The organism is Methylocystis sp. (assembly GCF_050251305.1).
Taxonomy (GTDB): domain Bacteria; phylum Pseudomonadota; class Alphaproteobacteria; order Rhizobiales; family Beijerinckiaceae; genus Methylocystis.
Genome location: NZ_JBFWNB010000002.1, coordinates 55009 through 111302, shown reverse-complemented (window position 1 = coordinate 111302; position 56294 = coordinate 55009). Strand labels below are relative to the sequence as shown.

The 56294-nt window shown below is 64.1% G+C and carries 52 protein-coding genes, 1 tRNA gene and 1 pseudogene (2 of these 54 only partly in view); 31 read left to right on the top strand and 23 right to left on the bottom strand.

The window, feature by feature from the left end:
• The 4 genes from AB7F41_RS01420 to AB7F41_RS01405 form a co-directional block, all read right to left on the bottom strand.
• Nucleotides 1-1854, bottom strand: the 5' portion of a protein-coding gene (locus AB7F41_RS01420) for a TonB-dependent receptor (RefSeq protein ID WP_428406415.1). Its footprint begins 549 nt before the window's first position; the window shows 1854 of its 2403 coding nt (coding positions 1-1854); its start codon is at nucleotides 1852-1854; the stop codon falls past the left edge of the window.
• A gap of 60 nt (nucleotides 1855-1914) precedes the next feature.
• The gene (locus AB7F41_RS01415; RefSeq protein WP_428384891.1) at nucleotides 1915-2310 is read right to left on the bottom strand and encodes a DUF2946 family protein; all 396 of its coding nucleotides are present in this window, start codon (nucleotides 2308-2310) and stop codon (nucleotides 1915-1917) included.
• 203 nt (nucleotides 2311-2513) lie between these two features.
• Nucleotides 2514-4910: a TonB-dependent receptor gene (locus tag AB7F41_RS01410; protein WP_428384893.1), complete on the bottom strand. Its 2397-nt coding sequence runs from the start codon at nucleotides 4908-4910 to the stop codon at nucleotides 2514-2516.
• A 59-nt stretch (nucleotides 4911-4969) separates the two neighbouring features.
• Entirely contained in the window at nucleotides 4970-5287 is a 318-nt protein-coding gene (locus tag AB7F41_RS01405) for a DUF2946 family protein (protein ID WP_428384894.1), read from the bottom strand.
• 341 nt (nucleotides 5288-5628) lie between these two features.
• Here AB7F41_RS01405 and AB7F41_RS01400 point away from each other — a divergent pair, with 341 nt between their 5' ends.
• Together AB7F41_RS01400 and AB7F41_RS01395 are read left to right on the top strand one after the other, a co-directional pair.
• A complete protein-coding gene (locus AB7F41_RS01400) occupies nucleotides 5629-6735 on the top strand; it encodes a helix-turn-helix transcriptional regulator (RefSeq protein WP_428384896.1) in 1107 nt (368 codons plus the stop codon).
• 145 nt (nucleotides 6736-6880) lie between these two features.
• Nucleotides 6881-7345, top strand: a complete 465-nt coding sequence (locus tag AB7F41_RS01395; protein WP_428384898.1) for an Hsp20 family protein — start codon at nucleotides 6881-6883, stop codon at nucleotides 7343-7345.
• Between the two features lie 55 nt (nucleotides 7346-7400).
• Here AB7F41_RS01395 and AB7F41_RS01390 read toward each other — a convergent pair whose 3' ends face one another.
• On the bottom strand, nucleotides 7401-8492 hold the full coding sequence (locus AB7F41_RS01390; protein ID WP_428384900.1) for a hypothetical protein: 1092 nt from the start codon (nucleotides 8490-8492) through the stop codon (nucleotides 7401-7403).
• Between the two features lie 446 nt (nucleotides 8493-8938).
• On the opposite strand from AB7F41_RS01390, the gene gltB reads away from it, so the two are divergent.
• The 5 genes from gltB to AB7F41_RS01365 all read left to right on the top strand — a co-directional run bounded on the left by gltB (nucleotide 8939) and on the right by AB7F41_RS01365 (nucleotide 17662).
• Nucleotides 8939-13633: a glutamate synthase large subunit gene (gene gltB, locus AB7F41_RS01385; RefSeq protein WP_428406414.1), complete on the top strand. Its 4695-nt coding sequence runs from the start codon at nucleotides 8939-8941 to the stop codon at nucleotides 13631-13633.
• 138 nt (nucleotides 13634-13771) lie between these two features.
• The gene (locus tag AB7F41_RS01380) at nucleotides 13772-14980 is read left to right on the top strand and encodes a diguanylate cyclase (RefSeq protein WP_428406413.1); all 1209 of its coding nucleotides are present in this window, start codon (nucleotides 13772-13774) and stop codon (nucleotides 14978-14980) included.
• A 200-nt stretch (nucleotides 14981-15180) separates the two neighbouring features.
• On the top strand, nucleotides 15181-16599 hold the full coding sequence (locus tag AB7F41_RS01375; RefSeq protein WP_428383670.1) for a glutamate synthase subunit beta: 1419 nt from the start codon (nucleotides 15181-15183) through the stop codon (nucleotides 16597-16599).
• Nucleotides 16600-16605: 6 nt separating this feature from the next.
• Complete coding sequence (locus AB7F41_RS01370; RefSeq protein ID WP_428383568.1) at nucleotides 16606-16815, top strand: hypothetical protein; 210 nt, start codon at nucleotides 16606-16608, stop codon at nucleotides 16813-16815.
• An 80-nt stretch (nucleotides 16816-16895) separates the two neighbouring features.
• Nucleotides 16896-17662 (top strand): IS5 family transposase gene (locus AB7F41_RS01365; protein WP_428406412.1). Its coding sequence is split into 2 segments (ribosomal slippage): nucleotides 16896-17208 and nucleotides 17208-17662, totalling 768 coding nucleotides; the frame shifts between segments, so codons are not numbered across the junction.
• Between the two features lie 85 nt (nucleotides 17663-17747).
• Here the strand turns inward: AB7F41_RS01365 and AB7F41_RS01360 are convergent.
• Together AB7F41_RS01360 and AB7F41_RS01355 are read right to left on the bottom strand one after the other, a co-directional pair.
• Complete coding sequence (locus AB7F41_RS01360) at nucleotides 17748-18506, bottom strand: L,D-transpeptidase (protein ID WP_428383570.1); 759 nt, start codon at nucleotides 18504-18506, stop codon at nucleotides 17748-17750.
• Nucleotides 18507-18588: 82 nt separating this feature from the next.
• Nucleotides 18589-19905, bottom strand: coding sequence for an SGNH/GDSL hydrolase family protein (locus AB7F41_RS01355; RefSeq protein ID WP_428383572.1), 1317 nt, complete (start codon nucleotides 19903-19905; stop codon nucleotides 18589-18591).
• Nucleotides 19906-20047: 142 nt separating this feature from the next.
• On the opposite strand from AB7F41_RS01355, the gene AB7F41_RS01350 reads away from it, so the two are divergent.
• From AB7F41_RS01350 to AB7F41_RS01335, 4 genes are all read left to right on the top strand, one after another.
• On the top strand, nucleotides 20048-20524 hold the full coding sequence (locus tag AB7F41_RS01350; protein WP_428383574.1) for a hypothetical protein: 477 nt from the start codon (nucleotides 20048-20050) through the stop codon (nucleotides 20522-20524).
• A gap of 25 nt (nucleotides 20525-20549) precedes the next feature.
• Complete coding sequence (locus AB7F41_RS01345; protein WP_428383576.1) at nucleotides 20550-21263, top strand: ribonuclease T2 family protein; 714 nt, start codon at nucleotides 20550-20552, stop codon at nucleotides 21261-21263.
• Between the two features lie 5 nt (nucleotides 21264-21268).
• Nucleotides 21269-22114: a 23S rRNA (adenine(2030)-N(6))-methyltransferase RlmJ gene (locus AB7F41_RS01340; RefSeq protein ID WP_428383578.1), complete on the top strand. Its 846-nt coding sequence runs from the start codon at nucleotides 21269-21271 to the stop codon at nucleotides 22112-22114.
• A gap of 102 nt (nucleotides 22115-22216) precedes the next feature.
• The gene (locus tag AB7F41_RS01335) at nucleotides 22217-22813 is read left to right on the top strand and encodes a glutathione S-transferase (protein WP_428383580.1); all 597 of its coding nucleotides are present in this window, start codon (nucleotides 22217-22219) and stop codon (nucleotides 22811-22813) included.
• A gap of 58 nt (nucleotides 22814-22871) precedes the next feature.
• On the opposite strand, the pseudogene AB7F41_RS01330 reads toward AB7F41_RS01335, so the two are convergent.
• Nucleotides 22872-23099 (bottom strand): annotated as a pseudogene (locus AB7F41_RS01330) (LysM peptidoglycan-binding domain-containing protein); the annotation flags it as partial.
• A 345-nt stretch (nucleotides 23100-23444) separates the two neighbouring features.
• On the opposite strand from AB7F41_RS01330, the gene coaD reads away from it, so the two are divergent.
• The 8 genes from coaD to AB7F41_RS01290 all read left to right on the top strand — a co-directional run bounded on the left by coaD (nucleotide 23445) and on the right by AB7F41_RS01290 (nucleotide 29437).
• On the top strand, nucleotides 23445-23969 hold the full coding sequence (coaD, locus tag AB7F41_RS01325) for a pantetheine-phosphate adenylyltransferase (RefSeq protein ID WP_428383672.1): 525 nt from the start codon (nucleotides 23445-23447) through the stop codon (nucleotides 23967-23969).
• 9 nt (nucleotides 23970-23978) lie between these two features.
• Nucleotides 23979-24530, top strand: coding sequence for a peptidylprolyl isomerase (locus tag AB7F41_RS01320; protein ID WP_428383582.1), 552 nt, complete (start codon nucleotides 23979-23981; stop codon nucleotides 24528-24530).
• Between the two features lie 44 nt (nucleotides 24531-24574).
• A complete protein-coding gene (locus AB7F41_RS01315) occupies nucleotides 24575-25030 on the top strand; it encodes a peptidylprolyl isomerase (protein ID WP_428383584.1) in 456 nt (151 codons plus the stop codon).
• A 194-nt stretch (nucleotides 25031-25224) separates the two neighbouring features.
• Nucleotides 25225-26286 (top strand): tRNA preQ1(34) S-adenosylmethionine ribosyltransferase-isomerase QueA, encoded by a 1062-nt coding sequence (queA, locus tag AB7F41_RS01310; RefSeq protein WP_428383586.1) that lies wholly within the window; start codon nucleotides 25225-25227, stop codon nucleotides 26284-26286.
• A complete protein-coding gene (locus AB7F41_RS01305; protein WP_428383588.1) occupies nucleotides 26283-26615 on the top strand; it encodes a hypothetical protein in 333 nt (110 codons plus the stop codon). The genes queA and AB7F41_RS01305 overlap by 4 nt, the downstream gene beginning before the upstream one ends.
• A complete protein-coding gene (tgt, locus tag AB7F41_RS01300) occupies nucleotides 26612-27736 on the top strand; it encodes a tRNA guanosine(34) transglycosylase Tgt (protein WP_428383590.1) in 1125 nt (374 codons plus the stop codon). Before AB7F41_RS01305 ends, tgt begins: the two co-directional genes overlap by 4 nt.
• Nucleotides 27737-27952: 216 nt before the next feature.
• Nucleotides 27953-28237 carry a HigA family addiction module antitoxin gene (locus tag AB7F41_RS01295; protein ID WP_428383592.1) on the top strand — a complete coding sequence of 95 codons (285 nt, stop codon included), beginning with the start codon at nucleotides 27953-27955 and terminating at the stop codon, nucleotides 28235-28237.
• 3 nt (nucleotides 28238-28240) lie between these two features.
• Nucleotides 28241-29437 carry a DNA methyltransferase gene (locus AB7F41_RS01290; RefSeq protein ID WP_428383594.1) on the top strand — a complete coding sequence of 399 codons (1197 nt, stop codon included), beginning with the start codon at nucleotides 28241-28243 and terminating at the stop codon, nucleotides 29435-29437.
• A gap of 27 nt (nucleotides 29438-29464) precedes the next feature.
• Here AB7F41_RS01290 and recG read toward each other — a convergent pair whose 3' ends face one another.
• The gene (gene recG / locus AB7F41_RS01285; RefSeq protein ID WP_428383596.1) at nucleotides 29465-31567 is read right to left on the bottom strand and encodes an ATP-dependent DNA helicase RecG; all 2103 of its coding nucleotides are present in this window, start codon (nucleotides 31565-31567) and stop codon (nucleotides 29465-29467) included.
• 11 nt (nucleotides 31568-31578) lie between these two features.
• Entirely contained in the window at nucleotides 31579-31908 is a 330-nt protein-coding gene (locus tag AB7F41_RS01280; protein WP_428383598.1) for a hypothetical protein, read from the bottom strand.
• Nucleotides 31909-31990: 82 nt separating this feature from the next.
• On the opposite strand from AB7F41_RS01280, the gene AB7F41_RS01275 reads away from it, so the two are divergent.
• Entirely contained in the window at nucleotides 31991-32284 is a 294-nt protein-coding gene (locus AB7F41_RS01275) for a peptide-binding protein (RefSeq protein WP_428383600.1), read from the top strand.
• 9 nt (nucleotides 32285-32293) lie between these two features.
• Here the strand turns inward: AB7F41_RS01275 and AB7F41_RS01270 are convergent, their stop codons facing one another.
• Complete coding sequence (locus tag AB7F41_RS01270) at nucleotides 32294-32977, bottom strand: orotate phosphoribosyltransferase (protein ID WP_428383602.1); 684 nt, start codon at nucleotides 32975-32977, stop codon at nucleotides 32294-32296.
• Between the two features lie 43 nt (nucleotides 32978-33020).
• The gene (locus tag AB7F41_RS01265; protein WP_428383604.1) at nucleotides 33021-33722 is read right to left on the bottom strand and encodes a glutathione S-transferase N-terminal domain-containing protein; all 702 of its coding nucleotides are present in this window, start codon (nucleotides 33720-33722) and stop codon (nucleotides 33021-33023) included.
• Nucleotides 33723-33819: 97 nt separating this feature from the next.
• On the opposite strand from AB7F41_RS01265, the gene AB7F41_RS01260 reads away from it, so the two are divergent.
• The gene (locus tag AB7F41_RS01260) at nucleotides 33820-34302 is read left to right on the top strand and encodes a DUF2165 family protein (RefSeq protein WP_428383606.1); all 483 of its coding nucleotides are present in this window, start codon (nucleotides 33820-33822) and stop codon (nucleotides 34300-34302) included.
• Nucleotides 34303-34305: 3 nt separating this feature from the next.
• Here the strand turns inward: AB7F41_RS01260 and AB7F41_RS01255 are convergent, their stop codons facing one another.
• Together AB7F41_RS01255 and AB7F41_RS01250 are read right to left on the bottom strand one after the other, a co-directional pair.
• Complete coding sequence (locus AB7F41_RS01255; protein WP_428383608.1) at nucleotides 34306-34473, bottom strand: hypothetical protein; 168 nt, start codon at nucleotides 34471-34473, stop codon at nucleotides 34306-34308.
• Between the two features lie 76 nt (nucleotides 34474-34549).
• Nucleotides 34550-35521 carry a hypothetical protein gene (locus tag AB7F41_RS01250; protein WP_428383610.1) on the bottom strand — a complete coding sequence of 324 codons (972 nt, stop codon included), beginning with the start codon at nucleotides 35519-35521 and terminating at the stop codon, nucleotides 34550-34552.
• 400 nt (nucleotides 35522-35921) lie between these two features.
• Between AB7F41_RS01250 and AB7F41_RS01245 the strand changes: the two genes are divergently transcribed.
• Nucleotides 35922-36665 carry a hypothetical protein gene (locus AB7F41_RS01245; RefSeq protein WP_428383612.1) on the top strand — a complete coding sequence of 248 codons (744 nt, stop codon included), beginning with the start codon at nucleotides 35922-35924 and terminating at the stop codon, nucleotides 36663-36665.
• Between the two features lie 77 nt (nucleotides 36666-36742).
• On the opposite strand, the gene AB7F41_RS01240 is transcribed toward AB7F41_RS01245, so the two are convergent.
• From AB7F41_RS01240 to AB7F41_RS01230, 3 genes are all read right to left on the bottom strand, one after another.
• Nucleotides 36743-37051: a hypothetical protein gene (locus tag AB7F41_RS01240; RefSeq protein WP_428383614.1), complete on the bottom strand. Its 309-nt coding sequence runs from the start codon at nucleotides 37049-37051 to the stop codon at nucleotides 36743-36745.
• 194 nt (nucleotides 37052-37245) lie between these two features.
• Complete coding sequence (locus tag AB7F41_RS01235; protein ID WP_428383616.1) at nucleotides 37246-38103, bottom strand: FkbM family methyltransferase; 858 nt, start codon at nucleotides 38101-38103, stop codon at nucleotides 37246-37248.
• Between the two features lie 312 nt (nucleotides 38104-38415).
• Nucleotides 38416-38634, bottom strand: a complete 219-nt coding sequence (locus tag AB7F41_RS01230) for a hypothetical protein (protein WP_428383618.1) — start codon at nucleotides 38632-38634, stop codon at nucleotides 38416-38418.
• A 686-nt stretch (nucleotides 38635-39320) separates the two neighbouring features.
• On the opposite strand from AB7F41_RS01230, the gene AB7F41_RS01225 reads away from it, so the two are divergent.
• The 3 genes from AB7F41_RS01225 (at nucleotide 39321) to AB7F41_RS01215 (ending at nucleotide 46438) form a co-directional block, all read left to right on the top strand.
• Nucleotides 39321-44918: a beta strand repeat-containing protein gene (locus AB7F41_RS01225; protein ID WP_428383620.1), complete on the top strand. Its 5598-nt coding sequence runs from the start codon at nucleotides 39321-39323 to the stop codon at nucleotides 44916-44918.
• A gap of 105 nt (nucleotides 44919-45023) precedes the next feature.
• Nucleotides 45024-45635, top strand: a complete 612-nt coding sequence (locus tag AB7F41_RS01220) for a hypothetical protein (protein WP_428383622.1) — start codon at nucleotides 45024-45026, stop codon at nucleotides 45633-45635.
• 20 nt (nucleotides 45636-45655) lie between these two features.
• Entirely contained in the window at nucleotides 45656-46438 is a 783-nt protein-coding gene (locus tag AB7F41_RS01215) for a hypothetical protein (RefSeq protein ID WP_428383624.1), read from the top strand.
• A 30-nt stretch (nucleotides 46439-46468) separates the two neighbouring features.
• Here the strand turns inward: AB7F41_RS01215 and AB7F41_RS01210 are convergent, their stop codons facing one another.
• Both AB7F41_RS01210 and AB7F41_RS01205 read right to left on the bottom strand, forming a co-directional pair.
• Nucleotides 46469-46972, bottom strand: coding sequence for a TIGR00725 family protein (locus AB7F41_RS01210; protein WP_428383626.1), 504 nt, complete (start codon nucleotides 46970-46972; stop codon nucleotides 46469-46471).
• Nucleotides 46973-47163: 191 nt separating this feature from the next.
• Nucleotides 47164-47248 (bottom strand) — tRNA-Leu (locus AB7F41_RS01205).
• A 127-nt stretch (nucleotides 47249-47375) separates the two neighbouring features.
• On the opposite strand from AB7F41_RS01205, the gene AB7F41_RS01200 reads away from it, so the two are divergent.
• Complete coding sequence (locus tag AB7F41_RS01200) at nucleotides 47376-47954, top strand: YqaA family protein (RefSeq protein WP_428383628.1); 579 nt, start codon at nucleotides 47376-47378, stop codon at nucleotides 47952-47954.
• 17 nt (nucleotides 47955-47971) lie between these two features.
• Nucleotides 47972-48487: a disulfide bond formation protein B gene (locus AB7F41_RS01195; RefSeq protein ID WP_428383630.1), complete on the top strand. Its 516-nt coding sequence runs from the start codon at nucleotides 47972-47974 to the stop codon at nucleotides 48485-48487.
• 10 nt (nucleotides 48488-48497) lie between these two features.
• Here the strand turns inward: AB7F41_RS01195 and rlmN are convergent, their stop codons facing one another.
• The 3 genes from rlmN to AB7F41_RS01180 form a co-directional block, all read right to left on the bottom strand.
• Nucleotides 48498-49679, bottom strand: a complete 1182-nt coding sequence (rlmN, locus tag AB7F41_RS01190; protein WP_428383632.1) for a 23S rRNA (adenine(2503)-C(2))-methyltransferase RlmN — start codon at nucleotides 49677-49679, stop codon at nucleotides 48498-48500.
• An 81-nt stretch (nucleotides 49680-49760) separates the two neighbouring features.
• Nucleotides 49761-50252: a hypothetical protein gene (locus AB7F41_RS01185; RefSeq protein WP_428383634.1), complete on the bottom strand. Its 492-nt coding sequence runs from the start codon at nucleotides 50250-50252 to the stop codon at nucleotides 49761-49763.
• Nucleotides 50249-50872 carry a TetR/AcrR family transcriptional regulator gene (locus AB7F41_RS01180; RefSeq protein WP_428383636.1) on the bottom strand — a complete coding sequence of 208 codons (624 nt, stop codon included), beginning with the start codon at nucleotides 50870-50872 and terminating at the stop codon, nucleotides 50249-50251. The genes AB7F41_RS01185 and AB7F41_RS01180 overlap by 4 nt, the downstream gene beginning before the upstream one ends.
• Before the next feature lie 159 nt (nucleotides 50873-51031).
• On the opposite strand from AB7F41_RS01180, the gene AB7F41_RS01175 reads away from it, so the two are divergent.
• Together AB7F41_RS01175 and AB7F41_RS01170 are read left to right on the top strand one after the other, a co-directional pair.
• Complete coding sequence (locus AB7F41_RS01175; RefSeq protein WP_428383674.1) at nucleotides 51032-52588, top strand: MFS transporter; 1557 nt, start codon at nucleotides 51032-51034, stop codon at nucleotides 52586-52588.
• A gap of 81 nt (nucleotides 52589-52669) precedes the next feature.
• Entirely contained in the window at nucleotides 52670-53782 is a 1113-nt protein-coding gene (locus tag AB7F41_RS01170; protein WP_428383638.1) for an endonuclease/exonuclease/phosphatase family protein, read from the top strand.
• Here the strand turns inward: AB7F41_RS01170 and AB7F41_RS01165 are convergent.
• Nucleotides 53779-54585: a DUF72 domain-containing protein gene (locus AB7F41_RS01165; protein WP_428383640.1), complete on the bottom strand. Its 807-nt coding sequence runs from the start codon at nucleotides 54583-54585 to the stop codon at nucleotides 53779-53781. The two genes, AB7F41_RS01170 and AB7F41_RS01165, sit on opposite strands and share 4 nt — an antisense overlap.
• 159 nt (nucleotides 54586-54744) lie before the next feature.
• Between AB7F41_RS01165 and AB7F41_RS01160 the strand changes: the two genes are divergently transcribed.
• Both AB7F41_RS01160 and AB7F41_RS01155 read left to right on the top strand, forming a co-directional pair.
• Nucleotides 54745-56079, top strand: coding sequence for a PQQ-dependent sugar dehydrogenase (locus AB7F41_RS01160; protein WP_428383642.1), 1335 nt, complete (start codon nucleotides 54745-54747; stop codon nucleotides 56077-56079).
• An 85-nt stretch (nucleotides 56080-56164) separates the two neighbouring features.
• Nucleotides 56165-56294, top strand: the 5' portion of a protein-coding gene (locus AB7F41_RS01155; protein WP_428383644.1) for a tetratricopeptide repeat protein. The gene runs 653 nt beyond the window's last position; the window shows 130 of its 783 coding nt (coding positions 1-130); it begins with the start codon at nucleotides 56165-56167; its stop codon lies beyond the right edge, outside the window.

The window sequence follows — 56294 nt, the reverse complement described above, 5'->3', positions numbered from 1 at the left end:
GAACTGCAGGATCGGAAAGACGAGCCCCGACGGTCCGGTGAGATTGCTGACGCGATCGGCGTCGATGAAGTTTTCGATATAGCTGTAGTACGGATTGACCCGCGCCTCCCAATTGCCCTCGGGATCGATCCAGGAACCGACAATCCCAAACGTATGCGCGACCTCCGGCTTGAGGTCGAGATTGCCGGTGTAGCCGTTGAGGTCGCCGAACCAGTTGACCATGGCGGTCGCCATCGATCCGACGCCCCATGCGTATCGCTCATAGAGATTCGGCGAGCGGGTCTTGCGCGAATAGCCGATTTCATAGGTGCTGAACGCGTCGGGCTGGTAGCGCGCCCTGGCGACCATGTCGAAGTTCACGTCGGTGCGGGCGTGATTGCGCGCATTGAAGATGCGGGAGGCGGTCGCATCCGGGTTCTGCATGTACATCATCATGCCCATGCCGCCCATGCCGCCCATGCCGCCCATCATGCCCATCGGAATGGGATTGCGCTGATCATAGGGAGAGGAGTTGCCCGTCGTCATCCACACAACGTCGTTGCGAAAGCCGAGCAGCGTCGACCATTGCGGCGTCCAGGCCGCCTCCCACTCGGCGTAATGGCCGACGCGATTGCGCTGGCCATTGTTGATGTTCCAGTAGGTGTACGGGCCCATCATCATCATGGTCGAGCTGTAGACCGGCTCCCACCAGTCGTTGAGCCGAAAGCCGTGATACTCGCTGCCGAGCCGCAGCAGGTCGTGGCCGGAGAGCTGCGTGAAGGGAATTTCCGTCTTTACCGAATAGCCGAAATCATGCGCGATGGTGTTCATCGGCATGTTGGCGGGCTGCTTGTCGTTGAGGAAGCCCATCGTATGGGTCACGTGATGCCAGAAGGCGCGCGCATCCACGAGGCCCCAGTCATAAGCGCCCAGATATTTGCCTTCGGCGGTGTAGCCGCGGTTGCCGGTCATATCCATCCGCTGATTGGGATAGCCTTGATAGGGGATATGCTCGACGGCGCCTCTGATCGAGAAGAGATGCCCGTTATATTGGTAGGCGCCGGTGAGCGAGTGCTGTTCCGAGATAAAATTGGTCGACAGCACTTTCGCGCCGTTTCCGCCCTGATGATAATCCGTCGCGCGCGACCAGGCGCCATTGTAGAGCACGCTCCAATGGTCGGTCGCGACATTGGTCGTGCCGGCGACGCTGATGCCGTTGTAATTGGAGCGGAAGAAGGCCGACACGACGCCGGTCGCCAGCAACTCGTTCTGATTGCCGAAGCGCAGGCCTTGACCGGTGAACGGCAGGAACGGCGGGTAGGGCGAGCCGAGCAGGAAGGGTTCGACCGGGGCCACGACCGGCGACGGGAGCGGCGCGCCTGGCGGCGGCGCAAACGCCGGCTGTTTCGGAGTCACGATGATCGAACCGCCGATCGAATCGCCGCCTTTGCTGACCGGCATCACGCCCGAATAGACTTCGATTTTCTGCACATTGTTCGGATCGATGTAGGAGAGCGGCGGATTCATATGGTTGGCGCAGGCCGAAGTCGGCTGCACGCCGCCCACGAGGATCTTCAACCGATCGTCGGCCATGCCGTGAATTGCTGGCAGGCGCGAAACGCCGCCGGCTTCGTACATGCTGACGCCGGGGGTGTTTTCCAGCAGCTTCGTCGTGTCGGCGATCGCCGGCTTTTCATTGTCGATTTGCTGTTGATCGACAATCTTGACGTCGCTTGGCTTGTCCGGCGCGGCCGGCGCTGCGCGTTGCGCGCCGATGACGATTTGCGGAAGAGCGACTTGGGCTTCGGCGGTTGTAAGCGACGCGAGAACCAGCGCGCACGCGCTGGCGCCGCGCAGTAGAGCGGTACGTTGCATTGAATGAGATCTCCTGACCGCGGCAAGCCGGCGGTTGAAACAGCGCGAGTTCTTGTTTCGTCAGGAGAAGCGGGGCGGCGCCCGCGAGCGTGTTTCGCCGGAACGGCGTCGTTCCCGCGGTTCGAACGGCCAGACGTCGAAATAGACCGGCGCAGTCGCCCACCTCTCGAGGCGCGCAACAGACGGTCTGTCGACGAGTATGATGTACGCCGCCGCAGTCGCGCATTCGTTGCAATGCGCGTCCCAGCCGTGCGCCGGCGATTGAGTCGGCGCCTGCGTATCGGCGGCGCTGACGTTAAATGCGCAGAATTCATCCGACCCCGCGAACGCCATGCGCGGCGCGATCGTCGCCTGCATTGCGGCGGAAATGAAGAAAAGCGCCAAAAGGAGGACGACGCGGACGCCGCTCCGTTTGGAATCTTTCCACTCTGTTTTCGGGGAAGCCTTTGCCGACATCACGCCGCTTAGGAGGGGCCAATTTTTCGTTGCTTACTTGTTACGATGTTTTCTTGAGATCGAAAGAGACGGTGACGGCTTTTTTATAAATTATTGGATTTGTTGTATTTGAGCAACAACGCGATCCCGATCGCTTTTGACGCGGAGAGCCGCAAGAAAGGCGGCGCAAAGGCGCGCCGCCTTTCAACTTTTGTGCGTCGGGCTCAGAACTTCACGGTCAGTCCCGCGTAGAAGTTGCGGCCCATTCCCGGCACCTGGCGCACGCTGGCGAGGCCCGCCGTCTGGCCGAAAAGACGCGCGTTCCACGAATAGTTCGACAGGTCGAAGCCGCCAAGCGGCAGCGAGTAGAGCGCATTGGTGATATTATCGACCCCGAGGTCGATGCGCATGTTGCTCCACTCATAGGCCGCGCGCAGATTGAGCAGCGCATAGGCCGGGGTCGTGAACTCGCCCTTGTTCGCCGACACATGGTCCTTGGGCGCGACGAGTTGGGTTTCGGCCGCCATGGTCAATCCGCCGAGCTGGTGCTCGAGCGTGATGCGCGCATTGGCAGGCATTATATTCCAAAGTCCGTCGCCCTTCTTGATCAGGAAGGACGCGACGGAGCACAGACCGTTGCCCGGCAGACAATACTGCGGATTGCCGATGTCGAGATTTCGCCCATAGACGAAACTGACGACGCCGAGGGCTTGCAGCCTGCCGTATTCGGGCGATTCATGCAGCTTGATTCGGCCCGAGGCGTCGACGCCATAGAGCTCCGCCCTGAAGTTGCGAAACTGCATGATCTGGAAAATGTAGGAATTCGCCACAGGGAACTGATTGAAGGTGCCTCCCGTCCTGGCGCCGTCGATGTAGTTCTCGACGAAGGTGTAGAAGGGCGAAATCCGCGCCTCCCAATTGTTGGCGCCGGACATGTCGCGCCAGGCGCCCGTGAAGGCGATGTTGTGCGCGACTTCCGGCTTCAAATTGAGATTGCCGGTATAGCCGTTGCCGTCGCCGAACCAGTTGAACATCGCCGTGAACGGGCTGAACACCGGCCAGATATAGCGCTCATAAAGATTGGGAGAGCGCGTCTTTCGCGAATAGCCGAATTCGTAAAGGCTGCCGGGCGTCGGTTCGTAGCGCGCCAGCGCGGTCATGTCGAAATTGACGTCGGTGCGGGCGTGGCTCTGTGCGTTGAACAGATTGACCGCCCTGACGTTTAGATTGTTGAATGCGAAGGGCGTGTAGCTGCGGCCGGGACCCGTATCCATCCAGACGATGTCATTGCGCAGGCCGATCAGGCTCGACCACTGTGGGGTCCAGCGGCGCTCCCATTCCGCATAGGTGCCGATGCGATTGCGTTGTCCGCCGTTGATGTTGATCTGGGCGAACTGCCGCGGCATGGCGGCGAAATTGGGGAAGTTGGTGAAATCGTTCGGCCAGTAGTCCTGCAGCCGGTAGCCGTGGAACTCATTGCCGATACGGAAGATATCCTGATCGCCGTATGGGATTTCAGTCTTGACCGAATAGCCGAAGTCGCGTCCGAGCGCGATCATCGGGTGGTTCAAGTAGAAGCGGTCCTCCAGGAATCCCATCTTGTGGAACACCTGATGCCAATAGGCGCGCGCCTCGACCGTGCCCCACTCGTAGGCGCCCTTGTAGCCCGCGTCCAGCGAATAGGAGCGATTTCGCGTCATGTCCATGCGCTGGTTCGGAAATCCCTGATAGGGGATGTTCTGATAGGCGCCGCGGAAGGTGAACAGATGGCCTTCGTTCTGGTAGCCCAGCGTGACGGCGTGGTTCTCCGAGATGAAGCTCGTCGACAGAACTTTGTCGCCATTGCCGCCGGCGTGATAGTCGGTCGCCCGTTGCCAGGACCCGTTGTAGAGCAGGCTCCAATGGTCGTTGGCCATGTTGATGTTTGCGGAAACGCCAACGCCATTATTGTTGCCGCGGAAGAACGCTGAAATCGCGCCCGTCGCCAGAACCTCATTGTTCGGGCCGAAACGCAGCGAGCCCGGAACCGGCAGCGGCAGATAGGGAACCGGACCGTAGGGACTCGCCGCGACGATCGGCGACACGGGCGCGCCGCCGGGGCCGATGACCGCGGGCGCGACCACGGGCGTCGCAAACACTGGGGATCTCGGTGTGACCAGGATCGAACCGCCGATCGAATCGCCGCCCTTGCTGACCGAGGACACCGCGGTCACGACTTCAACCCGGCCGATCGTATTCGGATCGGTGTAGCTCAAGGGCGAATTCATGTGATTGGCGCAGGTGGACGTCGTCTGCACGCCGCCGACGAGAATCTTCAGCCGATCGTCGGCGAGGCCGCGGATCGCGGGAAGACCTGAAACGCCGCCGCCAGTCTGGACGCTGACGCCCGGCTCACGTTCAAGAAGTTTCGCCGTATCCGTGACCGGCGGCTTCTCCTCGACGATTTCCTTTTGCGAGACGTCGGTCTCGCCGGCCTTGTCCAGCGGCGGCGTGGACGGCGCCTGTGGCTGCGACGCGCCGACGACGATCTGGGGAAGCGAGACTTGGGCCTTAGCGGTCGCGACCGACGCAAGAATGATCGCGCAGGCGCTGACGCCGCGCATGAGAGCGGTAGGGGGCATGGAACAGATCTCCTGATCCGCCGGCAAGGGCGGTTGAAACGTTGCGCGTTTTTTGTGTGTCAGGAGAGTGCGGGAGGCGCCCGGGAGCGTGTGTCGCCTGGACGGCGGGGTTCTCGCGGTTCGAACGGCCAAGCGTCGAAATAGACGAGCAGGACCGGCGGCTGTTCGAGCTGCGCGACCGCCGCCTTCTCGGGAATGAGCGGCGCCGTCGCGATGGAGCAGGCGCCGCAATGCGCATGCCAGCCGATTGCCGGCGCGCCGCTCGGCGCCTCGCTCTCAGTCGCATCGCTTCTGACGCAGAACTCATGCGTCGCGGTCAGCGCCACATGCTGCGCCACGGTCGCCTGCATCAGCGCCGAGACAACGAACAGCGTCACGGCAAGAAAAGCGCGCAGGCCATGGCGCCTGGCGTCAATTCTTTCTGTCGTGATTGATGCTGAGGGTGACATGCCGCCGCGCCGATTCCGTTTCATGTAACTTACCCGGTACGCTTTTTATCGTTTCCCCCCGATTGGGAGGTCTTCGTCGGCGTATGCGTAAATTCTTGTCCTTGTTGCAGTTGCGCAACACAATGGTTAAGGTGCGAGCAATTGACGCCCTTGGGTTTTTATTGGTTTTCCTTGGGATCCAGGGCAGTTCGACACTCGCCGCGCGGCGAGCGCCCTCGCGGAGATCGGTTTCGCGATGGGCGTAGCGAGAGGTCGCACCGAGTATAGAAATGACGTCGACGAAAGATCCGGATGCGCGAATTGCCGGGGCGATCGAAGCCGCCGGCGCGGATGCTCGAAACTGGCCTGATGCGCTCGACAAAATTGCGCATGTTCTGGACGCGCGCTTTGCGGCCCTGCTGTTCGAAGATCGTGTTTCGGCGCTGTTGGAGCTCAAGCATTCGACACGCGCCGAGAAGGCATGGATCGTCGAATATCTGCGCAACCATCGCAAACTCGATCCCATCAAAGCGCGGATCCTGGCCGAGATTGGCGTTGGCCGTGCGTTTTCGTCGGAAGATTTCGTTTCAGGCGACGAGCTGCATGAGAGCAGCGTCTACCAACGCTGGATGGCGCCCTTCGGACTCGCCGATGTGATTGGCGGAGTCATTCACCGATCCAACGCCGGCGTTTGCATCTTCGTCGCGCTGCGCGACGAACGCGCAGGCCTCGCGACGACTGAGGCGAAGGCGCGTCTGGACGCGCTGCTTCCTGATCTTGCGGAGGCGATCGCGCAGCATGAGCCGGCGTCAGACACGGCCGCTCTCGTCGAATTGTTCCAGGAGTTGTCCTCGCCCGTGTTCGTCGTCGACGACAGGCTGCGCGTCGTCCACAAGAACCGCAGCGCCAACGACATGCTCGCCGAAGACGATGCGGTCGCGCTCTCCGGCGAAATGTTGACGCTGACCGACGCCCGCGCAAAGGAAGCTCTGGAGCGGGCGCTCGCCCGTACCGAGGGCGCTGACGCCGAGGCCTTCGCCATTATGGTGAAGCGAGGCGATGCGCGTTGCTGCGTCATGCATGTGTTGCCATTGTCGAATGGGCTCTCGGCGCTGTTTCTGCGCCGGCTGGCGCTGAACGCGGATGACGGCGGCGCCGTCGCCGCGGCGCTGTTCGGCCTCACCGCCCGGGAGAGCTCCGTGCTCCTCGCCATCGCCGAAGTGGGGGGAGTCCCGCCAACGGCGCGCGCGCTCGGCCTGAGCGAAGGCACGGTCAAGGGCTATTTGAAGAGCATTTTTCAGAAAACCGGCGCGAGCCGTCAGGCGGATTTGGTCAAGCTCGTGCTTGCCCTGGAATCGCCGTTTCGCGCGCCCGAGCGGCAGTCGCTGCAGGTCTGACAGGCGCCTCCGTTATGGGCGGCGCCTCTTGAACGCCGCCGCTTCTCTTCTTAGATCGAATTTAGCGCGGGTCGTAACGGACGCGCTAAGAGGCGCGGCGCGGTTACGCAAGCGCGCCGCATGTCGCTCAACTGGAGGATATGTCATGCGTCAGTTCGATCTCTCGCCGCTGTACCGTCAGACCGTCGGCTTCGACCGTCTGTTCAACCTGCTTGATCAGGCCGGCGGCTTCGAAACGTCCCAAACCTACCCGCCCTATAACATCGAGCGCACCGGCGAAAACGCCTATCGGGTGACGCTCGCGGTGGCAGGCTTCTCGCGTGAGGAGCTGTCCGTCGAGACCAAAGAAAACACGCTGTCCGTCAAGGGCTCGAAAGAGCCGGCGCAGTCGTCCGAGAGCCGCGAGGTCCTGCATCAGGGCATCGCCGCACGGGCCTTTGAGCGTCGGTTCCAGCTCGCCGATCACGTCGTCGTAACGGGCGCGAGTTTGGTGAATGGGCTGCTGCACGTCGACCTCGTGCGCGAGATCCCGGAAACGCAGAAGCCCCGCCGCATCGACATCGGCGTCGGCGCCCCGGCCGCGACCGTCGTCGAGTCGAAGGCCGCGTAACCACAAGGTCTGACGTGAAATGAAAGAGGCGCCCATTTCGGGGCGCCTTTTTTATTTATCCGCCGGCGTTTGTCGTTGCGGCGCCAGCGGGCGTCTTGGCGGTCGTCGCAGCGTCGGCCGGCTTCGAAACCGCCGGCGCCGACGCCGCGGGGGCGACGATCACGCCATTTGAGGCGCGCGGCGGCACGATCGCCCGGCGCGACGAGCCGCGGGCGGCGGCTGCGCGCTTCGCTGGCGCGGATGCGTTTCGCGCCGGCGAGGGGACGGGCGTTTCGGCGGGCGGCGCCGCTGAAGGGGCCTCCTTCGAAACGTTTTCGGCCGATACCGGCGCCGGCTGGGTTGAGCGCTCGGCGCTCGGTTGAGACCCGCGGGCGGTTTCGGAGGGCTCAGCCGCGCGCGCAGTCTTGGCCGTCTCCCCCGTCTGTGCCGCTGCGCCATCGGCGGCGGCTTTGTCGGGGGTCTCCGTTGCGGCGTTCGGCGTTGGCGCGGACGCCTCTTGCGCCGGCGCCGAGGCGGCCGGGGTCTTGGCCGCGTCGATGTTGGACTTGAGCTCAGGCTGCGCCACGGGCGCGGCGCCTGTTCGAGCCGTCCGCGCGCGCTGTTTGGTCGACCTGCCCGGCGCGGCGTTCCCCAGGCTTGCGCCGCCGGGCGCTTGGCGCGCGCCGTTCGCATCCGGATAGCCCTCATTGCCGAGGTCTCGAGCGGCCGGACCTGATCGTCCCACTGAGGGCGCGCCGGCTGCCGGCGGCGCGTAGGGATCGACCCCAGCCGGGCCGTAACCGCCGCCATAGCGCGGTCCCCGATCATAGGCCGGCGGCGGTCCAAGCCTTACGGCGCGCAAGATGCGCCCCTCATAGGGATCGATGATGAAGCGTATCTCGCCCTCCCGGCGGCTGACGCCGGTTGCAACGATCTGCTCGCCCCGATGGCCGAGCGGCCCGACGAGCCGATACCCCTCTCGTCCGAGAATTGAGGCGACCGCACGGCGTGACGCGAAGCGCGGCGCCTCGGCGGGGGGAGCCTGGTAGCTGTAGCTATAGGCGAACGGTCGGAAGAAAAATTGGGCAAAGGCGTGTTGCGGCGCAACAGCGCCCGCCGCCAGCGCCAGCGCGAATGGCAAAACCGCTTTCCCATTCAATGACCGCATTGTTTTTTCCCTGTTCAAGCCCTCTCGGCGTTCGGCGGATGCTCAGACAACATTGCGGCGAGCGTTGGACCCTCAAGGCTCCAAAAGCTCAAGCGCTTGCTTGTCACCTCGGCGCAAATCTGGCAGTAAACTAGCCCCGCAGATAAGTCAGCGTTGCTGACCTTAAAGCGGCGCGCGCTTTTGGAAGCCCGCGTTTCATTTTAATGGTCGGCGCTTGACGCCGCTTTGGCCACGGAAATGACCCGGCTTGCAGGTGGCGCGTCCCTTGCCTTGCGCCTTCGGCGAGACAGGGGCGCAAAGGTGTCGCAACGCCATAAACCGCGTTACGGCGAAGCGAGAGAGAAGGGCGGCGACGATTTCGGTCACGCCTGCGACAGTTTTATGTTTCGATGAGCGGGCGGGAGGGCGCACGAAGAGGCGCGCGGTCCTGTCGAGGAGACGCCGAGATGACGAAAGCCGCCGAGCACTTCGCTGAAGCCGGGTCGCAGCCGTTCGGGCGCGACCCCGCTCTTCCGCAGGCGCAAGGGCTCTATGATCCCGCCAAGGAGCACGACTCCTGCGGCGTCGGCTTCGTCGCCAACATGCGCAACGAGAAGTCGCACGCCATCGTCGAGATGGGTCTGCAGATTCTGCTCAATCTCGATCATCGCGGCGCGGTCGGCGCCGATCCGAAACTGGGCGACGGGTGCGGCATTCTTCTCCAGATCCCGCACGAGTTCTTCAAGGCCGAGTGCGCCAAGCTCGGCATCGAACTTCCCGCCGCCGGCGATTACGCCATCGGACAGTTTTTCCTGCCGCGCGATCCTGAAACGGGCGCGCGGGCGCGCGCCATCATCGAAAAGTCGGTCGCGGAGGAGGGGCTGGTCGTTCTCGGCTGGCGCGAGCTTCCGCTCAATTCGAGCGATCTCGGCGAGGCGGTGAAAGCCGTCGAGCCACACCATGCGCAGATCTTCATCGGCCGGGGATCCGACGTGGCCGACGCCGACGAATTCGAGCGGCGCATCTATCTCGCGCGCAAGGCCGCCTCGAACGAGATCTATACGCTCGGCAACGGCGGTCGCGAATTCTACGCCGTCTCCGTCTCGTCGCGCACCATCGTCTACAAGGGCATGGTTCTCGTCTCGCAACTCGGCGAATATTTCATCGATCTCAAGGACGAGCGGTTCGTCTCGGCGCTTGCGCTCGTCCATCAGCGCTTCGCGACGAACACCTTTCCGTCGTGGCGGCTTGCGCATCCCTACCGCTTCGTCGCCCATAACGGCGAGATCAATACGCTGCGCGGCAATCTCAACTGGATGGCGGCGCGCCAGGCGTCGGTCTCTTCGCCGCTGTTCGGCGACGAGATCAGCAAGCTCTGGCCGATTTCCTATGAAGGCCAGTCCGACACCGCCTGTTTCGACAATGCGCTCGAATTCCTCGTGCGCGGCGGCTACTCGCTGGCGCATGCGGTGATGATGCTGATCCCGGAGGCCTGGGCCGGCAATCCGCTGATGGACGCCGATCGCAAGGCGTTCTACGAGCATCATGCGGCGCTGATGGAGCCGTGGGACGGCCCCGCCGCCATGGCGTTTACCGACGGTAGACAGATCGGCGCGACGCTCGACCGCAACGGGTTGCGTCCGGCCCGCTATCTCGTCACCGACGACGGTCTCGTCGTCATGGCGTCGGAAATGGGCGTGCTGCCGATTCCTGAATCGAAGATCGTCACGAAGTGGCGGCTGCAGCCGGGCAAGATGCTGCTCGTCGATCTCGAGCAGGGACGCATCATTTCGGACGACGAGATCAAGAAGGAGCTGTCGAACTCCCATCCGTACAGGGAGTGGTTGTCGCGCACGCAGATCCAACTCGAGGACCTCAAGCCCGTCGATACGCGTCCGGCGCGATGGGACGTGTCAATGCTCGATCGTCAGCAAGCCTTCGGCTATACGCAGGAAGACCTCGACCTGCTGCTGTTCCCGATGGCCGTCACCGGCCAGGAGGCGGTCGGTTCGATGGGCACGGACACGCCCGTGTCGCCGCTCTCCGACAAGGAGAAGCTGCTCTACACCTATTTCAAGCAGAACTTCGCGCAGGTGACCAATCCGCCGATCGATCCGATCCGCGAAGAATTGGTGATGAGCCTCGTTTCCTTCATCGGTCCGCGGCCCAACATCCTCGATCATGAAGGCTCGGCGAACAAGAAGCGCCTCGAAGTGCGGCAGCCGATCCTGACGAGCGAAGACCTCGAAAAGATCCGCTGGATCGGCACGGTCGAAGACAGTTTCGACACCAAGACGATCGACGTCACCTATGACGCCGCAAAGGGCGCCGAGGGCATGCGCGCCGCCATCCAGCGTCTGTGCCAACGCGCCGAGGAGGCGGTCAGCGGACGCTACAACATCATCATCCTCTCCGACCGCATGGTGGGGCCGGATCGCATTCCGATTCCGGCGCTGCTCGCGACCGCCGCCGTTCACCATCATCTGATCCGCAGAGGACTGCGCACGTCGGTCGGCCTCGTCGTCGAGACGGGCGAGGCGCGCGAAGTCCATCATTTCTGCTGCCTGGCGGGATACGGCGCCGAAGCGATCAATCCCTATCTCGCCTTTGAGACGCTTGTCGCGTCGGCGGATGAGTTCCCCGCCGACACGGACGGCCCGACCGCCGTCAAGCGCTTCATCAAGGCGGTCGACAAGGGATTGCTCAAGGTGATGTCGAAGATGGGCATCTCCACCTATCAGTCCTACTGCGGCGCGCAGATCTTCGACGCGGTGGGTCTTGCGCAAAGCTTTGTCGACGAATTCTTCACTGGCACGACGACGCGCATCGAAGGCGTCGGTCTCGAAGAAATCGCGCGTGAGACGGTGCGTCGACATCGTCTCGCGTTCAGCGATGCGCCCGTCTACAAGGAGGCGCTCGACGTCGGCGGCGATTACGCCTTCCGCATCAGAGGCGAGGCGCACAGCTGGACGCCGCAGACGGTGTCGCTGCTGCAGCACGCCGTGCGCGGCAATGCGCATGATAAGTATCGTGCGTTCGCGAAGCTTCTGAACGAGCAGGACCAGAAGCTGCTCAATCTGCGCGGACTCTTCCGCATCAAGGGCGCCGACGAGGACGGGCGCACGCCGGTTCCACTCGACGAGGTTGAGTCCGCAAGCGAGATCGTCAAGCGCTTCTCGACCGGCGCCATGTCGTTCGGCTCCATTTCGCGAGAGGCGCATACGACTCTCGCGATCGCGATGAATCGCATCGGCGGCAGGTCGAACACGGGCGAGGGCGGCGAAGAGCCGGATCGATTCAAGCCGCTGCCGAACGGCGATTCGATGCGCAGCGCCATCAAGCAGGTGGCGTCCGGGCGCTTTGGCGTGACGACGGAATATCTCGTCAACGCCGACATGATTCAGATCAAGATGGCGCAGGGCGCAAAGCCCGGCGAAGGCGGCCAGCTGCCTGGCGATAAGGTCGACGCCGTCATCGCGAAAGTGCGCCATTCAACGCCCGGCGTCGGCCTGATCTCGCCGCCGCCGCACCATGATATTTATTCGATCGAGGATTTGGCGCAGCTGATCTTCGATCTCAAAAACGCCAATCCGCGCGCAGCGGTGTCGGTGAAGCTCGTTTCCGAAGTGGGAGTCGGCACGGTCGCCGCGGGCGTCTCCAAAGGCCGCGCCGATCATGTGACGATTTCCGGTTTCGAAGGCGGCACCGGCGCTTCGCCGCTCACCTCAATCAAGCATGCGGGCTCTCCCTGGGAGATCGGCCTCGCTGAAACGCATCAGACGCTCGTCTTGAACAATCTGCGTTCGCGCATCGCCGTGCAGGTCGACGGCGGATTGCGCACCGGCCGCGACGTCGTGATCGGAGCGTTGCTCGGCGCCGATGAATTCGGCTTCGCGACCGCGCCGCTCATCGCGGCGGGCTGCATCATGATGCGCAAGTGCCATCTCAACACTTGCCCCGCCGGCGTCGCGACTCAGGACCCGGTTCTGCGCAAGCGATTTGTCGGCTTGCCCGAACATGTCATCAACTACTTCTTCTTCGTCGCCGAAGAAGCGCGCGAACTCATGGCCGCCATGGGCTACCGCAGCTTCGACGAGATGATCGGGCAGATGCAAATGCTCGATAAGGACAAGGCGATGGCGCATTGGAAGGCGCGCGGCCTCGACTTTTCCAAGCTGTTCTTCAAGCCGGAGGGAGAGGGCGGCGCGATCCGGCACAGCGCGGCGCAGGATCATGGACTGGATAAGGTTCTCGACAACAAGTTGATCGCCGAAGCGCGCGCGGCGCTCGATCGCGGCGCGAAGGTTTCGATCGAAACCTCCATCCGCAACGTCGATCGCGCCACTGGCGCCATGCTCTCTGGCGAAGTCGCGAGGATCTACGGCCTTGCGGGATTGCCGGAGGACACGATCGACATTCGCGCGACCGGCACGGCGGGACAGAGCTTTGGCGCGTTTCTCGCGCGCGGCGTGACGCTGCGTCTGGAAGGCGAAGCCAACGACTATGTGGGCAAGGGCCTCTCGGGCGGAAAGCTCATCATCTATCCGTCGCGCGACGCGCAGCAGATCGATCCGTCGAGTTCGATCATCGTCGGCAATACGGTGCTCTATGGCGCGATCGCCGGCGAGTGCTATTTCCGCGGCGTCGCCGGCGAGCGCTTCGCGGTGCGCAACTCGGGCGCCGTCGCCGTCGTCGAGGGCGCGGGCGATCACGGCTGCGAATATATGACGGGCGGCGTCGTCGTCGTTCTGGGCGCGACCGGCCGTAACTTTGCTGCTGGCATGTCGGGCGGCATCGCTTACGTTTTGGATGAGGACGACGCGTTCGCAACGCGCTGCAATCTCGCAATGGTCGATCTTGAGCCCGTGCGCGACGAAGAAACCGTCATGACTGAAACCTATCACCAGTCGGGCGACCTCGAAGGCCATGGCCGCGTCGATGTGATGAGCGACATGACGCGCTTCGACGCCGAGCGCCTGCGCCAGCTGATCGCCAATCATCTGCGCTACACCGGCTCGACGCGCGCGCGCGCCATTCTGGAGGATTGGCCGAATTACATGGGCAAGTTCCGGAAGGTGATGCCGGTCGAATATCGGCGGGCGCTCAATGAAATGAATGCGCGCAAAGGGCAGAGGCCACAGCTCAAGGCTGCAGGCGAATGAAACGCAAAGTACGCTAGACTGGCGATGCGGCGCGCAGGCGTCGCTTTGCTTTTCTCGGTAAGGTCGGCTAAAGGGGGGAGAGTCGGGCTAACCCAGTTTAAACACTACGGTTTTCCTTGACGATGGCCAGGAAGCCAGATGCGTGAGGACACCAGAATATACAGCATGCCGCGCTGGCCCGCGGTGCGCTGGCTCGTCAATCCGGGCCCACGCGCGCCGCGTGACATCCAGCTGAAGCTGATCGGCGGCTTGTTTGGAACTCTTCCTGTCTTCTTTGGCGGCGTCATCAACACCATCGTCGTCTCGGGGGCGATCGCCGCGCGCGAACAGACGCCGCCCTTCATCGCCTGGTTCATTTTCGAAATCGTGCTCGGCGCCGTGCGTCTTCTCGTGCTCAATGTCTCCCGACGCGCCGCCCTCGCCCATCGTCCCACGCCGACCGATCTTTATTTCGTGCTTCAGCTTCTCTGGAGCAGCGGCGTCGGCTATGGCGCTTGCATCAGCCTCGCGATTGGCGACTGGGTTTCCGCGACTCTGGCCTGTCTTTCCGGATCCGCCATGGTCGGCGGCATCGGAATTCGGAATTTCGCCGCGCCTCGCCTCGCTGGTGCAATGATCCTGACAACGCTCGGCCCGTTCATGGTAGGCGCGGCGCTTTCGGGCGAACCGCTGCTTTATGTCGTATATATTCAAGTGCCGTTCTATCTCGCCGCCATGATCGCCGCCTCCTACAATCTCAACAAGATGCTTGTCGCGACGATGCTGGCCGAACGCGAGAATGACCATCGCGCCAAACATGATTCGCTCACCGGCCTTTCGAACCGCGTGGGGCTGGCCGCCGCCGTCGACGCCAGCCTGAACGGCGGCGGCGCGGGGCGCGGCGCCGATCTCGCGGTGCTGTTTCTCGATCTCGACAACTTCAAGGCGGTCAACGACACGTTTGGACACGCGGCCGGCGACAAGCTGCTCAAGATCGTCGCCGATCGCCTCCGGAACTCCTTGCGCGCGACGGACGTGGCGGCGCGAATCGGCGGCGATGAGTTCGTGGTGCTCGCCAAGGGGCTGGGCGCGGAGCAGGCGACGGATCTGGGCCAACGGCTGACGAATTCGATATCGGCGCCCTATGATCTCGGCGACGAAATTGGCGCGACGATCGGCGTGAGCGTCGGCGTGGCGCTGGTTCCGGAACATGGCGCCGACGCCGAAGCGTTGCTCGCTTTGGCGGACGAAGCGCTTTACGAGGCGAAGGCGCAGCGCCAGGTGAAATTGCTGCATGCGCGCGTCAGGGAGGGCCGGTCGCCTCGCATGGCGCTGTCGCCTCGCGGCATGAGCCCCAGCGCTCATTAGTCCCGCGCCACGAGGCCGGCGGAAACGAGCGCCGAAGTTTCGCGGCTTGACGCCGACCCCTCGAAAGCGTTTAGAAATCATCCAACATTGCGGCAGCTCGGGGCGCTTGGGCCGGGACGAAATCGCTTGCGGCAGGATTGCCGCTCCGATGACGGATACCGTTGCCGCTGCGGCCCGCGGCGCGAGGGGTGCGCGACACGATGGGTAAGGTGACCGGGTTTCTTGAGATCGACCGGCAGGACCGCAAATACAAGCCGGCGGCCGACCGCATTCGCCACTATCGCGAATTCGTCATCCCCTTATCGGAAGAGACCACGCGCAACCAGGCGTCGCGCTGCATGGATTGCGGCATTCCGTTCTGTCACAACGGTTGCCCGGTCAATAATCAGATTCCCGACTGGAATGATCTCGTCTACCACGGCGAATGGCGGCGCGCGCTCGTCAATCTCCATTCCACCAACAATTTCCCGGAATTCACGGGACGGGTCTGCCCGGCGCCCTGCGAAGCCTCCTGCACCTTGAATCTCCAGGATCAGCCGGTCACGATCAAAACGATCGAATGCGCCATCGTCGACCGCGGCTTTGAGCACGGCTGGGTCGTTCCCGAGCCGCCCAAGCGCAAGACAGGCAAGAGGATCGCGGTCGTGGGCTCGGGGCCGGCGGGGCTTGCTGCGGCGCAGCAGCTCGGGCGCGCCGGCCACGACGTGCATGTCTATGAAAAGCACGCAAAGCCCGGCGGACTGCTGCGCTACGGCATCCCCGATTTCAAGATGGAGAAGCATCTCATCGACCGGCGCGTTCAGCAGATGGAGGCGGAGGGCGTCGCATTTCACTGCGGCGTTCACGTCGGCGTCGATCTGTCGGCGGACGATCTGGTGGCGGGCCATGACGCCGTCATCCTCGCCGGAGGCGCCGAACAGCCCCGCGACCTGCCGATTCCCGGCCGCGAATTGCGCGGGGTTCACTTTGCGATGGATTTTCTGCCGCAGCAGAACCGGCGCGTCTCGGGCGAGCCGCTCTCGACGAATGAGCCGATCCTGGCGACCGGCAAGCATGTCGTGGTGATTGGCGGCGGCGACACCGGATCCGACTGCATCGGCACTTCGGTGCGCCAGGGCGCGCTATCGGTCACGCAGCTCGAAATCATGCCGCGTCCGCCGGAGAAGGAGCACAAGCTGCTGACCTGGCCCGACTGGCCGCTGCGGCTGCGCACCTCCTCCTCGCACGAGGAAGGTTCGGCCCGGGAATTCTCGGTGCTGACCCGCGAATTCGAGGGCAAGGAAGGCGCGGTCAAGGCGCTGCGCTGCGTGCGCGTCGACGGCAAAATGCAGGAGGAGCCGGGCAGCGAATTCAAGATCAAAGCCGATCTTGTGCTGCTTGCGATGGGCTTTGTGTCGCCGGTGCGCGAAGGGCTGCTCGAGGCGCTCGCCGTCGATCTCGATTCGCGCGGCAATGTCGCTGCGGATACGCGCGTCTATCAGTCTTCCCGCGAAAAGGTCTTCGCCTGCGGCGACATGCGGCGCGGACAGTCGCTCGTCGTATGGGCCATCCGCGAAGGACGCCAATGCGCCCACGCGGTGGATGATTTCTTGATGGGCGAAACCAATCTGCCGAGGTGAGAGTAAATGGTCAGTGAAAAGTTAAACCTCTGGTACTGCGATACCTTCGTCAGCACGCCCTGGCAGTTCTTCTTTCTCATCCTGCCGCTCTTCGGCGCGTTTCTCTACGGCCGCGAGAAATACAAGCTCGCCTGGTCGCTGATCGGCGTCTGGATCGCCATCCAAGTGACCTTTTCCGCGCTCACCAACTTCGTGTTCACCTGCTCGCTTGACTAGGACGTGAACTCATAAACGGGGCGACCGGGATTCCCGAATCGACGGTGGCGTGATTCAAGCTCCTTCAAGGAGCTTTCGCCATGGCCCGTTATGAGCTCACGGATTTCGAGTGGAAAGCGATCAAGCCGCATCTTCCCAACAAGCCGCGCGGCGTTCCGCGTGTCGACGACCGGCGGGTTCTCAACGGCATTTTCTGGGTGCTGCGCTCGGGCGCGCCCTGGGGCGACTTGCCGGAGCGCTACGGCCCGCGCACGACGATCTACAATCGCTTCAATCGATGGCGGAAGGCTGGCGTCTGGGATCGCCTGATGGATGCCATCGTAAAGGCGCATGATGGCGATGTGCAGATGATCGATACCTCCGTCGTTCGTGTTCATCAGCAGGGCGCGACGGCAAAAAGGGGGATCGAGATCGATGTCTGGGGCGTTCGCGAGGCGGCCTCACAACGAAAATCCACGCGCTCGTCGACAAGAAGGGCCGACCGCTGAAACTCAAACTCACGGCCGGGCAAAAGAGCGACATCGAAAGTGCGCCGGAAATGATCGCCGATTTGCCCAAGGACGCCATGCTGCTGGCCGACAAAGGCTACGACGCCAATGCGCTGCGCGACGTAGCGACCGCGCGCGGCGCCTGGGCCAATATCCCGCCCAAGTCCAACCGCAAAGACCCGATCTGCTTTTCGAAGCATCTATATAAGGCCCGCAATCTCGTCGAGCGCTTCTTCAACAAGATCAAGCACTATCGACGCATCGCCACGAGATACGACAAGACCGCCGTAAACTTCCTCGCTGCTCTCAAGCTCGTCGCCGTCCGCGTCTGGCTACGCGATAATGAGTCTACGTCCTAGAGCGCAAAAAAAGGCCCCGAGCAGCCGGGGCCTTTTGTCTTGCGCGTTGTCTTGGCGCATTGTCTTGGCGCAGCGTTGGGTTCGCTTACAGCACGACGACCGTGGTGCCCACTTTCACGCGGCTGAACAGATCGGTCACGTCAGTGTTCAGCATGCGGATGCAGCCCGAGGACACAGCCTGTCCGATCGTCCAGGGCTCGTTGGAGCCGTGAATGCGGAACATCGTGTCGCGGCCGCCCGAGTAGAGATACATGGCGCGCGCGCCCAGCGGATTGTCCTCGCCGCCGGCCATATGGCGCGGCAGATCGGGGCGGCGCTTCAACATCGCGGCCGGCGGCGTCCAGCCGGGCCAGGTCTCCTTGCGGCCGATATGCGTCCGGCCTTTCCAGGTGAAGCCCTGACGGCCGACGCCGACTCCGTAGCGCATGGCCTGACCGTTAGACAGTGACAGATAGAGATAGCGATTCTTGGTGTCGACGGTGATCGTGCCGGGACGCTCATTGGTCGGATCCTGGACGAGCTCGCGCGTCGTTGACGGATATTCGCGCGCCAGCCGGCCGTCTTCCTGGCCGCCGTTGTAGTAGGCCTGGGGATCCTGCGATCCGTAATAGGCCTGAGGATCCTGAGAGGCGTAATAGGCCTGCTGATCCTGGTCCCCGTAATAGGCCTGCTGCTCGCGGGCGTCATAGTAGGACGCGGTCATCTCCTGCGCGCCGGCCGTCGGATCGAAGAGTGCCATGAAGGAGCGTTCCTGAGCGTTCACGGCGGTCGCCGAAAGTCCCGCGATAGCGGCGACGGCGGCGACCTTCAGCAAGCGGCGGGCGATGAAGTTGTGCTGGGACATAACGGCGGCTCCACAATTTCCCTGTCGTGCAGAGAGAATGCAAAACCACCGGAAAGCGTTCCGTGCGCCAGCGCACAAATCGTTAGCGCGGCTGTGAAGCGGCGTTTGCGGGCGGTCGCCAGCTGTAGTCGTCGGCGCGATTGTTGCGCGGATTTTGATCTCCGCCCTCGATGAACACATGTCGCACGAGCGCCTGTTCGGGCGTCCCGGATGCGGGCTGCTTCCCGGCAACGCTGCGTCGCGCAAGCTCCGTCGCCGTTCCGCTGGCGCCCGTCAGTTGCTGCGTCGGGCCGATCGCGGGCCGTTCCGGCAGGGTCGGCGCCGCGGAGGGGCCGGCGACGGGCGAGCGGAATATGATCGGCTGTCCATCCGCAGGGGCCGCCGCCACCGGCTGTTCGGACGGCGCCGCGCCTCCCGCGGCGGGCGCTGGCGCCGCCGGCGCGTCAGCGACGGGCGCCTGCTGACGATAGGCGTCGTAATATTTCTTGATTTCGCCTTCGACGAAATGCGCGACGCTGCGCGCGCCGGCCTCGGTGAAGTGCACGCCGTCCGCAGAGCGCAGCTTGACGATCTGGCCGTTGATGTCCGGCCCGAACGCGCTGTATTGCCCATGTTCGTCGGTCATCGCTTCCCAGAGGTCGACATAGGGGATGTTGGCCTGGGCCGCGCGCTCCTTAAAGATCTCGTTGAGTTGCGCCATATCGGCGGATAGTCGCTCGTTCTTCATCACGGGCAGACCGACCCAAATGACGGGAATATTTTTTTCCCTGAAAGCGTCGATCACCGCGTCGACTCGCGCGGCGTAAAGCTCTCGCCAGCGCGGCGACAGCGGTTCGACGGTTTCTCCGCCTTGTTGGATGGCCTGACGGTCGTTGCTTCCAAGCATCACGACGGCGACATTGATCTTTTGCGCGCCGCCCGCGATCTCTTTCGCGGCCTTCGGCCAATCGTAGAAGTCGTCGCGCACAAGGCCGCTGCTTTCCTTGCCCTGCTTAAGGATGGCGACGTCCGGGCGGTCCGAGAACCCATCCTTCAGGCCGTTGGCGAGGAGCAGGCCCAGCGTATCGCCGACCGTCGCGACAAAGAACGTCGGCTCCGTCGTGGCGGCTGCCTGAGACTGGTCTGTCGTCGTGCTTTCGGAGCTACGTTTCGCAGCGCGCCGCGATTTTTCGGATTGGCTGTGCCAATAGGTCGGCCCGCGATTTTCCCTGTGCGGCATGATTCGTCGCACCCGCTGCTCGCGACGAGCCCCCCCGCCACGGTGCTGATGGCCCTCGCCGAACAGCCCGCCAAAAAATTCGGTAAACGGATCCTGCGCGAACGACAGGTCCGGCGCGGTCGCCGTCAACAAGGCGCCAAGAACGAGCGCCACAATTCGGCGTGTGGTTTGCCTGCTCATGAACATGGGCGCATTATAGCGCGCCCGGGGCGGCTTGGCATCCTGCTTGCGATTCTTGACTTAATAGTTCCGATCAGCGCCTTGACGCGCGCCATCCTTTTGGCGTCAATCGCGGTAACTGAGCAGAATTTGGAGATGCGAGATGCGGCGCCTTAATCGTGGAATGGGCGGCGTTTGCGTGCGAACCGCCGCGATCGCGCTTTTTGCGCTGGGCGGGGCCGCCGCGCTCGCGCAGCCGGCGCGCGAGGAAAATCCTCCGGCGGAATTTCGCATTCTGCCTTATTCCGGGCTCACGCCCTATTGCGTCGATCCGACGATTCTGGATCAGATCGTCAAGGATTTCGCCGCCAGAGAGGCCTGGTACTGGAACTCTCCGCTGGTCATCACGGCGTTTGACCGGGTCCGGGAATACGGCGTCCGCAACAATGGCCTGAGCTATATTCCCCGCCGCTACTGTCGCGCATTGGCGCTTTTCAACGATGGCGTCAGCCGCGAAGTTGTTTACAATATCGGAGAAGGCTTGGGTTTTATCGGCGCTGGACCGGGCGTGACATGGTGCGTTGTGGGACTGGACCGCAATCACGCCTTCAGCCCCATGTGTCGCGCTGCAGGACCCTAGCGCTCCATTTTGTAGAGTTTTTCCTATGAAGAGAGCATTGGCGCGTTGCGCCGTGGGGGTCCTTTTCGTCGGCGCCGTTTCACTTGCTGGATTTTCAGCCGCCAGGGCGAATGACGCTGACTGTGCAGGCGAAGGGTGCGCCGAACGGGCGGCGGCGCGGACAGGCGCGACCGCGACGCGCGATTTCGACTTCTACGTATTGGCGCTCAGCTGGTCGCCGGGCTTTTGCGAAAGCGTCGAGGGCGCGCGCGACCAATGCGAGCCGGGCAAGGGGCTCGGCTTCGTCGTCCATGGACTGTGGCCGCAATATGAAAAGGGCTTTCCCAGCGAATGCGCCGGGGCGCGCGCGCCGTCGCGCGTGGCGCTGGAAAAGGCGGCTGGCCTGTTTCCTGACGAACGGCTTGCCCGCTACGAGTGGCGCAAGCACGGAGTCTGCAGCGGAAAAAGCCCGAGCGACTATTTTGCCGACGTCGCGCGCGCCCATGCCGCCGTCACGATCCCGCCGCTGTTCGTCAAACCCGTGCGCGACCAGACCTTCACGCCGATCGACGTCGAACGCGCATTCTACGAAGCCAATCCAAGGCTGCGGCCGGGCATGATGGCGGTGTCGTGCCGGCGGGGCGTCATGGACGGCGTGCGGATTTGCCTCTCCAAGGACCTGCGCGAGTTTCGCGCCTGTCCCGAGATTACGCAGCGCGGCTGCCACGTTCGGGAAATCAGCGCGCCCGCGCCTCTTTAGCTCCGATGAACTATCGCCACGGCTTTCACGCCGGCAACTTCGCCGACGTCTTCAAACATGCGCTGTTGGCGCGGCTGCTGCTCTATCTCAAGCGCAAGGAGACGCCGTTTCGCGTGATCGACACGCATGCGGGAGAGGGCGCCTATGATCTTGCGGCGGAGGAGGCGGAACGCACGCTCGAATGGCGCGGCGGGGTCGGACGCCTCGCCGATCTTTCCGGGGCGAGCGCGGAAGTTCGCGCGTTGCTTGCGCCATATATCGACTGTTTGGGGCCGCTCGATGAGGAAGGGAGGCCCGCGCTTTATCCAGGCTCGCCGGTCATCGCGCAGAAACTAATGCGCTCTCAGGACCGCGCGATTTTCTGTGAGCTGCGGCCCGACGCTTTTGCGGCGCTGCGACGCCGCTTCGCGCGCGACGCGCGCATCAAGACCGTTCATCTCGACGGCTACACCGGCCTCGGCGCATATGTCCCGCCCAAGGAGCGGCGCGGGCTCGTTCTGATCGATCCGCCTTTCGAACGTGAAGACGAGTTCGACGCCGCTTTCGACGCCTTCGCGAAAGCCTATGCGAAATGGAGCTCGGGGATTTACGCGATCTGGCATCCGTCGAAGAACGAGAGCGACGTTGGCAGATTTCATGACCGGCTGAGCGCCAGCGGCATAAGACGCATCTTGAGTCTTTCGCTCGGCGTCGGGGGAGACGGAACAGGTTTGCGCATGTCGGGACTGGCGGTGGTCAACCCCCCGTTCACATTCGAGGAAGAAGCGCGAACGCTCCTGCCGTTTCTCGCTCGGCGAATGGCGCAGGGCGAAGGCGGTGGCTACCGGATCGCGTGGCTCGTCAGCGAATAAGTCTGCGCGGCGCGGACGCATGACGTCGCGCCGGACAACATGCCTAGGCCGAGGCGACGCGCGGCGTTGTTGATCGGCGACGCCGATGATAGGAAACGCCCGATGCTCGTTCTTCGCTACTCCCCCGCCTCGCCCTACGCCAGAAAGATCAGAATCGCAGCCGATTTGCTCGGGCTGACGGAACGGATCGAAATCCTCGCCGCCGATGCGTCGGACCCGGCCGACAGCCTTCGTCGTCAGAATCCGCTCGGCAAAATCCCGACTCTGGTTTTGGAGGACGGCGCGTCGCTCTACGACAGCCGGGTCATCGCCGAATATCTCGACCATCTGGCCGGCGGCGGGCGGATCATTCCAGCCGATCCGTCGGCGCGCTTCGCGGCGTTGCGCCTGCAGGCCCTCGGCGACGGCGTCAACGACGCCACATTGTTGATCCGCTACGAAACCTTCACGCGCCCCGAGTCCTTGCGCTACGGCGAGGCGATCGCGCTTCAGCAAGGCAAGATCGACCGTGCGCTCGACACGCTCGACGCCGCGCCGCCGGCCGGGTCGGTCGACATCGGCCAGATCGCCGTCGCCTGCGCGCTCGGCTATCTCGATCTGCGTTTCGATGGCGCGTGGCGCGAAACCCGCCCGCGCCTCGTCGACTGGCTCGAAAAATTTGCGCGCAATGTCCCGCCCTTCGAAGCGACGAAGGTCTGATCTGGCCACGGCCTGACCCTGCCTGGCCGACATCCGCTCCCGACGACCGAAGCGGTCGTTAGGTTTGCTTGCCGGCGATTTCGCTCGGCGGTTTCCACTCGCCGGCGGCGACATGGGCGGTCGCCTCGGGAATGCGCAGACGCTGGCCGGGCTGGATCTTGTCAGGGTCGGTCAGCAACGGCCGATTGGCCTCGAAGATCGCCATGTATTTTGCGCCCTTGCCGGCGCCGTAATGCGCTTCCGCGATTTTCCAAAGCGTGTCGCCTTCCTTCACCACATAAAAGGCTTCAGACGCAGCCGAGCCGCCGGTCGCCGGGGGCTCGTCCGCTTTTGCGATCTCCTCGGCCAATGACTTGGGGGCGTCGGGCGCAGGCGCGGGCGGCTGCTTGTTCTTGCCGGTCAGAAAATCCAAAAGTCCCATCCTGGAGTCTCCTTCGAAGGCGTCCGGCCCTCTACGCCGGATGCGCCAATGCTATTGTAGCGCTCGGCGCAACCTGGGAGTAGGGGAGGCCGTCGAAAGGCGGCAAGCCGGCGCGATCGGGGGCCGACGGCCGTCGCGGCGGCGATGCGCGGTTTCGCGGGTCCGACCAGCCAATTCGCGAAGCGGCGAAAAATCACCTATACCCCTGCCATGTCGGCCACTTCCATAACGACCCCGCGGACGGCGCTTTATCCCGGGACTTTCGACCCATTGACCTTCGGCCATCTCGACGTGATGGCGCAGGGCGCGGCGCTCTTCGACCGGATCGTCGTCGCGATCGGCGTGCATCACGGCAAGGCGCCCTGGCTCGCCTTCGACGAACGCGCGGCGGTCATTCGCGACGCCTGCGCCGGGGTCGGCGCGTCATGCGCATTCGACGTCGCCGGCTTTGACGGCCTGGTCGTCGAGGCGGCGCGCCAGCACGGCGCCTGCGCCATTTTGCGCGGTTTGCGCGACAGCGCCGATTTCGACTATGAGATGCAGATGGCGGGCATGAACGGGACGCTTGCGCCCGACATTCGCACGATTTTCCTGCCTGCTTCGCCAGGGCTACGCCATGTCAGCGGAACCTTCGTGCGCCAGATCGCGGCGCTGGGCGGCGACGTGTCGGCTTTTGCGCCGGCCGCGTCCGTCGCAGCGCTCGAACGCGCCATAAAAAGGCGCGGCAATACATAGGGAGGCTTCATGAAACTTACCCGCCGTCTGCTACTTGCCGCCGCAACCGTCGCCGCGCTGAGCGCCGCGCCCGCGCGCGCCGCCGAAGATCACACCCTCTACCTCGACACCAAGGACGGTCGCGTCACCATCAAGCTGCGGCCTGATCTCGCGCCCAAGCATGTCGAACGCATCGAGAAGCTCGCCAAAGAGCATTTCTACGACGGCATCGTGTTTCATCGCGTCATCGACGGGTTCATGGCGCAGGCTGGAGATCCCACCGGCACGGGCATGAGCGGCTCTCGCTATCTCGACCTCAAGGCCGAGTTCTCGGATACGCCGTTCAAGCGCGGCACGCTCGGAATGGCGCGCCAGCCGGGCGATAATGATTCCGCCAATTCGCAGTTCTTCATCTGCTATGCGGACGCGCCGCAGCTCAACGGCAAATATACGGTGTTCGGCGAAGTCGTGTCGGGCATGGACGTCGTTGACAAGATCAAGAAGGGCTCGAAGTCGAACAACGGCATCGTCGACAATCCGGACAAGATCATCAAGATGCGCGTCGCCGGCGACGAGAGCTGAGTTCAAGAGCCGTCACGCTGCAAAGACAATCGAAGGAAGCGCCAATGACTGAAGCCGCCGAAACCATGACGCTCGAGACGACCAAGGGGCCGGTCGTCATTAAATTTCGCCCGGACCTCGCGCCCAATCACGTCGCGCATATCAAGAAGCTTGTGTCGGAAGGGTTCTACGACGGCATCGTCTTTCACCGCGTGATCGACGGCTTCATGGCGCAGACGGGCTGCCCAAGGGGCACCGGCACGGGCGGATCGAAATATCCGGACCTCAAGGCGGAATTCAACAGCGCGCCGCATGTGCGCGGCACCTGCTCGATGGCGCGCGCACAAAGCCCCGATAGCGCCAATTCGCAGTTCTTTATCTGCTTCGACGACGCACGCTTCCTCGACAACAAATACACGGTCTGGGGCGAGGTGGTCTCGGGCATGGATAATGTGGACAAGATCAAGCGCGGCGAGCCGGTAAGCGATCCTGACAAGATCGTCAAGGCGACGCTCGGCTGATCGCCTCATCTGCGTTCGCAAGCCTGCTATTGAGCGCGCGCCCGCAACCGTGGGCGCGTGCGCATGAGAGTTCTTGAAGCATCGTTAGAAGCGATTCCGAGCGGCGCGGATCGACGGCGAATCCGGCGCCGCCGCGGGATAGGCGGCGCAAAGCGTCTTGACCTTGCCGGGCGTATGGTTTTTGCAGGCTCGGCATGCGCGTTGATCTCTTCGATTTCGACCTTCCGCAAGACAGGATCGCTCTCCGACCGGCCAGCCCCCGCGACAGCGCGCGCATGCTCGTCGTTCCGTCGAAAGGGCGTTTCGAGGACAGGATCGTTCGCGATCTGCCCAACTATCTCCGGCCCGGCGACGCGCTCGTCGTCAATGATTCTCGGGTCATTCACGCGCGGCTTGCCGGCCGGCGCCTGCGCGGCGAGTTGGCTGCGAATGTCCAAGCGACGTTGATCGAACGGCTGGACGCCTTCCGGTGGCGGGCGCTGATGCGCCCGGCGAAGAAGCTCGCGGTTGGAGACCGCATCCGCTTCGTCGGCGACGGCGGCGCGCTCGACGCCCGCGTCGAAGCAAAAGGAGACGAAGGCGACATCACGCTCGTCTTCGAACTTCGCGGACCGGCTCTCGACGCCGGAATAGAACAGGCGGGCGTCATGCCGCTGCCGCCTTATATCGCGGGCAAGCGTTCGGCCGATCCGCAAGACGAGACGGACTATCAGACGATCTTCGCGCAAGAAGCGGGCGCCGTCGCCGCGCCGACGGCCGGTCTGCATTTTACGCCGGAACTGCTTGCCGCGCTTCAAGCGGCGGGCGTCGGCGTGCAGCGCGTCACGCTTCATGTCGGCGCCGGCACCTTTCTGCCCGTAAAGGCGGAAGACACCGATGCGCACAAGATGCACGAAGAATTCGCGCGGGTCGACGCGCCAACCGCCGAGACGCTGAACGATTTGCGGGCGAAGGGGGGACGGATCGTCGCCGTCGGGACCACGGCGCTGCGCGTGCTCGAGAGCGCGGCGACGGACGACGGGCGTATTGCGCCTTATGCGGCGCGCACTGGCATCTTCATCACGCCCGGCTATCGGTTTCGCGCCGTCGATATGCTGCTCACCAATTTTCATCTTCCGCGCTCGACGCTCTTTATGCTCGTCGCCGCGTTCGCCGGGCTCGAGCGCATGAAGGCCGCCTATGCGCATGCGATTGAGAGCGGTTATCGCTTCTATTCCTATGGCGACGCCTGTCTGTTGCAGCGTTGCGATCCATGAACCAGCCTTGCGACATGCGCATTCTGGCGCTCTGGCGGGACGATCCGAGAGAAGCGCCGATGACGATCGACGCGCGCATTGACGGTGCGCGCATCGTTTCGACATGGGATGTGTTCGGCGCGTTTGCGCTCGACGACGCGCGCGCGCGCCCGTTCATCCTTCGCCGAGACGGGACGATCGACTTCGGGCGTGGCGAAAACTGGCGAACGGATCTGCGCGAAGCGACGATGAACGTCGGCTCCGTTTTCACCGTATGGTTCAATGAGAGCGACAGCGGCCTCTATCGCATCGTGAAAATCGCGGCGCTCGGCGCAAAGGACAGGACGTGACGCAGGCTTTCTCATTCTCCGTTCACGCAACGGACGGCCTTGCGCGCCAGGGCGAAATTCTGACGCCGCGCGGGACGATACGCACGCCTGCATTCATGCCCGTAGGCACGGCGGCGACCGTGAAAGCGATGTTCGTCGAAGACGTGCGCGCCGCGGGCGCGGACATCCTGCTGGGCAATGTCTATCATCTGATGCTGCGGCCCGGCGCAGAGCGGATCGCGCGGCTCGGCGGCCTGCATGAATTCATGCGCTGGCCTTATCCGATCCTGACCGATTCCGGCGGCTTTCAGGTGATGTCGCTTGCGAAGCTGCGCAAGCTCGATGAAAGCGGCGTCACCTTCCAGTCGCACATCGACGGCTCGCGACATCATCTTTCGCCCGAGCGTTCGATGGAGATTCAGGATCTTCTGGGCTCGGACATTCAGATGCAACTCGACGAATGCGTGCGTCTTCCGTGTTCGGAGGACGAGGCGGAGCGCGCGATGCGTCTGTCGCTGCGTTGGGCGGAGCGCTCGCGGGCGGCCTTTCGCGAGCGCCCGGGCCGGGCGGCGTTCGGCATCGTGCAGGGCGGGGAGTCCAAGCGGCTTCGAATTGAAAGCGTGAAGGCGCTGGCGCGCATGGATTTCCACGGGATCGCCGTGGGCGGTCTCGCGGTCGGAGAGCCTCAGGCGGTGATGCTCGACATGCTGGAGACGACCGCCCCGCATTTGCCCGAATCGAAGCCTCGATATCTGATGGGCGTGGGCGCCCCGGACGACATCGTCGAGGCCGTCGCGCGGGGAATCGACATGTTTGACTGCGTAATGCCGACTCGCGCCGGCCGGCATGGCCTTGCCTACACCCGCCACGGCCGGGTGACGTTGCGCAATGCGCGCCATGCCGACGACCCGCGGCCGCTCGATGCGCAATCGTCCTGCCCGGCGGCGCGCGACTATTCCCGCGCCTATCTGCATCACCTCGTGAAAGCGGGGGAAATCCTTGGGATGATGCTGCTGACTCAGGCGAATGTCGCCTACTATCAGGAGCTGATGGGAGGCCTGCGCGCGGCGATCGCCGCCGGTTGTCTCGTGGAGTTCATCGCCGAGACGCGCGCAAGATGGATCGAAGGCGAGAGCGCTTAGCCGTCCAGCCGAGTTTACGGGCCATATAAGATGGTTTACGAAAACGATATTCGGCGGGGGCGGAGCATGGGCCGCTACCATGAAGAGCTCACCAGAAGACTTTTGAGCGGCGTTCGGCGCGATGGGCCTGCGAACGCGCGCCGGTTGATGCGCGTGCGCGGCCAAAGCGTTCGCGCGCGGCCGTCAAACCGGAAACTGGCGTCGATGGAGAATGGGATGTCGCATCCTGGCGAAATTCTTGCCCGTCACCTGCACGAGCTCGGCCTGACGGCGTCGGATCTGGCGCGCGACATCGACGTGCCCGTCAATCGGGTCACCGCCATCATCAACGGCCAGCGGGGGGTGACCGCCGATACGGCCCTGCGACTCGGACACTGGTTTGGCGTCGAGCCGGAAGATTGGCTCGAGCTGCAGACTCAATATGAGCTTTCCCTCGCTCGCCGCGCGGCCGGCGCGCGGATCAAATCATTGCCGTGTCTCGCCGACCGGCAGCGCGACTGAGGCATGGGAGCTGCTCCGAAGCTCGCTGACGGCGGATTTTTTCACGACCTTGCCCGGTCGGATTTTGGCGCGCCGACCCGCGCGATCGTCACGGACGGCGTTCCCTATTGCATCAACGCCTTCTGGACCTCTGCGCAAAGGCGCGGGCATCCTCTGCATGAGATCAGCTATCGCGCTTGCTTCAAGCCGCAGCTCCCGGCGTTCTTCATCGAGCGGCTGACGCAGCCGGGGGACGCGGTCTGCGATCCGTTCATGGGCCGCGGCACAACTGTGCTGCAGGCGGCGCTGATGGGGCGGAACGCGATCGGCTCGGACGCCAATCCGCTATCGCTGCTGTTGACTCGCCCACGGCTGCGCCCGCCTGCGCTGTGCGAGATCGAAGCGCGGCTTGCGGCTGCGCCCTGGGGGCGCGGCGAGATCGAATGCGACGATCTGCTGGCCTTCTATCACCCGGAGACGCTGCGGCAGATCTGCGCCCTGCGGCGATACCTGCTCGCGCGCGCGAATGACGGCGGCCTCGACGGCGTCGACGACTGGATCCGAATGGTCGCGCTCAACCGTTTGACGGGCCACTCGCCGGGATTCTTTTCAGTCTACACCATGCCGCCGAACCAGGCCGTTTCCGTGAAGGCGCAGCTGAAGATCAACGCGCGTCGCGCGCAAACGCCGCCGTCGCGTAACGTCGCCGAGCTGATTTTCAAGAAATCGCGTGCGCTGCTCGCAGAGGGCGCGCCGCCTGTCAGCGACGCGCGACTCGCCGTGACGGACGCCGGCCGCCTGGAGCATGTCGCCGACGCCGCGGTCGATCTCGTCGTCACCTCGCCGCCGTTTCTCGACGTCGTCGACTACCGCGGCGACAATTGGCTGCGCAACTGGTTTGCTGGCGTTGATCCCGAACGCCTCGGCATTTCGCAACTCCGCTCGCCGCAGGACTGGCGCTTGATGACGCGCGGAGTTTTCCAGGAATTGGCGCGCGTGGTGAAGCCGGGCGGCCATGTCGCTTATGAGGTTGGCGAAGTCAGGGGCGGCGCGCTTCCGCTCGAACAGCTGGTCTGGCGCGCGCTCGACGATCTTCCGTTCGAGCGGTTGGGCGTGCTCGTCAACGAACAGAGTTTCACCAAGACGAGCAATTGCTGGGGCGTCGCGAACAATGTGAAGGGCGTCAACAGCAATCGCGTGGTGGTCGCGCGGCGCATGTGATCCAGAATCGACGCCGATCGAACCGCGTCAGCCGGCGCGCAGCAGCCGAACGGCTTCGTCGCGCTCGAAAAGATAAAGCAGGACGCGCAGCGCCTCGCCTCTGTCGCTCGTCAGTTCGGGATCGCGGCGCAGGATCAGTTCGGCGTCGTCGCGCGCGATGGCGAGAAGTCGCGCGTGGGCGGCGAGATCAGCCAGACGGAAACTCGGCAGACCGGCCTGCCGCACGCCGAGAATTTCGCCTTCGCCGCGCAGGCGGAGATCTTCCTCGGCAATGCGAAACCCATCTTCCGTCTGGCGGATGATCATCAGGCGCGCCTTCGCCGCTTCGCTCAACGGCCCCTTGTAAAGAAGCAGGCATGAGGATTTTGCGGCGCCGCGCCCGACGCGTCCGCGCAGTTGATGCAGCTGCGCAAGGCCGAAGCGTTCGGCGTGCTCGATCACCATGATCGTCGCTTCCGGAACGTCGACGCCGACTTCAATGACCGTGGTCGCAACGAGAATTTTGATGTCGCCGCGTTGAAACGCGGCCATCGTGGCGTCCTTTTCGACCCCCTTCATGCGGCCGTGAACGAGGCCGACCGTCGTTCCGAAAAGCTTTGCGAGATCGGCATGGCGCTCTTGCGCCGCCGCGAGATCCAACTCTTCGTTCTCCTCGACGAGCGGACAGACCCAATAGGCGCGCGCACCCTGCGCCAGCGCGCGCCGCAGCCCCGCGGCGACCTCATCGATTCGATCGGCCGGAAGCGCGCGCGTCGACACCGGCGTTCGACTGGGCGGCTTTTCGTCGAGCGCAGAGCAGTCCATGTCGCCGAACGCGGTCAGCGCCAGCGTGCGCGGGATCGGCGTCGCCGTCATGACCAAAACGTCGACGGCGTCGCCCTTGGCGCCGAGCGCCAGTCGCTGCTCGACCCCGAAACGATGCTGCTCGTCGACGACGGCGAGACCGAGGTCGCGAAAGGCGAGATCGCTTTGCACCAGCGCATGCGTGCCGATCACGACGTCGATCTCTCCCGACAGAATGGCGGCGTGGAGCGCGGCGCGCTCGCTCGCTTTGGCGCGGCCGGTCAGCAGCGCGACGCGCAGCCCGGCGGGCTCGAACAATGGCGCGAGCCGCTCGGCATGCTGTCGCGCGAGGATTTCGGTCGGCGCCATCAGCGCGCTTTGCCGGCCGGTCTCCGCCACGCTCGCCATCGCGAGCGCCGCGACGATCGTCTTGCCGGAGCCGACGTCGCCCTGAACAAGCCGCAACATGCGTTTTTCCGAGGCGAGGTCGGCGCGAATCTCCGCAAGCGTGCGCTGCTGCGCGCGCGTCAGGCGAAATGGCAGGGCGGATTCGATCGCCCGGGCGTAGCGGCCATCGCCCGCATGCGCGCGGCCTGGCGGACGCCGCATCTTCGCGCGGATGAGTCGCAGCGCGAGCTGGCTTGCGAGCAACTCATCGAGCGCAAGGCGCTGGCGCGCTGGATGCTGCGGCGAGAGCGCATCGGCGTTGTCGGGCCGGTGCGCGGCGCGCAGCGCCTCGCCGAAGCCGGGAAGCCTGTTCGCGGCGAGAACGCTCGCGTCCTGCCATTCGGGCAGCCCAGGCAGGCGCGCGAGCGCTTCTTCGGTCGCGCGCAGGACGTAGCGCGCCTGCAGACCTTCGGTGAGGCCGTAGACCGCCTCGAAGGCGGGGAGTTTTTCAAATCCCGCTTCATCGAGCACGCGGTCCGGATGGACGATCTGGCGGCGCCCGTCATAAAGCTCGATGCGTCCCGAGATCCAGCGCGTCGCGCCCAGCGGCAGACTGCGTTCGATCCAGTCGGAATTGGCGAGGAAGAAGACGAGTTCGACGTCGCCGGTGTCGTCCTCGACAAGCACGCGATAGGGCGATTTCGAATATCGGCCTTGCGGGCGGCGATGCTCGGCGACGCGCGCCTTCAGAACAACCATCGTATCGAGAGGGGCGGCGGCGATCGTCGGGCGCGCGCTCCGATCGATGACGTTCGCTGGAAGATGGAACAGCAGGTCGACGAGCCGCGCTTCCGTCCCAGGCCTGGCGAGGAGCCGGTCGAACAGTTTGGCGGTTTTCGGTCCGACGCCGGGCAGCGCGGCGATGCGACCGAAAAAGGGATCGAGCACAGAAGGACGCATGGAGATTCAGATCAGGCGGCGGGCGCGGGCGCCCGGCTCTTCTTTCGGAACCAGCGCGTTACGATGCGCCCGCGCGCTCCGGGACGTTTTTGGCTTCGTCCATGAGCGAGGATCGAAAAAGCCGAAAGCGCGCCGAAGCTCCAGTTTTTCACGCCGCTGTCGACGGCAGGCCCGGTCGAACGCGGGGAATGCTGCGCTATATGGAACTCCGGAAAGAGCGTGCGCGCCTCCGGAATATCAGAGGCGACGCGGGCGAGGCGCGTGAAGCCTGGCCGTGACGCGTCGGCGCGCGCATAGGGCGCAGAACGCGCCCCGACGTGAAAAAACACTAAACGATGCATAGCGGCTCCATGTGCGCGGGCGCAATTTCGCGACGAGCGAGCCTTGACTATAATTCTTTCCAATCGAACCGGGAGGGCTAACATGTCTGGAAAGCTTGCGCCTTTCGCCGGCCTGACTTTGGCCGCCGCCGCCGCCGCCGCCGTTTGGGGAGCCGCTGAGCTCTCCGGCGACCGCTGCACGGCGATGGACGCCACGAGCGCTTCGATCGCCATCCGCGATCAGCACAAGAAGGTCATCGGCGCCGTCGAGAACGGACAGGCGGTCGTCGTGCAGCGCTACGGCAAGGACGATCACGGCAAGCCATGGGCTTATGTCTCGAGCGCAGGCGGCAAGCGGCTCGGGTGGCTCTATCGCGAATTCATCCGCTGCAGCTGAACGGCGCCTCTACGCCTTCGCCTTGGCGAGTCCGCCATGCGCCGCCGACCAGGCGACGGGATCTTCGATGAAGGCTTCGACTTCGCTGAGCGCCTGATCCGAAAAATATTTGTGCGCGCGCGCGACGGCGAGCACGTCGCGCCAGGTTGCGAGCGTATGTAGGCTTATGCCGAGCGCCGCCAGCTCCTCGCGCGCGCCTGCGAAAATGTCATAGAAGAAGAACACGAAAACATGGTCGCAGCGCTGTCCCGAGTCGCGCAGCGCCTGCACGAAATCCTTCTTCGAGCCGCCGTCGGTCGCCAGATCCTCGACGAGCAATGCGCGGCCGCCCTCCATCACATCGCCTTCGATGCGCGCGTTGCGCCCAAAGCCCTTGGGCTTTTTGCGCACATATTGCATCGGCAACATCAGGCTGTCGGCGATCCAGGCGGCGTAGGGAATGCCGGCCGTCTCGCCGCCCGCGACGACATCGAGCGATTCATAGCCGATGTCGCATTCGATCGTGCGAGTCGCGAAATCGACGAGGCGACGACGGAGCCGCGGAAAGGCGATGACCCGGCGCATGTCGATATAGACCGGCGACGCCCAGCCCGCGGTCGTGATGAACGGCTTCTCGACGTTCACGAGCACCGCTTGCACTTCGATCAGCGCCTTGGCGGTTTCTTGCGCGGCGGTTTGACGGTCGTTCGACATGGATGCGGCCTGTCCTTCGTTCGAATGGCCGCGCAGCCATAGCCTATTTTGCGCCGCCACGCTCGGCCGTCTGGCCGAAAAGTATTTCGCGCTCCAGCGCCGTGAAATCGAGGCGACGCTCGTAAGGGGCGCCCGCCGCATAGGCGCGGATCACCGCCGGCCGGGACCGGATCGCCTCGAACCAGCGCTTGAGATAGGGGAAATCGTGCAGATCCAGCCCCTGATCCTCATGCGGAACGATCCAGGGATAGCAGGCGATGTCGGCGATCGAATATTCGCCGGCGAGATAGGGCGTCTTGGCGAGCTGGCCGTCCATCACGCCGTAGAGCCGACCCGTCTCGTTCCGGTAGCGTTCGATCGCATAGGGAATTTTCGCCGGCGCATATTTGGCGAAGTGGTGATTTTGGCCGGCCATCGGGCCGAGTCCGCCGACCTGCCAGAACAGCCACTGCAGCGTGCGCGCGCGGCCGTGAAGCTCGGCCGGAAGTAGGCGCCCGGTCTTCTCGGCGAGATAGACGAGGATCGCGCCCGATTCGAACAGCGCGACGGCAGCGCCGCCGTCGGATGGAGCCGTATCGACAATGGCCGGCATTCGGTTATTGGGAGAGATCGCGAGAAACTCTTGTTTGAACTGGTCCCCTTTGGCGATGTCGACCGGTTTGATCCGATAGGCGAGTCCTGTCTCTTCGAGAAAAATCGTGACTTTGTGTCCGTTGGGCGTCGGCCAGTAATGGAGATCGATCATGGACTCATGTCCGAAGGGAGACCTGACTGTGTTGTAAGCCCTCGCGCCGCAAGATCAATGGCTCAGGTCGTGCTAGGCTGCCGCCGGGAGTATCGAGATGCTGATTAGATATTCAAAGATTTTTCTGGCCGCCGCGCTGGGCGTGCTCATACTTCTTGTCGCGATCAATAATGTGACGGACTACAACACGAATTACGACGTCGTCAGCCATGTGATGTCGATGGACCAGGTGCCGGCCGGCAGTCCGCTCGAATGGCGCGCGGTCACGAATGTGACGCTCCATCGGGCGCTCTACGCCTTCATTATCGGGATCGAGTTCTCCGCCGCCGCGCTCGTTCTTGCGGGCGTGTGGCGCCTGATTCTGGCGCGCAAGGCGGAAGCGGCGCGTTTCAACGCCGCCAAAGACATCGCGATTTCGGGGCTCGCGCTCGCCGTCGGCCTTTACCTCTTGGGTTTCATGGCCGTCGGCGGCGAATGGTTCCAGATGTGGCGCACCGGGCCTGACCTGCAGCAGGCCGCCTTCCGTTTCATTGGCTGCGCCGCGCTGGCGATGCTCTTTCTCTGCCAGCGCGACGACTAGGCGTCACAGCCGCTTCAGCATGTTGTAGCCGAGCAGGCCGCCGAGTCCCGCGCCGACGAGCGCGATGATCGGGCCGCCGATCGCCACGCCGGTCAGACCGCCGAGAACGGCGCCGACGCCTCCGAAAAGATATTTGTTCTTCTGAATGGTGGGATGTTCTTCGTCAGCCATTGGGAAGTCCTCGTAAGAGAGCCGCACTGGCGAATTATGCAGGCGGGCGCCGAATTCAAGGTGGGAGCGATCTCCGTCAATCCCGCCGCGCCGGATTTTCGTCCGCCGCCGCCCCGAACTCCATGCGAATGCCCTGCATCTTGAGATTCGCCCAGTTCTTGAGGTCTTTGACGGTGAAGCCTTTCAGGAAGGGGTTGCCGGTGACGATCTTGTCGCGGGTCTTGGCCGGCTGGCCGTCGACGCTGGCGATCACCGTCGCCGCATCGACTTCCTCCGGAGCGGAGAGGATCGCCGCCGCGCCGCCCGGTCCGGCGAAATGCGCGAGATACAGCGCGCCGGGCGTGACCGGCAGACCTTTCTTCATCAGGATCGAGGTGTTCTGTTCGACATAGCGCGCCGTCATCTCGCGAGACAGGTCGGGGTCCTTGCGCAAGTCGAGAATGTCCTTGTCGCTGAGATTGCCCACAAGGTCGGGCCGGTGCTTCCTGATCAATTCCATCCAGGTCGCGTTGACGAATTGCCCCAGTCCGACAGCGGAAGAGAATTTGTTTCGAGCGTCCGCGATTCCCTGCGATTCCGACATAACGATCCTGTCGACCAGCGACTTGATCGACGACGCAGCCTGATCCGGAAAGCGGATGTCGTGGAAGTGCAATTTCAATCCGAAGCCGACGACGAACATCAGAATGAGGGCGATCGGAGAAACGCCAATGCGCTGATCATCGTCGGCCTGCTTCCGTCTGGAGGCGAAAGGCGCGTCCTGAAAGGGCGCCGTCAGGCTGATGTATTCGGGCGTCTGGGGCTGCAATCGATGCGTGTCGTTGAGGGACGACAGGAAGTTTTGCAGCGCCTGGTTATCGAACCCGAGATTGATCTTGATCTCGACCTTTCTGCCAGAATCCGCGGACTCATTGTCGGAGACCAATGTCGCGGCTTCGCAAGCGGACACTTTGACCTCGGTCTCAGGATCCACGCTGGCGGCTTTCTTCTCGCGCGCTTCCTTATCCGTTTCGGCGGACGTCTCGTTTGGAGAGCTGGCCTCGTCCATAACTCGCTCCTCGCGTGCGCGACGAATGTCGAACGCCAGACGAAGGGAGCAGCATCCTGTTATGAAATTGTAAACGATGCTTGCGAACGCGCGCTTGCGCCGCGGCCGGAAAGGCGCCGTGTCCTGCGGGCAGGAAATCCGCCTCAATTCTCTGAAGCCATTTCCGCGCGCAAAGTAATTGAGAACTCTTGCAGTCGCAGCGCATGAGCGGCGAGAAGGCGCATCTGCGCGGCGCGCAACGCTCCCGGAGCGCGCGAACGCGTCGAGGCGCACTCTATTTTTCGATCTATGGTGTCTGAATTCTTGGCGCCGGCGCGGCGCACAGCATGCGGAACGTTAATCCATTCTCAAGCAATCGGCGTGACGCTCCGAAATCTTGCATGTCATTCGAAGCCTGCCCATGACCGAGCAAACGGGAATATCCGCCCTCGACTTCAATCCAGCGGCGCCGGACGCGAACGACGGTCCGGAAGTCAGCGTAGGTTCGCCGGACGCGAAGATCGCCGCAGCTCTCGCGGATCATTCCAAACCGGATGTCGCGCAAGGCCGGCTTCCAGCGTTCAAGAGCGCCTTCCTCCAAGGCGCACGGCTTCTGTGGGCGGCGCTGCTCTATGGCGCCGCGGGTCTTGCAGGCTGGCTGATCGCCGAGGCGGCATGGCCGACGGTCTCCGCCCTGCCTGATCTCGTCCGGACGGCGGCGACGCAGGAAAGCGCCGAGCGCGCCGCGGCTCTGCGGACCGCGCAGAAGACGGAGGAGGACATTCGTGCGCTCCGCGCCGAGATGGAGGCGATGCGGTCTTCGATGCAGGCGGCGTCTCCCGCCGCCGACGCCGTCGAGAGTCTGGGCAAACGCATCGACGCGATGAAGACGGAAACAAACTCGGCGATCGGCGCGCTGTCCGGTCAGGTCGAGGGGCTCCAACGCGAAGTCGCCGCCAAGCCGGCGCCGACCGTCGAACGATCGGAACGCCCCGAGCGCGGCGCCGTCGAACAAAGCGCGCCGCGGCGGACGACCGTATCCGCGACGGTGAGGGTGGGCGAGGGCGTGCGGCGCGCGAAAATACGCCGCGGCGATGCTTTCGAGCCATCGAAATATCCGAATGCGCCCGGCGCCCCACGTCCGCTCGGCGCCTATGGGCGGTAGGATAGAGGCGCCGCCCTGTCATTCAAAATAAAGTCGCGCGCCTGACGTCGGATCGCGCCAGGCGTCGCCGTTTGCGGTCAGGCCGCTTTCTTGAAGAGCGCATTCTTCAAGAGGCCATAGGCCGCGGTGACGATTGCGCCGGTGATTCCGCCGCCGGCCAAATTGCCGAGCAAGACGCCGATATCGATTCCGCCGCTGCTGGCCGCGTTGCTCAGCGCGGGGATCAAACCCTGCAGGATCGTCCCGCCAAGGCCGCCGCCGGCGGCGCCGGAAATCGTCTTGGCCAGAGGGCTGAGATCCAAATTCTTCAGAAATCCGCCAGCCGCGTTTCCGCCAATGGCGCCCGCCACGATTTGGATGATGAGATTTATGATCGTTCCGGACATGACAATCTCCCGTTCAATCGGCTGCTCGTCACAAACCACCGGGATGTAGGGCGGCCGATCCGAACGGGACAGATGAGCGCTCTCATTGTTGAGGCTGCGCCTTTACGGCGTTTCGCGTCGCCCGCGGCCGCCGACCTCGAATGCCGAAGCGTAAACGTTCCGGAGGCGGATTCCGCTGGCGCGCGCAACGGATATCAGTTCTTCGCGGCGCGCGTCCGCAACAATGCGTTGACGATTTCCAGATACTGCGCGGTTGCGCCCGTCTTGATCGCGCGACGACTTTCAAGTGTGGCCGCAAGTCTGTAGGCCAAATCCCAAGAGTTGTAACACTCGTGGGCGATAACGGCCATCCGCTTAAGCTGCGGAACCGATAGGGCGTCGATCTTCCTGAAGTCGCGCACGTAAACAATATCGCCGTCAAGCAATTGGTTGATCGTTTTCCATGGGTCGTTGTCGAGCACGAGCGGGGGAATGATCGCTCGTTTGATTCCCGCAAAACAATGCGGAATAAAGCCGCGGTCGCGAAGTTCCTTATCTACATCGCCAAAGGTTGGCTGGTTTTCATAGAGCGGTATGAACGCAACTTCGGTGTGGATGAACACAGTCTCTGACAGCTTCTTGTCTGCGTTCTGAAACACGGCCAACTCGCCGCCCTGAATGTCGATCTTAAGGAAATCGACGCGCTTGATTTGTTCGATATCGTCGAGGCGTCGGGTGTCCATCTCCAGCGTCTCGATAACGCGCGAATTTGCGGCGTATTGCTCGAACACCATCAAGGTTTCGCCCGCAGGCGGGAGCGTGCTGCTCCACCCGGAATGCGCGCATCTGTGGAACGAAACCCGATCGCCGTTTCCAACCGCCCAAGGCAAGATTGTTCGGTTCTCGGCCGTCTGGACGTCTCCAATCGTCTCAGCCTGAGGCTCGAATCCGACCAGACGGCCAATCCCTTGCCTCATCAGCGCTTCATAAACTGCGGGCCCTTCGATGGCGTTTGCGCCGATATCAACGATATCGATTGGATCGTCGAGTTCGAAAAGGCGAGATACGCTCACAATTCTTTTCCTTACTCATTCCTCGCTTGTCGGAACGGGCGTTCGCCGATCGCCGCGACCGGAATTCGCCGGGTGAGGATCGCGCCGATTGAAAGCGCAGTCCGATTTGCCTTTTTGGCAAGGCTAAGCTCGCGTCATTTGGGTGGAGAAGCGTGAGAGCATGAGAAATCGTCGTGCTGGATCTTTCGACCCGGGTTACGCGTCCGTCGCTGAGATATTGGGCGGCGATATTGGGAGGGACGGCGCCGTTGCTGCGGCGCCGATCTTTTCGCCGCGATCGGCGCCGCCGCGGAGCCGCCACATCCAGCGACGTTAGGATGGCCCAGGCGGCAACGGCTGCGGGTTGAGCGCGTTGACCACCGCCTGCAACAATTCGTGAGCGCGCGGCGGCAATGGCTGAGGATTAAGGGCGACGGCGTCAATAACCGACCGCAGGATGGTTTGAATGCGTTGGTCGCCGATGCGTCCCGTCAGTTCACGAATTTCATTTAAAATGGCGACATCGGAGCTGCAATCGTTGGGGCTTGTCATCTGTGAACGCTCCACCGGCTCGGATCATTGTCACGTTCCGCTCTTGAAAAGCTGCCGTCAAGATCGACAGCCGGCGACGTTCGATTGGTCAATATCCCTTTGCGCGACGCTTGCGTCAGTTCGCGTCGCCGTCCCGAGTCCATTGGTGAGTCAGACACATATAGCTCAGGTTCAGGCTCTCGACGAATGGGATGCTCCACATCCGCCGGGAATCGAGTCCGTCAAGAATCAAGAAGGTGCGGCGGTACAAGCGCGGCGCGCGGGCGAGCGCCCATAACGCAAAGCGACGCTTGGCGGCCGCGCTGCGCAGCTCGTCGACGCTGCGCCAGAGTTGCTTCTCTCCTGACCGAGTCATAGCGCCCCAATAGCCACGCTTGAGGTTGTTTCCGACAAGCGGCGCATCCGCGAGTTGTGGCGCCTTTGTCACAATGTCCGAAAATCGATGCGAGAGAGCCAGGAAATGTTCCAGAAACAGTAGGGAGAATGGGAATTCGATGGTTCAATACACCGTCCGAGAAGTTGACGAATAGTAAATGTTCGTCGTCTGCCCATAACGCTTTAGCAAAGCGAGCAGTGTGGGGGTGAATTGGATGACGAATAAAGATATTGCTCGCCCGTGGCGCAATATTCACCCTGCTTCCAAAGCGATACGTCTATCTCGCCAAGCGTTGTTCGGCACAAGCGCCTTGACCGGCGCCCTTGCGGGAAGCATCGCGACCGGACTCGTGCTGGCCACAGGATTGCTCGCGCCGACGCCAGCGAACGCCTTCGTTTGCGGCTCGGCTTCGACCGGCAATCCAGGGATCGTCGGCAATGGCGGCGGCGCCAACGACAACAACTTCGAGACCGCGACCGCCTGTGGGCTGAACGCCCAAGCCGTCGGAACAAACGCCACAGCGGTGGGGTTGTTCCCCATCGCCAACGGCGCCAACGCCACGGCGATTGGCGCCAACAGCCGAGCAAACGGCGTCAGCGCCACTGCGACGGGGGCGGGCGCTAACGCCAATGGCGCCACCGCCACCGCGACGGGATCGTCCGCCAACGCTAACGGCGCCAACGCCACCGCGACCGGAGTCGCCAGCTTTGCGAATGGGAGCAATGCGACGGCGACGGGCCGGGACAGCTTCGCCAATGGCGCCAACGCCACCGCGACAGGTCAGGACGCTCAAGCCAACGGCGAGTTCGCCACCGCGACGGGGCAGGACGCCCAAGCCAACGGCGCCGTCGCCACTGCGACCGGCGCCAACAGCTTTGCGAACGGGACCAGCGCGACGGCGACAGGCCAAAACAGCCGCGCGAACGGCGTCGGCGCCACCGCGACAGGATTTAATAGCGAGGCGAACGGCAGCTTCGCCACTGCGACGGGGGCCAACGCCAACGCCAATGGCGCCAACGCCACTGCGACAGGATTGAATAGCTTCGCCAATGGGGCCAACGCCACCGCCACGGGTCAGAGCAGCACCGCCAATGGCGCCAACGCCACCGCCACCGGTCAGAACAGCTTCGCCAACGGCGCCAACGCCACCGCGACGGGTCGGAACGCCCTCGCCCTCGGCGCCAACGCCACCGCGACGGGCCAGAACGCCACCGCCAATGGCGCCAACGCGACGGCGACCGGTGTCAGCAGCGCCGCCCGTGGCGCCAACGCCACCGCCACCGGCCAGGCCAGCTTCGCCAATGGGGCCAACGCCACCGCCACCGGCCAATCCGCCATCGCCAACGGGGCCAGCGCCACGGCGACCGGCGAACTCGCCGTCGCCAACGGCGATCAAGCCACCGCCACTGGGCAGAACAGCTTCGCCAATGGCGACTTCGCCACCGCGACGGGTCAGAACGCCACCGCCAATGGCGACTTCGCCACCGCGACCGGGCAGCTCAGCTTCGCCAACGGCGCGCGCGCTACCGCGACGGGTCGGAACGCCCTCGCCCTCGGCGACAGCGCCACCGCGACGGGTCAGAACGCCACCGCCAATGGCGCCAACGCGACGGCGACCGGTGTCAGCAGCGCCGCCCGTGGCGCCAACGCCACCGCCACCGGCCAGGCCAGCTTCGCCAATGGGGCCAACGCCACCGCCACCGGCCAATCCGCCATCGCCAACGGGGCCAGCGCCACGGCGACCGGCGAACTCGCCGTCGCCAACGGCGGTCAAGCCACCGCCACCGGGCAAAACAGCTTCGCTAATGGCGTCTTCGCCACCGCGACGGGCGCAGGCAGCTTAGCCAACGGCTCGAGCGCCACGGCGACGGGCCAGAACGCCAACGCCACCGGCCAATTCGCGACCGCAACCGGTCAGAACGCCAACGCCAGCGGCACACAAGCGACGGCGACGGGTCAGAACAGCTTCGCCAACGGCGACAACGCCACCGCCACCGGACAGACGGCCATCGCCAATGGCTCGCGCGCCACGGCGACGGGCCAGGACAGCTTCGCAAACGGCGATTTCGCCACCGCCGCCGGTCAGAACAGCTCCGCCAACGGCACATTCGCCACTGCGACGGGGCAGAACGCTAACGCGATTGGCGTCCGAGCCACCGCCTCGGGTCAGAACAGCTTCGCCAATGGCGACAACGCCACCGCCACAGGCCAGAACAGCGTCGCCAATGGCGACTTCGCGACGGCGACCGGGCAGGACTCGCGCGCCAACGGCGGGAGCGCCACGGCCACAGGCCAAAACAGCTTCGCCAACGGCGAAAGCGCCACAGCCACCGGACAGACGGCCATCGCCAACGGGGCAAATGCGACGGCGACCGGCCACGACAGCCTCGCCGACGGCACATTCGCCACTGCGACGGGTCAGAACGCCAATGCAATTGGCGTCCAAGCCACGGCAACCGGGCAAAACAGCGTCGCGAATGGCGCTCAGGCCACCGCAACGGGCCAGAACGCCAACGCCACTGGCGCCGCCGCTACGGCGACGGGCCAGAACGCCAAAGCCAACGGCCTGGCCGCAACGGCGACCGGCGCCAACGCCAACGCCAACGGGACCAACGCCACCGCGACCGGCGCCAACGCCAACGCCATCGGCGCGGCCGCCACGGCGACGGGTTCGTTCGCCAGCGCCAACGGCGTGGCGGCAACGGCGACTGGCCAGTCCGCTATCGCCAACGGCGCCAACGCCACCGCCGCTGGGCAAGCCAGTATCGCTCAGGGAACGAACGCCACCGCGACGGGTCAGGCGAGCTTCGCCAACGGCGCCCGAGCGACGGCGACAGGTCAGAACGCAAACGCCAACGGCTCCAACGCCACGGCGACGGGTCAAAACGCCGCCGCCAACGGCGTCTACGCCACGGCGACGGGTCAGGACGCGCGCGCCAATGGCGACTTCGCCACGGCGACAGGCAACCGCGCCAACGCCGCTGGCGACTTCGCCACGGCCACGGGGCAGGGCAGCGCCGCCTTGGGCTTCAACGCCACCGCGACAGGCGCGGGCAGCCTGGCCGACGGCAACTTCGCCACAGCGACGGGCTATGGCTCCTTCGCGAACGGCGCTCAGGCCACCGCGACAGGGCAGAGCAGCCTTGCGAATGGCGTTCAGGCCACCGCAACGGGTCAGGACGCGCGCGCCGAGGGCGACTTCGCCACGGCGACGGGCGCGGGCAGCTTCGCCACCGGCCAGTTCGCCACGGCGACGGGACAGAGCGCCAACGCCAATGGCGCCAACGCCACCGCGACGGGGCAGGCCAGCATTGCGAATGGAATGAACGCCACCGCGACGGGTCAGGCGAGCTTCGCCAATGGCGAGAGCGCCACGGCGGCCGGCGTGGGAAGCAAGGCCGACGGCCAACTCGCCACCGCGACCGGCGCGGGAAGCATGGCCAACGGCCAGTTCTCCACCGCGACGGGCGCGCTCGCTGCCGCCAATGGCGACTTCGCCGCCGCGTCTGGGCAAGGCAGCTTCGCCAATGGCGCGTTCGCCACTGCGACAGGACAAGGCAGCCTCGCGAATGGCGAGTCCGCCACGGCGACGGGGCAAGTCGCACGCGCCAACGGCCAGTTCGCTACGGCGACGGGCCAGAGCAGCAACGCCAATGGCGCGAATGCAACCGCGGTTGGCCAGGGCTCGGTGGCCAATGGCTCCACCGCCTCCGCCTTCGGTCAGAGCGCCAATGCGACGGGCGTCGGGGCGACCGCGCTCGGCCAAAACGCTCAAGCCACGGCCGACAACAGCACGGCGGTCGGCGCAGGCGCCAATACGGCAGGATTCTTGGGCTCGACCGCGATCGGCGCAGGCGCGACAAGCACTGCCGCCGATCAGATGACGTTCGGCACGTCTCTCACCACCTATGTCGCGCCGGGGATAACGTCTCTTGCGAGCACGGCGGCGCAAATCGGGGCGGTACAGTGTGTCACGACCGATTCGTTTGGCCATCTCGCAAGCGGGGCTTGTAATGCCGGCGGCGTTCCCGCCGGCATCGCAATCGGCGCGAAAGCGACGGCGATTGGTTTGAACAGCTTTGCCAACGGCGACAACGCCACGGCGACGGGGCAGTACGCCAACGCCACCGGCGCCAACGCCACGGCGACCGGCGTGAGCAGCCTCGCCAATGGCGCCAACGCCACCGCGACGGGGCAGAACGCCAGCGCCAATGGCGACAACGCCACGGCGACGGGCCAGAACGCTAACGCCAATGGCGTCTTCGCCACCGCGACAGGTCAGGGCGCCACCGCCAACGGTTCGAAGGCGACGGCGACCGGACAGAACAGCTTCGCGAACGGCACGAAGGCGACGGCGACCGGCGCCGACAGCGTCGCGCAAGGCAATAACGCGACGGCGACCGGACATCTTGCGCTGGCGAACGGCGACGACGCGACCGCGACCGGCGCAGGCAGCGTCGCAAACGGCAAGAGCGCCACCGCGACCGGCGCGGCCTCCGTCGCGACCGGCGACTTCGCCACCGCGACCGGCGTGTTCAGCCAGGCGACGGGCGCCGCGGCGACCGCTTCGGGCTGGGCCAGCTTCGCCACCGGCGACAACGCCACGGCCGCCGGCGCGAACAGCAACGCCTCCGGCAAATTTGCCACGGCGACGGGCGCGAACAGCCTCGCCGATGGGGAAAGCGCCACGGCGACGGGCCGCGCGAGTAAGGCCGTCGGCCAATATGCGACCGCGACGGGCGCCGACAGCATGGCCAATGGCGAGAGCGCCACGGCGACCGGCCGCGCCAGCAACGCCAACGGCCAGTTTGCGACCGCCACGGGAACCGACAGCCTCGCCGATGGGGAAAGCGCCACCGCGACGGGCCGCGCCAGCAAGGCCAACGGCCAGTTTGCGACCGCCACAGGCGCCGACAGCATGGCGAGCGGCAAAGAAGCCACCGCGACGGGACAAGGCAGCAAAGCCATAGGCGAAAAGTCCACCGCGACGGGCAGGAACGCCAACGCCACCGGCGAGAAGGCGACGGCGATGGGGTGGAACGCCAACGCCATCGGCGAGGAAGCCACGGCGACCGGTTCGAACAGCCAGGCCGAGGGCAAGCGCGCCACTGCGACGGGTCAGTTCGCGCGGGCGCTAGGCGACAACGCCACGGCGGACGGCCAATTCGCGACCGCCAGCGGCGAATACGCCACCGCCGTCGGCCAGGAGAGCGCCGCCTATGGCCAATATGCGACCGCCGTCGGCCAGGGCTCGGTCGCGACGGGCGCCACGGCGTCAGCCTTCGGTCAAAACGCCAACGCCACGGGCGTCGGCGCGACGGCGATCGGCCAGAACGCGCGCGCTACGGCCGACAATTCCACCGCCCTCGGCGCCGGCGCGGATACGGCGGGATATGCGAACGCAACCGCGGTCGGCGCGGGCGCGGTCAACACCGCCGCCAATCAGATGATGTTTGGCGGAGTCGCGACCACCTATACGGCGCCGGGAATTACCTCGGCGGCGAGTCGCGCCGCGCAGAGCGGGTCGACCAATTTCGTCACGTCTGACGCGAATGGAAATCTTGCGACGTCCGGTTTCGGGCCCGACTCCATCGCCAATCTGTCAGGCGCAGTAAATGGTCTCGGCATGAATGTCGCCGGGATTTGGCAGAGCGTCGGCAATTTGCAGAGGTCGGTCTTCCGCGGCTATGAAGGCGCGGCGGTGGCGATCGCCAATACCGCGCCGGCGATTTCGCGAGACGCCAAATTCGGCGTCTCTGCGAAATGGGGCAGTTTCCGAGGGCAGAACGCCTTCGGCGCGATGGCGCAAGTTCGCGTGAACCAGAATTTCGTCCTCAATGGCAGCCTGGCCGTCGGCATGCGCTATGGTGGCGTCGGCGGCGGCGTCGGCGGCCTCTACGAGTGGTGACCGTCTCCCAGTTTGCAACGACGATGCGAAGGAGACGGACGTCGCTTATTGTCGGGCGCGCGACGCGGCGCGCGTCCTACAAAATTGCAATCGCCAGGAGCTGGGATGAAGGATTTTTTGTCCGGAATTGTCTCTCTGCGACGCCGACGCCGCATCGGCTTTCATCCTGCGGCGACCGACCACCGGCGGAATCGCAGCGTCGCGTCAATCGCCTTGAGCCTGTTCTTGGCGGGCGCCGGCCCGACGGGTTTCGCGCGCGCCGAACAGCCGGCGAAGGCGGCGCCGATCGAACGCGCCGGCGTGTTGATCCTGGTGCGATCGTCGCTGCTTGCGCTCGATCAAGCGAACAAGACCGGCGTCTACACCGTTCTGCGCGATCTCGGTTCGCCGCAGTTTCAAACCAACACAGCGGCGCGTCTTGCCGAAATTTTCGCCGGCCAGCGGCGCGACAAATTCGATTTGTCCGCCGTCGCCGCGATTGACCCGCAGCTGACCACGCCGCCTGCGATCGATGCGAAGGGCATGTTGCGCTTGGTCGGTTTTTTCCCCGCGGGCGCTCAGCAGCTCAATTTCGATCTGACCTTTGCGCCGGTGGACGGCCAGTGGCGATTGTTCGGGATCTCTGCGGGTCTCGGTCAGTCAACTCAGCCAACAACGCCCGCAAAGAAACCGCCGCCCAAGACCCGTTCAGCCCCCAAGAAGCAAGGAACGGAATAGATCGCGCCGAAGAGACGAACATGCTTCCGGATTCAGAACTGCGTTCAATGAAAGTGATGTTAGCGACGCCTTGCTATATTTCAGCGGTCAGCATGAACTATGTGACGAGCATTTTCGAGCTGACATGGCATAGCGCGCGGTTTGGATTGAATTGCATTTTACATATGCATTCGGAAAGTCTCATCACGCGCGGCCGCAATAAGATGGTGATGAAATTTCTATCGGACGAATCGCTCACGCATCTTTTCTGGATCGATTCGGATATCGCGTTCACGCCGCAGTCCGTCTGCCGTCTGCTGCTCGCTGACCGCGACATCGCGGCGGGCGTCTATCCGATGAAGAGCTTCAACTGGCCGAAAGAAGGTCTGCCCGCCGGCACAACGCGCGAAGAATTCGAAAAGCGCTACACCGAATATCCGTTCAATCCGATCGGCCATGGCTCGAAGCGGGTGAGCGAATTCGCCGACAGCGACAATTTCGTGGAAGTCGCGGAGGCGCCGACGGGCTTTATGTGCGTCAAACGGCATGTGTTCTACGACATGATGGAACGCTATCCGCATCTGCGCTACACGCCGGACGGGCCGCCCGACAATCCTCAAGCGCATCTGCATTGGCGCTTCTACGATTGCATGATCGATCCCGATTCCGGGCGTTATCTTTCGGAGGATTTCGCCTTCTGCCGTCTGTGGCGCGACATGGGCGGCAAGGTGTGGGTCGACCTTGAGTGCAAGCTGACGCATCTCGGTCAGCACAACTATCCGGGAGACCTCGCCGAAAGCCTGCGGCTGCAGGATCGCTGGTGACGCCTCGATCGCACCCGACGACTGAACGCCCTAATTCGGCGCGGCGTTTTTGAGGAGAGCGTTGACAATCGCCATCGCCTCTTCGGGCGCGGCCGCCACGTGAACGAACTCTTTCGAGAGGTCCTTGAGAAAGGCGCTTGCGCGTTCGTTTTCCGTGATCAGCACGACGTGTTTCTGTTCTTTCAACGCCAAAGCGATTTCAGACAGCGTCCCGGCTTCAACGCCGCACACGACCATCACGTCAGCCGTGAGCGCATTGATGTAATTTCTCGCGCTGTTCAATCCGGTGACGACGACCAGATCGGCGAAGGGACTGGCGTCGCTCTTGGATTTGGAGGGAAGAATGCCGATTGTTTGTCCGCCGGCGTCCTTGGCGCCTCTGAGACCAGCCTCCATGACGCCGGATCGTCGGGCGCCGGTCAAGACGACGTAACCGGCGCGCGCCGCCAATTTTCCGATCTCATAGGCCCATTCAAGATTGTCGGCGGTCGCCTTCTCGCCTGGACCCATAATGCCGAGGATCGACTGAGCCATTTCGAAGCTGTCCCTCGTTTTCCGTCGGTCGACGCGAAGCGCCGCCGAGTTTCGACGGCGGGAGTCCCTGCGGGCGCACATTGGCGTGACCCATGGTGGAGCGAATCTGCGCTATGCCCCGCACTCGTTGTGGAGCGCGCCGCGAGCTTGCCGCGCAACTGCTTGAAATATTATCCTCAAATCGAGAAAGATGGTGCCCCTGGCCGGAGTCGAACCAGCACGCCTTGCGGCACTCGATTTTGAGTCGAGCGCGTCTACCAATTCCGCCACAGGGGCTTTGGCCGGCGGGAGCCGGCGAAGCGGCGCGGATATTAGCCGCGCTTCGGCGACCGTCAACCCGCGAAACTTCTTTCTTTAATCGATACGTGCTATGCGCGATGGGCGCCCCAACACCCGGAATCGAATGAAAAAGCTATACGACTGGACCATGTCGCTCGCCTCGAGCCGGCACGCGCCTCTGGCGCTCGGCGCCATCGCTTTTGCCGAGAGCTCCTTTTTTCCCGTGCCGCCCGACGTGATCCTCGTGCCGATGACGCTCGCCGAGCCGAAGAAGGCCTGGTATTTCGCAAGCATCTGCACGGTCGCCTCGGTCGCGGGCGGCGCGCTCGGCTACGCTTTCGGCGCGCTCTTCTACGACACGATCGGCCAGTGGCTGATCAATCTCTACGGCTACGGCGAGAAGATGGAGGCGTTGCGCGCCTTCTACGCGCAATGGGGCGCGATCTTCATTCTGGTCAAGGGATTCACGCCGATTCCCTTCAAGCTCGTGACCATCGTCTCAGGGCTTCTCGCCTATAATTTTCCGCTGTTCATCCTGCTGTCGATACTGACGCGGGGCGCGCGCTTCTTCGTTCTGGCGGCGGCGATCAATCGTTTCGGCGACCCGATCCGTTCGAAACTCGAGAGCCACTTCGGACTGTTCATGGCGTCGCTGGCGATGATCGTCGTCGCCGGCTTTGCGCTTGCGGCGAAGATGTTTTGAGCGCGAGCATTGGCCGAATGGGGTGGCGCGGCGTCGTCGATTGCGTCCTCGAGCCGCGCAACGCGTCGCTGATCATCCTCGGCGCAGCCGTGGCGGCCATCGGCGGCGCCTGGGCCTATGAGTCGCTCGGCTTTCTGCCGTGCGAACTCTGCTACAAGGAGCGCGTTCCCTATTACGCGGCCTTCGCGCTTGCGCCGCTCGCCGCCCTGGCCGCACAGATGGGCCGAACGCGTCTGGCGAGCGCCGCGTTCCTGCTGATGGCGCTGCTCTTCGCCGGCGACGCCGCGCTTTCGATCTATCACTCGGGCGTCGAGTGGAAGATTTTCGCCGGGCCTTCCGACTGTTCGGGGCCGATAACGGCGGCGCCGTCGGTCGCTGATTTCATGAAGCAGCTCCAGACGACGAAGGTCGTGCGCTGCGACGAGCCCAATTTATGGATTTTCGGACTGACGCTGGCGAATTGGAATGTCGCCATTTCGATCGCGCTGGCCGGTCTCGCCCTGTTTGCGGCGAGACGCGGCGACTCTCGTTAAGGCGTCCGGCTCACCCCGCCGCCATCCTGGCGCTCGCCCGGAGCTTTTCCGTTTCGCTCTTCAGCTGTCCGCAGGCGGCGAGAATGTCGCGCCCGCGCGGCGTGCGCACCGGGCTCGCGTAGCCGGCGTTGAAGACGATGTCGGAGAACCGCTCGATCGTCTCCCAGTCCGAGCACTCATAAGGCGCGCCGGGCCAGGGATTGAAGGGGATCAGATTGATCTTGGCCGGCAGGCCTTTCAACAGCCGCACCAGCTCTTTGGCTTCGGCGGGCGAGTCGTTCACGCCCTTCAGCATCACATATTCGAAGGTGATGCGGCGGGCGTTCGACGCGCCGGGATAATCGCGGCAGGCCTGCAGCAGCTCATGAATCGGATATTTCTTGTTGAGCGGCACGAGCTCATTGCGCAACGCGTCGCGCACGGCGTGCAGCGAGATCGCCAGCGCCGGCCCGCATTCGGCGCCCAGGCGCTCGATCCGCGGCACAACGCCCGAGGTCGAAACGGTGATGCGGCGCTTGGACAGCGCCAGCCCGTCGCCGTCGGCCATGATCTCGATCGCCGCCATGACATTGTCGAGATTGTAGAGCGGCTCGCCCATGCCCATGAAGACGATGTTGGAGACGGCGCGCACGCCTTCGCCGGCCGGCGTCAGACCATCGGTCGGCCGCTCGCGATCGGGAAAGTCGCCGAGCCGCTGTCGGGCGAGAAGCAATTGCCCTACGATCTCGGCGGTCGTCAGATTGCGCACGAGCCGCTGCGTGCCGGTGTGGCAGAAGCTGCAGTTCAGGGTGCAGCCGACCTGCGAGGAGACGCAAAGCGTGCCGCGGTCGCTTTCCGGGATATAGACGCATTCGACTTCGGCGCCGGCGTCGAAGGCGTCGACCGGCTGCAGCCGCAGCAGCCATTTGCGCGTGCCGTCGACCGAAATCCGCTCCTCGACGATTTCCGGAAGCCGCAGCGCGAAGGCTTCGGCAAGCTGCGCCCGAAGCGTCTTCGACACATTCAGCATTTCGCCGAAATCGCGCGCGCCGCGGAAGTAGACCCAGTGCCAGATCTGCGAAACGCGCATGCGGATTTCGCGCTCGGGAATGCCGAGCGCGCGCAACGCGTCGGCGATCTCGGCGCGGGTCATGCCGGCGAGCGAAGGCTTAAGCGTCGTCACAGGCGCAGCGGGAAGGTCGGATAGGCTCATGAACTCCTCGAAACAGCGCCCCTTATATCATGCTTGCGCGAAATATTTTGAGGGGCGCATGGAGGCGACGTGAGCGTCGGATCAGCCTGCGGCTGCTTCCGCGTTCTTCATCGATTCCAGGATGCGTTTCCAGTTTTGCGGCGTCACCACCTCGCGATAGCGGGCGGTCTGCGCGGGATCCAGGAACTCCAGCATGAAGGCGCCTTCGACCCAAATTTCGGAAAGCTGGAACAGTCCGTCGCCACGATCGCAGGCGCGCGCCGGCCAGCCGGCCCGCGTGGCGATGGCGATGATCTCTTCCGCCGGCCGGGCGACGCAAATGGCGAGATGCGCTTCGGAGAGGCGCGTTCCCTGATCTTGCGCGGTCCAATAGGCCTCGTCGGGCCCGTAAGCGAGCACATGGCCGCGCGGGGCGATCTCAAGCTCGACGTCGCCGTCGCCAGACCAGGCCATCCAGGAGCTCGGCCCCGCCGGCGGGAAGGGCGTCGCTTCGCCCTGCATGATGTCGGCCAGCACTCTGGCGACGAGTTCCGGATTGTCGGCCGGGATTGAAGCGTGGGCGATGCAGGTCAATTCTCTTCTCCAGGGGTTCCATGCGTCAATTCGCATTCGTCATCGGCCGCGCGGCGGCCGAGCAGGACAGCGATCGCCTCGGCGGCGGCGCGGCCGGCTTCGACGCCGTCCAATCCCCAGAAATCCCTGAGGATCGCCCAGCCGTAGGCGCTGTCGATCAGCTGGACGATCGCCGCGCGTCGGCGTTTGCCGGCGTCGCCCATGTCCGGCAGCGCGTCGGCGACGCAGGCGAGCATCGCCGCCTGACGCTGCGGGTTGGAGCTCAAGCGGACCTCGCGCCCGGTTTCGGAAGAAATGGACGCTCGGACCAATCCTTCCTCATCGTCGAAGCGCGGGAACAGCCGCGGCGGCGTGGCGATCAGCTGGTCCGCCGTCGACGGAAAGCCGGAACTGCCGACGCGCGCCTGCATCCGCGGCCAGACCGCCTTCAGCAGGTCCTCGCGGGTCAGGAAATGACGATACACCGTGCGTTCGGTCACCTTCGCCCGTTCCGCCACTTTGGCGATGGTGAGCGCGCCCAGGCTGCTTTCCCGCATCTCGTCGATCGCGGCGTCGAGAATGCGCAGGCGCGTCTGGTCCTTATGCGCTTCGCGAAGCGATGTCAGTTCATATGACGTCATGTCATGCGATATGACATAACGGAGCCGCAACGTCAAGCGGGCGCGGGTTCCGCCTCTCCGACCGCGGTTCGCCGGCGCAGCGCGGAGCGTTTCTTGATGTTGCGTCATGAACCCGATAAACGCTGCGCGCTCACGGATGGCCCGATGGAGCGAAATCTCTTGCACAGCGCCGTAACCGAGTCGTCGACCCCGTCGCTCAAGGCGACGCGCCGGGAGTGGATCGGGCTCGCGGTCATCGCCCTGCCGTGCATGGTCTATTCGATGGACCTGACGGTTCTCAATCTCGCCATTCCGTCGCTGACGGCTGAGCTGCGGCCCAGCGCGTCGCAACTGCTGTGGATCATCGACATCTACGGCTTCATGGTCGCCGGCTTCCTGATGATCATGGGCGGGCTCGGCGATCGCGTCGGCCGCCGCAGGGTGTTGCTGCTCGGCGCGGCCGCTTTCGGCGCCGTATCGATCGTCGCCGCCTTCTCGAAAACGGCGCAGACGCTTATTCTCGCGCGCGCTGCGCTCGGAATCGCCGGAGCGACTCTCGCGCCTTCGACGCTGTCGCTGATCACCAACATGTTCCGTCATCCTTCGGAACGGACCTTTGCGGTCAGCATGTGGATTTCCGCCTTCTCCGTCGGGGCCATCGTCGGGCCGCTCATCGGCGGCGCGCTCATCCAATCTTTCGGCTGGGGCTCGGTCTTTCTTGCCGGCGTTCCGGCGATGGTCCTCCTGATCGTTCTCGGACCGATCCTTCTGCCGGAATATCGCGATCCGAACGCTGGCTCGCTGGATGTCGCAAGCGCGCTTCTGTCGCTCACGGCGGTGCTGAGTTTCATTTACGGATTGAAGCGCGCCGCCGAAGCAGGGTTCGCAGCCGACTCCGTCGCGCCAATGGCGGCGGGCGTCGCGCTCGCGATCCTGTTCCTGCGCCGTCAGAAGCGGCTCGAAGATCCGTTGATCGATCTGGCGCTGTTCCGATCGCGTTCGCTGAACATGGCGCTTGGCATCAATATGCTTGGCGTTTTCTTCATGTTCGGGTCGTTCATTCTGCTCAGCCAGTATTATCAGCTCGTCGCCGGCTTGGGGCCGTTCGACGCCGGTCTGTGGTCGACGCCGTCGGCGATCATTTTCACTATCGGCTCCTTCGTCACGCCGGAGCTTGCGCGCCGCATCAAGCACGTGAATCTTCTCTCCGGCGGACTCGTCGTGGCCGGCGTCGGTTTTGTCGGCCTTGCGTTGGCGAACGGGTTTTACGGCGTGCTCCTGTCGTCGCTGCTTCTTGTCGGCTTCACGCCGGTGATTGCGCTGACTACGGAGATGATCGTCACATCGGCGCCCCCCGAACGCGCCGGCGCGGCCTCGGCGCTCTCGGAAACGGCGATTGAACTTGGCGGGGCGCTTGGCATTGGCGTGCTGGGCAGTCTCGGCACGCTGATCTACCGGGCGAAAATGGCCGGCGTCGTCGCGGGGCTTCCGGCGGAGGTCGCGCGAGCGGCCGGAACGACGCTTGGCGGCGCGGCGGACGCGGTCAGGGTCTTGCCCCCGGAGCAGGCGGAGCGGACGCTCTCCGCCGCGCGCGACGCCTTCTGCGCCGGTTTTCAGGCGAGCGCCGTGCTCGGCGCCTTGGGCCTGTTCGCCGCCGCCGTTGCGACGAAGATGATGCTCAAGCAAATTCCCGCAGCGGCGGGCGCAGGCGATAAGCCGAGCTCGGCGCCAGCGTAGCGAACGTCATGCGCTTGTCACAGCGCGCGTCGAGCTTTAGCCTTTAGCGCATTCTATTGTTTTTTACGCTTGAGGATATTCATGAGACTAGCCTCGTACAATGTCGAAAATCTTTTCGATCGCGCCCGCGCGATGAATCTCAAGAGCCTTGCGCAGGGCAAACCCATTCTCGAACGCTTCGCGGAAGTGAACGGACTGCTGACGCAGCCGTCCTACAGCGCCGCCGACAAGAAGCGCATGGCGAAACTCATGATTGAGCTCGATCTGGAGAAATCCGACGTCGGCGATTTCGTGATCCTTCGGCGCAACAGGGGCGGGCTGCTCAAGCGGCCGAAATCGGGCGGCGTCGAGATCGTCGCAAGCGGGCGCGCCGACTGGGTCGGCTCGCTGGAACTGCGCGACGAGCCGGTTGACGAACAGGCGATGAGAAATACGGCGCGCGTGATGAGAGATATCGAAGCGGACGTGCTCGGCGTCGTCGAAGTCGAGAGCCGGCCGGTGCTGCGGGATTTCAACGCGGATGTGATCGCCGCGCTCGGCGGCGAGGTTTTCCGTCACGCCATGGTGATCGACGGCAACGATACGCGCGGCATCGACGTCGGCCTTCTGACTCGGCACGGGTTTCCCATCGGCGCGCTGCGCAGCCATGTCGACGATATGCTGTCCGACCGGGAATCGATCTTTTCCCGCGACTGCGCGGAATTTGAAGTGACGGCGCCGTCCGGCGCCCGCATGCTGCTGATGATCAATCATTTCAAGAGCAAGGGATTCGGTTCGCAGGAATCGTCAAACAGAAAGCGCGGCGCGCAGGCGAAACGCGCCGCGGAAATCTACAACGAGCGCGTCGCGATGGGGATCAAGAACATCGTCGTCATGGGCGACTTTAACGACACGCCCGACAGCGAACCTTTGCGTCCGCTGATCGAAGGGACGGATCTCAAGGACATCTTTTTGCATCCGACCTTCGATGACGGCGGCTTCCCGGGCACGTACGGCAATTGCGCAGCGGACAAGAAGATCGATTTCATTCTGCTGTCGCCGGCGCTGTTCGACCGGGCCCTCGGCGGCGGCGTGTTCCGAAAGGGCATGTGGCCAGGCGCGCGCGCCAAGCGCTGGGACGCTTACCCGGACGTCGCCCGCAAGGAGGACGCCGCCTCCGATCATGCGGCGATATGGGCGGACATCGATCTTTAGCGCGAGACTCGCTCGATCAGCGCCATGGCGGCGGCCGGATTGCGTTCCTTCGCGCCGCTGATGACATAGAGAAACGTCTCTCGTGTCGTCTTCTTTGGCTTCGCTGGCGCCAGGGTGGGAAGATCGTCAGGCGCGTCCCCGTCAGCCCAGAGCCGCGCGCGCGCCGCCCAGTCGTCGAGGGCTTTGTCGTCATAGCCGCACGGAACATCGGAACGCGTTCCCATAAGGCGCGCATAGACGAAGGTCCCCGTCAGGTCGGCGATCAGCGGAAACTCGGAATCTCCCGCAACGACGATGGCGACGCCATGTCGGCGCGCGAGCGCGACGAATTCGGCGGTCTGGAAGCTCTCATGGCGCGCCTCAACGGCGTGCATCAGCGCATGACCGCCGATTGCCTTCGGCAGCAGCGAAAGAAAGGCGTCGAAAAACTCGGCGTCGAATTTCTTCGTCGGCAGGAACTGCCACAAAATGGGTCCGAGCTTGTCGGCGAGCTCCATCACGCCGCTCTCGAAGAATCGGTTGATCGACTCGCGCGCCTCCTCGGGCGTCTTGCGCATCACCGCGAAGCGCGGCGCCTTTACGCTGAAGATGAAACCCTGGGGCGTTTCGTCGCGCCATTTGGCGAAGCTCGCGGCGCTCTGCGTGCGATAATAGGTGGCGTTGATTTCGATCGACGTCAGCTTGCGGCTCGCATATTCGAGTTCGCGTTTGTGCGTCAGGCCGGGAGGATAGAAGGTTTCGCGCCAAGGCGCGTAATTCCAACCGCCCACGCCGACATGAATGCGTCGCGTCGTTCGGCTCATCTGCGTTCCGCGTTGGAGGTCAACTGGCGAGGGCTTGAGACTTGCCCGCGCTGCGCCATTTTAGCGGCGTTATCGACAGCATACTCATCTTCATCGCCGGCCGTCGATGGCGGAAGCTGCGCGCCGGGGTTCAATTCAACAATTGGGGGAGGAGGCGCAATGGCGGCGAACTATGTCTGGAGAGCTTTACTTGTATCGACCGCAATCGCGCTCGCCGCCTGCGATCGCGGCCCGGAATTGCCGGAGAGCGCCGGTTACGGACCCCATCCAACGCTGCCCGAGCCGCATCCCACCGGGGCGTTTCCCTATGTGAATATCGCGCGCGCTGTGGGATGGCCGAGCGCCGGCAAACCGACGCCCGCCGAGGGGCTGGACGTCGAGGCGTTCGCGACGGGTCTCGACCATCCGCGCTGGCTGTATGAATTGCCGAACGGCGACGTTCTTGTCGCCGAGACCGATACGCCGCCGCCGTCCGACGACGAAGGCGGCGGCGGCATTCGCGGCTTCATCACCGGCCTCTACATGCGCCAAGCTGGCGCGAACAAGCCGAGCGCCAACCGGATCACGCTGTTGCGCGACGCTGACGGCGACGGCGTCGCCGAGACGAAGGACGTCTTTCTGGAGAATCTCAATTCGCCTTTCGGCATGGCGCTGGTGGGCGATCAGCTATACGTCGCCAACGCCGATTCGCTCGTGCGCTTTCCCTATAAGGAAGGCGAGACGCGCATCGAGGCGGCGCCGGAAAAGGTCGTCGATCTGCCGTCCGGCCGCAATCTTCATTGGACGAAGAGCCTTGTCGCCGACCCGGTCGGCTCGCGCCTTTACGTCGGCGTCGGATCGAACTCCAACGCCGCTGAAAACGAGATGGACGAGGAGCATAACCGGGCGGCCATCCTCGAGATCAATCCGGACACGAAAGAGATGCGGGTGTTCGCCTCGGGGCTGCGCAATCCGGTGGGGATGGATTGGAACCCTGAGACGGGCGACCTGTGGGTCGCCGTCAACGAGCGCGACGAACTCGGCGACAATCTGGTGCCCGACTACATGACGAAAGTGCATGACGGCGCGTTTTACGGCTGGCCCTACAGCTATTTTGGCCAGCATGTCGACGAGCGCGTTCAGCCGCAGAATCCGGACCTCGTCAAACAGGCCGTCCGGCCTGACTATGCGCTCGGCTCGCACACAGCCTCGCTCGGTTTGACCTTCGTCGGGGAGGCCGACCTCGGGCCGTTCCAGAACGGCGTCATCATCGGCCAGCATGGCTCGTGGAATCGCAGTCCGCGCGTCGGCTATCGCGTCATTTTCGTGAAATTCCAGAATGGCGCGCCAGTCGGCGCGCCGAAGGAAGTCCTGACCGGATTTCTGAACGAGCGCGGCGAAGCGCAGGGCAGGCCGGTGGGCGTCATCATCGACAAGCGCGGCGGACTGCTCGTGGCCGATGACGTCGGCGGCGCAGTGTGGCGGGTGAACGCCGCCAAGCCGGGCGCGGACTGACCGGCTTCGCTCGCATTTGCCCGCCGCTTGTGCTAACGGCAGCGGCGGGCCCGCTTTTTCGGGCAGAGTCAAGGGTCTGGAGCTGATGTCCGATATTTTCCACGAGGTCGATGAAGACGTCCGGCGCGAGAAGGCGGCGGAGCTTTGGCAGCGCTATCAGACGCCGATCGTGATCCTTGCGGTGCTGATCGTCGTCGCGACTGGCGCTTGGAGCT

Bases quoted from the DNA above. Each gene is read 5' to 3' on its own strand.
- AB7F41_RS01180 (WP_428383636.1), bottom strand. From the start codon at position 50,872: ATGACGTCATATGAACTGACATCGCTTCGCGAAGCGCATAAGGACCAG.
- AB7F41_RS01230 (WP_428383618.1), bottom strand. From the start codon at position 38,634: ATGACAAGCCCCAACGATTGCAGCTCCGATGTCGCCATTTTAAATGAA.
- AB7F41_RS01200 (WP_428383628.1), top strand. From the start codon at position 47,376: ATGAAAAAGCTATACGACTGGACCATGTCGCTCGCCTCGAGCCGGCAC.
- AB7F41_RS01355 (WP_428383572.1), bottom strand. From the start codon at position 19,905: ATGAGCAGGCAAACCACACGCCGAATTGTGGCGCTCGTTCTTGGCGCC.
- coaD (WP_428383672.1), top strand. From the start codon at position 23,445: ATGTCGGCCACTTCCATAACGACCCCGCGGACGGCGCTTTATCCCGGG.
- queA (WP_428383586.1), top strand. From the start codon at position 25,225: ATGCGCGTTGATCTCTTCGATTTCGACCTTCCGCAAGACAGGATCGCT.
- AB7F41_RS01170 (WP_428383638.1), top strand. From the start codon at position 52,670: ATGAGACTAGCCTCGTACAATGTCGAAAATCTTTTCGATCGCGCCCGC.
- AB7F41_RS01340 (WP_428383578.1), top strand. From the start codon at position 21,269: ATGAACTATCGCCACGGCTTTCACGCCGGCAACTTCGCCGACGTCTTC.
- AB7F41_RS01295 (WP_428383592.1), top strand. From the start codon at position 27,953: ATGTCGCATCCTGGCGAAATTCTTGCCCGTCACCTGCACGAGCTCGGC.
- rlmN (WP_428383632.1), bottom strand. From the start codon at position 49,679: ATGAGCCTATCCGACCTTCCCGCTGCGCCTGTGACGACGCTTAAGCCT.
- AB7F41_RS01410 (WP_428384893.1), bottom strand. From the start codon at position 4,910: ATGCCCCCTACCGCTCTCATGCGCGGCGTCAGCGCCTGCGCGATCATT.
- AB7F41_RS01415 (WP_428384891.1), bottom strand. From the start codon at position 2,310: ATGTCGGCAAAGGCTTCCCCGAAAACAGAGTGGAAAGATTCCAAACGG.
- AB7F41_RS01305 (WP_428383588.1), top strand. From the start codon at position 26,283: ATGAACCAGCCTTGCGACATGCGCATTCTGGCGCTCTGGCGGGACGAT.
- AB7F41_RS01315 (WP_428383584.1), top strand. From the start codon at position 24,575: ATGACTGAAGCCGCCGAAACCATGACGCTCGAGACGACCAAGGGGCCG.
- AB7F41_RS01290 (WP_428383594.1), top strand. From the start codon at position 28,241: ATGGGAGCTGCTCCGAAGCTCGCTGACGGCGGATTTTTTCACGACCTT.
- AB7F41_RS01195 (WP_428383630.1), top strand. From the start codon at position 47,972: ATGGGGTGGCGCGGCGTCGTCGATTGCGTCCTCGAGCCGCGCAACGCG.
- AB7F41_RS01250 (WP_428383610.1), bottom strand. From the start codon at position 35,521: ATGGACGAGGCCAGCTCTCCAAACGAGACGTCCGCCGAAACGGATAAG.
- AB7F41_RS01275 (WP_428383600.1), top strand. From the start codon at position 31,991: ATGTCTGGAAAGCTTGCGCCTTTCGCCGGCCTGACTTTGGCCGCCGCC.
- AB7F41_RS01220 (WP_428383622.1), top strand. From the start codon at position 45,024: ATGAAGGATTTTTTGTCCGGAATTGTCTCTCTGCGACGCCGACGCCGC.
- AB7F41_RS01360 (WP_428383570.1), bottom strand. From the start codon at position 18,506: ATGTCCCAGCACAACTTCATCGCCCGCCGCTTGCTGAAGGTCGCCGCC.
- AB7F41_RS01380 (WP_428406413.1), top strand. From the start codon at position 13,772: ATGCGTGAGGACACCAGAATATACAGCATGCCGCGCTGGCCCGCGGTG.
- AB7F41_RS01215 (WP_428383624.1), top strand. From the start codon at position 45,656: ATGCTTCCGGATTCAGAACTGCGTTCAATGAAAGTGATGTTAGCGACG.
- AB7F41_RS01245 (WP_428383612.1), top strand. From the start codon at position 35,922: ATGACCGAGCAAACGGGAATATCCGCCCTCGACTTCAATCCAGCGGCG.
- AB7F41_RS01375 (WP_428383670.1), top strand. From the start codon at position 15,181: ATGGGTAAGGTGACCGGGTTTCTTGAGATCGACCGGCAGGACCGCAAA.
- AB7F41_RS01265 (WP_428383604.1), bottom strand. From the start codon at position 33,722: ATGATCGATCTCCATTACTGGCCGACGCCCAACGGACACAAAGTCACG.
- AB7F41_RS01320 (WP_428383582.1), top strand. From the start codon at position 23,979: ATGAAACTTACCCGCCGTCTGCTACTTGCCGCCGCAACCGTCGCCGCG.
- AB7F41_RS01400 (WP_428384896.1), top strand. From the start codon at position 5,629: ATGACGTCGACGAAAGATCCGGATGCGCGAATTGCCGGGGCGATCGAA.
- AB7F41_RS01270 (WP_428383602.1), bottom strand. From the start codon at position 32,977: ATGTCGAACGACCGTCAAACCGCCGCGCAAGAAACCGCCAAGGCGCTG.
- AB7F41_RS01350 (WP_428383574.1), top strand. From the start codon at position 20,048: ATGCGGCGCCTTAATCGTGGAATGGGCGGCGTTTGCGTGCGAACCGCC.
- AB7F41_RS01395 (WP_428384898.1), top strand. From the start codon at position 6,881: ATGCGTCAGTTCGATCTCTCGCCGCTGTACCGTCAGACCGTCGGCTTC.
- AB7F41_RS01260 (WP_428383606.1), top strand. From the start codon at position 33,820: ATGCTGATTAGATATTCAAAGATTTTTCTGGCCGCCGCGCTGGGCGTG.
- AB7F41_RS01280 (WP_428383598.1), bottom strand. From the start codon at position 31,908: ATGCATCGTTTAGTGTTTTTTCACGTCGGGGCGCGTTCTGCGCCCTAT.
- AB7F41_RS01240 (WP_428383614.1), bottom strand. From the start codon at position 37,051: ATGTCCGGAACGATCATAAATCTCATCATCCAAATCGTGGCGGGCGCC.
- AB7F41_RS01390 (WP_428384900.1), bottom strand. From the start codon at position 8,492: ATGCGGTCATTGAATGGGAAAGCGGTTTTGCCATTCGCGCTGGCGCTG.
- AB7F41_RS01255 (WP_428383608.1), bottom strand. From the start codon at position 34,473: ATGGCTGACGAAGAACATCCCACCATTCAGAAGAACAAATATCTTTTC.
- AB7F41_RS01165 (WP_428383640.1), bottom strand. From the start codon at position 54,585: ATGAGCCGAACGACGCGACGCATTCATGTCGGCGTGGGCGGTTGGAAT.
- recG (WP_428383596.1), bottom strand. From the start codon at position 31,567: ATGCGTCCTTCTGTGCTCGATCCCTTTTTCGGTCGCATCGCCGCGCTG.
- AB7F41_RS01345 (WP_428383576.1), top strand. From the start codon at position 20,550: ATGAAGAGAGCATTGGCGCGTTGCGCCGTGGGGGTCCTTTTCGTCGGC.
- gltB (WP_428406414.1), top strand. From the start codon at position 8,939: ATGACGAAAGCCGCCGAGCACTTCGCTGAAGCCGGGTCGCAGCCGTTC.
- AB7F41_RS01160 (WP_428383642.1), top strand. From the start codon at position 54,745: ATGGCGGCGAACTATGTCTGGAGAGCTTTACTTGTATCGACCGCAATC.
- AB7F41_RS01210 (WP_428383626.1), bottom strand. From the start codon at position 46,972: ATGGCTCAGTCGATCCTCGGCATTATGGGTCCAGGCGAGAAGGCGACC.
- AB7F41_RS01335 (WP_428383580.1), top strand. From the start codon at position 22,217: ATGCTCGTTCTTCGCTACTCCCCCGCCTCGCCCTACGCCAGAAAGATC.
- AB7F41_RS01370 (WP_428383568.1), top strand. From the start codon at position 16,606: ATGGTCAGTGAAAAGTTAAACCTCTGGTACTGCGATACCTTCGTCAGC.